47 protein-coding genes and 1 pseudogene (2 of these 48 cut by a window edge) are annotated in these 57671 nt (G+C 38.9%); 13 read left to right on the top strand and 35 right to left on the bottom strand.

Translation table 11 applies throughout. The features are described 5' to 3' along the window. Nucleotides 1-77 carry the 5' portion of a YdcP family protein gene (locus ACGHIY_RS01230; RefSeq protein WP_000420682.1) on the bottom strand. Its footprint begins 238 nt before the window's first position, so 77 of the gene's 315 nt are visible here — the first part of the coding sequence; it begins with the start codon at nt 75-77; its stop codon lies off the left edge, out of view. A gap of 556 nt (nt 78-633) precedes the next feature. Here ACGHIY_RS01230 and alr point away from each other — a divergent pair. Then, nucleotides 634-1746, top strand: a complete 1113-nt coding sequence (alr, locus tag ACGHIY_RS01225; protein WP_279009193.1) for an alanine racemase — start codon at nt 634-636, stop codon at nt 1744-1746. A gap of 405 nt (nt 1747-2151) precedes the next feature. On the opposite strand, the gene ACGHIY_RS01220 is transcribed toward alr, so the two are convergent. From ACGHIY_RS01220 to ACGHIY_RS01210, 3 genes are all read right to left on the bottom strand, one after another. Continuing rightward, nucleotides 2152-2430, bottom strand: coding sequence for a PepSY domain-containing protein (locus ACGHIY_RS01220; protein WP_004697959.1), 279 nt, complete (start codon nt 2428-2430; stop codon nt 2152-2154). Between the two features lie 158 nt (nt 2431-2588). Beyond that, nucleotides 2589-3209 (bottom strand): ribonuclease E, encoded by a 621-nt coding sequence (locus ACGHIY_RS01215; RefSeq protein ID WP_279009195.1) that lies wholly within the window; start codon nt 3207-3209, stop codon nt 2589-2591. A 515-nt stretch (nt 3210-3724) separates the two neighbouring features. Further along, entirely contained in the window at nt 3725-4288 is a 564-nt protein-coding gene (locus tag ACGHIY_RS01210; protein ID WP_004693970.1) for a PepSY domain-containing protein, read from the bottom strand. 160 nt (nt 4289-4448) lie between these two features. Between ACGHIY_RS01210 and fliB the strand changes: the two genes are divergently transcribed. Then, on the top strand, nt 4449-5360 hold the full coding sequence (fliB, locus tag ACGHIY_RS01205; protein WP_279009199.1) for a flagellin lysine-N-methylase: 912 nt from the start codon (nt 4449-4451) through the stop codon (nt 5358-5360). 52 nt (nt 5361-5412) lie between these two features. Here fliB and ACGHIY_RS01200 read toward each other — a convergent pair whose 3' ends face one another. The 4 genes from ACGHIY_RS01200 to ACGHIY_RS01185 form a co-directional block, all read right to left on the bottom strand. Beyond that, on the bottom strand, nt 5413-6042 hold the full coding sequence (locus ACGHIY_RS01200) for a hypothetical protein (protein WP_279009201.1): 630 nt from the start codon (nt 6040-6042) through the stop codon (nt 5413-5415). A 72-nt stretch (nt 6043-6114) separates the two neighbouring features. Further along, entirely contained in the window at nt 6115-6798 is a 684-nt protein-coding gene (locus tag ACGHIY_RS01195) for a hypothetical protein (RefSeq protein ID WP_021147683.1), read from the bottom strand. 291 nt (nt 6799-7089) lie between these two features. Continuing rightward, nucleotides 7090-7761 carry a hypothetical protein gene (locus ACGHIY_RS01190; protein ID WP_128114167.1) on the bottom strand — a complete coding sequence of 224 codons (672 nt, stop codon included), beginning with the start codon at nt 7759-7761 and terminating at the stop codon, nt 7090-7092. 351 nt (nt 7762-8112) lie between these two features. Then, nucleotides 8113-9027 (bottom strand): metal ABC transporter substrate-binding protein, encoded by a 915-nt coding sequence (locus tag ACGHIY_RS01185; RefSeq protein ID WP_004693983.1) that lies wholly within the window; start codon nt 9025-9027, stop codon nt 8113-8115. 147 nt (nt 9028-9174) lie between these two features. On the opposite strand from ACGHIY_RS01185, the gene ACGHIY_RS01180 reads away from it, so the two are divergent. The 3 genes from ACGHIY_RS01180 (at nt 9175) to ACGHIY_RS01170 (ending at nt 11454) form a co-directional block, all read left to right on the top strand. Beyond that, nucleotides 9175-10002, top strand: a complete 828-nt coding sequence (locus ACGHIY_RS01180; protein WP_077708031.1) for a metal ABC transporter ATP-binding protein — start codon at nt 9175-9177, stop codon at nt 10000-10002. Continuing rightward, complete coding sequence (locus tag ACGHIY_RS01175) at nt 9995-10813, top strand: metal ABC transporter permease (protein WP_004693987.1); 819 nt, start codon at nt 9995-9997, stop codon at nt 10811-10813. The genes ACGHIY_RS01180 and ACGHIY_RS01175 overlap by 8 nt, the downstream gene beginning before the upstream one ends. Before the next feature lie 230 nt (nt 10814-11043). After that, nucleotides 11044-11454 (top strand): Fur family transcriptional regulator, encoded by a 411-nt coding sequence (locus ACGHIY_RS01170; RefSeq protein ID WP_287540696.1) that lies wholly within the window; start codon nt 11044-11046, stop codon nt 11452-11454. An 81-nt stretch (nt 11455-11535) separates the two neighbouring features. On the opposite strand, the gene ACGHIY_RS01165 is transcribed toward ACGHIY_RS01170, so the two are convergent. From ACGHIY_RS01165 to ACGHIY_RS01150, 4 genes are all read right to left on the bottom strand, one after another. Then, complete coding sequence (locus tag ACGHIY_RS01165; RefSeq protein ID WP_008603031.1) at nt 11536-12876, bottom strand: anaerobic C4-dicarboxylate transporter; 1341 nt, start codon at nt 12874-12876, stop codon at nt 11536-11538. A gap of 187 nt (nt 12877-13063) precedes the next feature. Beyond that, entirely contained in the window at nt 13064-14452 is a 1389-nt protein-coding gene (gene bioA / locus ACGHIY_RS01160) for an adenosylmethionine--8-amino-7-oxononanoate transaminase (protein WP_128114164.1), read from the bottom strand. Between the two features lie 200 nt (nt 14453-14652). Further along, nucleotides 14653-15405: a dethiobiotin synthase gene (gene bioD, locus ACGHIY_RS01155; RefSeq protein ID WP_004693998.1), complete on the bottom strand. Its 753-nt coding sequence runs from the start codon at nt 15403-15405 to the stop codon at nt 14653-14655. A 552-nt stretch (nt 15406-15957) separates the two neighbouring features. Then, entirely contained in the window at nt 15958-16503 is a 546-nt protein-coding gene (locus tag ACGHIY_RS01150) for a carbonic anhydrase (RefSeq protein WP_004694000.1), read from the bottom strand. Nucleotides 16504-16850: 347 nt separating this feature from the next. Between ACGHIY_RS01150 and ACGHIY_RS01145 the strand changes: the two genes are divergently transcribed. Both ACGHIY_RS01145 and ACGHIY_RS01140 read left to right on the top strand, forming a co-directional pair. Beyond that, complete coding sequence (locus tag ACGHIY_RS01145) at nt 16851-17891, top strand: YeiH family protein (RefSeq protein WP_024061052.1); 1041 nt, start codon at nt 16851-16853, stop codon at nt 17889-17891. Between the two features lie 135 nt (nt 17892-18026). After that, nucleotides 18027-18641, top strand: coding sequence for a LysE/ArgO family amino acid transporter (locus ACGHIY_RS01140; protein WP_004694005.1), 615 nt, complete (start codon nt 18027-18029; stop codon nt 18639-18641). A gap of 140 nt (nt 18642-18781) precedes the next feature. Here the strand turns inward: ACGHIY_RS01140 and ACGHIY_RS01135 are convergent, their stop codons facing one another. The 10 genes and pseudogenes from ACGHIY_RS01135 to ACGHIY_RS01090 form a co-directional block, all read right to left on the bottom strand. After that, complete coding sequence (locus tag ACGHIY_RS01135; RefSeq protein ID WP_008715281.1) at nt 18782-19666, bottom strand: LysR family transcriptional regulator; 885 nt, start codon at nt 19664-19666, stop codon at nt 18782-18784. 204 nt (nt 19667-19870) lie between these two features. Then, the gene (locus ACGHIY_RS01130; RefSeq protein WP_287507037.1) at nt 19871-21067 is read right to left on the bottom strand and encodes an MFS transporter; all 1197 of its coding nucleotides are present in this window, start codon (nt 21065-21067) and stop codon (nt 19871-19873) included. 291 nt (nt 21068-21358) lie between these two features. Next, nucleotides 21359-21964: a hypothetical protein gene (locus ACGHIY_RS01125; RefSeq protein WP_316584281.1), complete on the bottom strand. Its 606-nt coding sequence runs from the start codon at nt 21962-21964 to the stop codon at nt 21359-21361. A 138-nt stretch (nt 21965-22102) separates the two neighbouring features. Continuing rightward, nucleotides 22103-23374: a putative porin gene (locus tag ACGHIY_RS01120; protein ID WP_024061055.1), complete on the bottom strand. Its 1272-nt coding sequence runs from the start codon at nt 23372-23374 to the stop codon at nt 22103-22105. A 277-nt stretch (nt 23375-23651) separates the two neighbouring features. Then, nucleotides 23652-24254, bottom strand: a complete 603-nt coding sequence (locus ACGHIY_RS01115; RefSeq protein ID WP_316584296.1) for a hypothetical protein — start codon at nt 24252-24254, stop codon at nt 23652-23654. 324 nt (nt 24255-24578) lie between these two features. Then, nucleotides 24579-25250 carry a respiratory nitrate reductase subunit gamma gene (gene narI, locus ACGHIY_RS01110; protein WP_287506902.1) on the bottom strand — a complete coding sequence of 224 codons (672 nt, stop codon included), beginning with the start codon at nt 25248-25250 and terminating at the stop codon, nt 24579-24581. Beyond that, the gene (narJ, locus tag ACGHIY_RS01105; protein WP_390335007.1) at nt 25247-25771 is read right to left on the bottom strand and encodes a nitrate reductase molybdenum cofactor assembly chaperone; all 525 of its coding nucleotides are present in this window, start codon (nt 25769-25771) and stop codon (nt 25247-25249) included. Before narJ ends, narI begins: the two co-directional genes overlap by 4 nt. Further along, complete coding sequence (narH, locus tag ACGHIY_RS01100) at nt 25764-27197, bottom strand: nitrate reductase subunit beta (protein WP_012863815.1); 1434 nt, start codon at nt 27195-27197, stop codon at nt 25764-25766. Before narH ends, narJ begins: the two co-directional genes overlap by 8 nt. Continuing rightward, nucleotides 27187-30862: pseudogene (locus tag ACGHIY_RS01095) on the bottom strand (nitrate reductase subunit alpha). Before ACGHIY_RS01095 ends, narH begins: the two are co-directional and overlap by 11 nt. 71 nt (nt 30863-30933) lie before the next feature. Beyond that, entirely contained in the window at nt 30934-31620 is a 687-nt protein-coding gene (locus ACGHIY_RS01090) for a Crp/Fnr family transcriptional regulator (protein WP_012863813.1), read from the bottom strand. A 359-nt stretch (nt 31621-31979) separates the two neighbouring features. Between ACGHIY_RS01090 and ACGHIY_RS01085 the strand changes: the two genes are divergently transcribed. Next, a complete protein-coding gene (locus ACGHIY_RS01085; protein ID WP_316584283.1) occupies nt 31980-33317 on the top strand; it encodes an MFS transporter in 1338 nt (445 codons plus the stop codon). Nucleotides 33318-33908: 591 nt separating this feature from the next. Here ACGHIY_RS01085 and hemQ read toward each other — a convergent pair. The 6 genes from hemQ to ACGHIY_RS01055 form a co-directional block, all read right to left on the bottom strand. Continuing rightward, nucleotides 33909-34640, bottom strand: a complete 732-nt coding sequence (hemQ, locus tag ACGHIY_RS01080; RefSeq protein ID WP_038125760.1) for a hydrogen peroxide-dependent heme synthase — start codon at nt 34638-34640, stop codon at nt 33909-33911. Nucleotides 34641-34869: 229 nt separating this feature from the next. Continuing rightward, on the bottom strand, nt 34870-36486 hold the full coding sequence (gene hemG / locus ACGHIY_RS01075) for a protoporphyrinogen oxidase (RefSeq protein WP_008715265.1): 1617 nt from the start codon (nt 36484-36486) through the stop codon (nt 34870-34872). Then, nucleotides 36483-37487 (bottom strand): ferrochelatase, encoded by a 1005-nt coding sequence (locus ACGHIY_RS01070; RefSeq protein ID WP_316584284.1) that lies wholly within the window; start codon nt 37485-37487, stop codon nt 36483-36485. Before ACGHIY_RS01070 ends, hemG begins: the two co-directional genes overlap by 4 nt. Before the next feature lie 4 nt (nt 37488-37491). Continuing rightward, nucleotides 37492-38535, bottom strand: a complete 1044-nt coding sequence (gene hemE, locus ACGHIY_RS01065; RefSeq protein WP_038125759.1) for a uroporphyrinogen decarboxylase — start codon at nt 38533-38535, stop codon at nt 37492-37494. Between the two features lie 162 nt (nt 38536-38697). Continuing rightward, nucleotides 38698-41580 (bottom strand): AAA family ATPase, encoded by a 2883-nt coding sequence (locus ACGHIY_RS01060; protein WP_316584297.1) that lies wholly within the window; start codon nt 41578-41580, stop codon nt 38698-38700. Beyond that, nucleotides 41570-42841 (bottom strand): DNA repair exonuclease, encoded by a 1272-nt coding sequence (locus ACGHIY_RS01055; protein WP_315308252.1) that lies wholly within the window; start codon nt 42839-42841, stop codon nt 41570-41572. The genes ACGHIY_RS01060 and ACGHIY_RS01055 overlap by 11 nt, the downstream gene beginning before the upstream one ends. A 322-nt stretch (nt 42842-43163) precedes the next feature. Between ACGHIY_RS01055 and bioB the strand changes: the two genes are divergently transcribed. Beyond that, the gene (bioB, locus tag ACGHIY_RS01050) at nt 43164-44192 is read left to right on the top strand and encodes a biotin synthase BioB (RefSeq protein ID WP_278604517.1); all 1029 of its coding nucleotides are present in this window, start codon (nt 43164-43166) and stop codon (nt 44190-44192) included. A gap of 120 nt (nt 44193-44312) precedes the next feature. Here bioB and ACGHIY_RS01045 read toward each other — a convergent pair whose 3' ends face one another. Beyond that, a complete protein-coding gene (locus ACGHIY_RS01045) occupies nt 44313-44675 on the bottom strand; it encodes a hypothetical protein (protein WP_008603073.1) in 363 nt (120 codons plus the stop codon). Nucleotides 44676-45307: 632 nt separating this feature from the next. On the opposite strand from ACGHIY_RS01045, the gene ACGHIY_RS01040 reads away from it, so the two are divergent. Continuing rightward, on the top strand, nt 45308-46429 hold the full coding sequence (locus ACGHIY_RS01040) for an IS1249 family transposase (protein WP_278452010.1): 1122 nt from the start codon (nt 45308-45310) through the stop codon (nt 46427-46429). 204 nt (nt 46430-46633) lie between these two features. Here ACGHIY_RS01040 and cooS read toward each other — a convergent pair whose 3' ends face one another. The 6 genes from cooS to ACGHIY_RS01010 all read right to left on the bottom strand — a co-directional run bounded on the left by cooS (nt 46634) and on the right by ACGHIY_RS01010 (nt 54907). Continuing rightward, nucleotides 46634-48769 carry an anaerobic carbon-monoxide dehydrogenase catalytic subunit gene (gene cooS, locus ACGHIY_RS01035; protein ID WP_278467046.1) on the bottom strand — a complete coding sequence of 712 codons (2136 nt, stop codon included), beginning with the start codon at nt 48767-48769 and terminating at the stop codon, nt 46634-46636. Between the two features lie 409 nt (nt 48770-49178). Then, complete coding sequence (locus tag ACGHIY_RS01030; protein WP_004697697.1) at nt 49179-50084, bottom strand: LysR family transcriptional regulator; 906 nt, start codon at nt 50082-50084, stop codon at nt 49179-49181. Between the two features lie 246 nt (nt 50085-50330). Continuing rightward, nucleotides 50331-51959 carry a phosphoenolpyruvate carboxykinase (ATP) gene (locus ACGHIY_RS01025; RefSeq protein WP_008715251.1) on the bottom strand — a complete coding sequence of 543 codons (1629 nt, stop codon included), beginning with the start codon at nt 51957-51959 and terminating at the stop codon, nt 50331-50333. Nucleotides 51960-52325: 366 nt separating this feature from the next. Then, nucleotides 52326-53942: a PAS domain-containing protein gene (locus tag ACGHIY_RS01020; RefSeq protein ID WP_390525600.1), complete on the bottom strand. Its 1617-nt coding sequence runs from the start codon at nt 53940-53942 to the stop codon at nt 52326-52328. A 229-nt stretch (nt 53943-54171) separates the two neighbouring features. Next, nucleotides 54172-54519, bottom strand: a complete 348-nt coding sequence (locus tag ACGHIY_RS01015) for a TonB family protein (RefSeq protein ID WP_316704086.1) — start codon at nt 54517-54519, stop codon at nt 54172-54174. A 10-nt stretch (nt 54520-54529) separates the two neighbouring features. Further along, entirely contained in the window at nt 54530-54907 is a 378-nt protein-coding gene (locus tag ACGHIY_RS01010; protein ID WP_120055772.1) for an energy transducer TonB, read from the bottom strand. 464 nt (nt 54908-55371) lie between these two features. Between ACGHIY_RS01010 and ACGHIY_RS01005 the strand changes: the two genes are divergently transcribed. From ACGHIY_RS01005 to ACGHIY_RS00995, 3 genes are all read left to right on the top strand, one after another. After that, entirely contained in the window at nt 55372-56313 is a 942-nt protein-coding gene (locus tag ACGHIY_RS01005; protein WP_390525599.1) for a metal ABC transporter solute-binding protein, Zn/Mn family, read from the top strand. A 145-nt stretch (nt 56314-56458) separates the two neighbouring features. Then, nucleotides 56459-57190 carry a metal ABC transporter ATP-binding protein gene (locus ACGHIY_RS01000; RefSeq protein ID WP_004697906.1) on the top strand — a complete coding sequence of 244 codons (732 nt, stop codon included), beginning with the start codon at nt 56459-56461 and terminating at the stop codon, nt 57188-57190. Next, nucleotides 57187-57671, top strand: the 5' portion of a protein-coding gene (locus tag ACGHIY_RS00995; RefSeq protein ID WP_278618593.1) for a metal ABC transporter permease. 481 nt of this gene lie beyond the right edge of the window; only the first 485 of its 966 coding nucleotides appear in the window; the start codon lies at nt 57187-57189; its stop codon lies off the right edge, out of view. The genes ACGHIY_RS01000 and ACGHIY_RS00995 overlap by 4 nt, the downstream gene beginning before the upstream one ends.

Here is a 57671-nt window from a genome sequence, read left to right as displayed (position 1 = left end):
ACGACTTTATCCTCGCCAGCAAATTCTAAATTGCCGAATGTTTTTTCCATGTTGGGAATCACAAATTTAAGTTCCATATTTTTACCTATCCTTTCTTTTTTATTGGCTGAATGAATGTTTGATGGTCTTAAAGAGTGGGGAACGACCTTTTGATTCTTGATTTTTTGTTTTCATAAGTTCACTTCCTTTCAAAATCGGGTAAAAAAATAGACACCTCATTTTTTGAAGTGTCTACCTATTAAATATTCAAATTTTATTGGAAGTATCTTTATATCTTCACTTTTCAAGGATAAATCGTCGTATCAAAGCTCATTCATAAGTAGTAAATTAGTAGTAAATTGAGTGGTTTTGACCTTGATAAAGTGTGATAAGTCCAGTTTTTATGCGGATAACTAGATTTTTATGCTATTTTTATACTAAAAAAACTTCTATTATATATCAAATACCTATACCAATTAATATACTTTCACAACCAATTAGTTTACTTTCACAATAATTGTATATAATATATGTATAAACCCTATAAAATTCAAAATAAAACTCATTTTTCTGTATATAACTTTCACAAAAGTATTGTGTAATTCCCCAAAAGTTATAAAATAAGAGTAATGTTATATAGAATTGAGGAATACCATGAGACCTACCTATTTGACCATAAATACAAGTCTCGTTCGCGAGAATTTGCGTAAAATTAAAGATAGTTTACCTGAATGGAGTACGTCTACAGCTGTCATCAAGGCCAATGGCTACGGCCACGGCAGTGTTATGATGGGTCGTATTGCCGTGGAGGAAGGTTACGAATCCTTAGCCGTTGCTATTCCAGAGGAGTCCGTACCACTTCGCAATGCAGGTATTATGGTACCTATTTATTTATTAGGACTCACAAGGCCACAATCCTTTGAACTTGTGGCAGACACTAATTCGATTCCTGCCGTTTGTGAATCTACCGACTTGGAATCACTCAATAAAGTAGCTGATAATCACGACATGATTATTCGCGTTGCTGTTGCCGTTGATACAGGCATGCATCGCATCGGTATCAAGCCTGAGGATGCCATTGAGTTTATCAAACGCATTGAGTCCTACGAAAATTTGGAAATAGACGGATTCTTCTCCCACATGAGTAATGCTGATGCGGCGGATCAAACACATGCCCATAGCCAAACGCAAAAATTTCATCGCATGGTAGATGAAATACGAGCATTCCGTCCAGAAGCGGATTACCGTTTCTCCCTCGCCAACAGTGCAGGTCTTTTATCTGTCAAAGATAGTCTATTCACAGATGCTCGTCCTGGTATTATTCAATACGGTATCATGCCATCTCTTGATGTACCAAATCGATTGGGCTTAAAACCTGTTTTATCTTTCCATAGTGAAGTTGTTCATGTACAACATATCCCTGCTGGCGAAGGCATTGGATATGGATCTACCTATATCACAACTGAGCCAATGACAATTGCTACTATCCCTGTAGGCTATGCGGATGGCTACCCTCGTAGTTTATCCAATCGGGGCACCGTACTGATTCATGGCACTCGTTGTCCCGTAGTAGGTCGTATTTGTATGGATCAATTCATGGTTTCTGTTCCAGATACAATCACGGTAAAACCTGGCGATAAGGTGGTACTTCTAGGGTCTCAAGGTCATGAAAGCATTTCTGCTTTAGAAATTGCAGCCCTTGCTTCTACAATTCCTTATGAAATCTTTTGTGGATTCTCAGAGCGCGTACCACGACAATATATTTAATCTATGTAAAATAAAGAAAGCCCGTATCACATGTAGAAGTCTACATGTGATACGGGCTTTCTTGCTCTCCTATACCCAGCGTGCTGTAAAGCAGTTACGTTCTTATTGTGAGAGAGAGTATATATACCAAGTATATAATCTTATGATTCGGAGGGAACCACAATTCATAAGGGGCCCTCTGAACGATAGATGGCATAGGAGAGAGTCAATGTTTATCTATCCAATCCAGAGGGCTGTGTGTAATTGTTTATTGTGTGTGTGTTGTTTATTGTGTGTGTTTTTGTGTGTTTTATGTGTTGTGTATGTGTGTGTAAGTGTATTTATGTTATGTGTGTATAGTTTTGAGTGCTTAGTGTTCGTTTTTGAAAGGGTTTGCTTTACAGCGCTATAGAATAGGAGATCAACTTATTTTGCTACCGTCCCTGTTTTAGCATCCAATACAACGGATATCGGTTTATTTTGTGCATCATGGAATTCTATGGTATATAGTGGTTTACCATTTTGATTAGCAAGAGACCACGCATTAATACCAGTTGCTACCTTGCCAGACTGTACGAAAGCTGCATTAATTGCCACATGTGGAGGTATTACTGTCCCAGCATCAATAGCACTAGCTTCCATAGATGCATCATATGCTTTAGGAGTACCATCCGTTACATTACCAGTAGCCACATCTAGAGTCATAGAATGAGCACCACTAGTATTAAAACCAGCTACTTCATAGATGGCAGTTTTACCTTGAGTTTTGAAGGATACATTAGTGATTTTGGAGTTTCCAAATTTACTTTCGAATTGGTCAATTAAATAATTAGCACCAACTACGAAAATACTATTTTGGTCTACTACGCCTTCTTGCTGATTGGTTGTGCTAGGTTGTGATTTTCTACTTTTAGAGTTTTTTTTTCCTCTTTAGTAGGCTCTTCTTTATCAGCCTTTTTTTCGTCTTTCACAACTTTTACTTTAGGCGCTTTGTCTACTGCAGCTTTTTTAGTATTTTTAACTTCTTTATCATGCTTTGCTACAGATTCTGATTTTTTATCGCCACCGCGTACTACTCTTGTTTCACTAGGAGCTTTAGCTACAGATGCAGTTTCAATAGTAGGAACTGCTGCTGCAGGATTTTCTGTACTAGGTACTATAGTTTCTTGAGCTACTGGTGTTTTAACATCTTGTGTAGCTGTTGGAACTGGTGTAGTATTACGAACTGCTGTACCTACTTGATTACCGTCTGCCACAGGAGCTACCGGAGTTTTAGGTGCAACTGCAGTAGTAGCCACATCTGGAGCCACCGCTGTAGTAGGAACTACTGGATCAGTAACTGGTTGTGCTGGAGTCGCTGCACTCGCTGTTTCTTGTGTAACAGGCATTGGAGTTACTGGTTCAGCTGCGGTTACAGCTACAGTGGCACCAAATACGCCAGCCACTGCTAAAGCAATACTACTTTTTAAAATAGATTTTTTCATATTGTCCTCCTTATTAATTCATTTACATGCAACTTTACGCATGTATATTTCCAGTCAACTCAATGTCATCATGTAAGTTCCAAAACATATATCTAGCATGGACTTGTAGATATATAGCTTGGAAATTTCAGATATACTTGAGTTTGTCTTTCGACTGGTACACATACTATCGACAGTCTATGAAGTCAAAATGTAGAAGCACTGTTAAAAGCTTATTTTATAGTGAGTTTAGAATGAATTTATATATAATTCCTATGAAATCCTATGGGATTTACTTTATACTTAAAAATTCCATGAAAAACATATCAAAAGCCGTTTATCCCATATATAAGGGATAAACGGCTTCAAAATATACGTATCGATATCTAAAATTTCACATTCATGAGCAAACTTTCACAAAAAATGTCTCAATACTAGTTATTTTTTTAAGAAAAATAGTATTAAGGCATTTAATTATTATATTCAGAATAAAATAACTAGGCACTATTAAGATATAATAACTAGTCAATCATATATTAATCGTCAAATTTAACAGATAGCAATTTACCATTCATTGCATCCATACGCACATGTACTTCTTTATTATCTGCTGTACCAAAGCTAACTTTGTAGACAATTTTACCTTTATCATAGCGCACAGCCCATTCATTAAGGCTCACAGCTTTACCTTTTGTTTGGGCGTAAGCAAAGTTCACCACAGCTGCAGGCGGTAAGATTTCCCGAGGATCAAACGATTTTTTCTTTAGTGATTTATGGAAGTCCCCTTCGCGCTTTTCAAAGATTTGATTAGTAGCATAGATATACGTTAACTCATACTTGCCAGATTCATCAAAACCTTCAACATCATACTTAATTTGACCTCCATCCGCATCAAAGGCGATTTCCGTAATTCCTGCATTTGGATGATTTTGGATAAAGGCATTTAATAAACCATTAGCGCCTACAATCGCCGCATGGTTGCCATCAACAACTGCCACAGTTGGCTCTACAGCTACTAAAGGGGCTGCACTTGCATTTGGCATGCCAAATGCCGCTGCCAAGGCCAATACAAGGCTACCTTTTACAAAAAATGATCTCATTGGTTCCTCCATATCTCAAACAGTTATCATAACAATATATATACAATTATACACTAAATCAACGCGGTTTATAATCTTTATTTATATAATTAGTGCATGTACCTACGCCCTATGATACAATGCACATAGATTCATTTTTGTAACTACATGTGAGCTAACTATGATTTCAATTTACCCCACTATATATCACGCATTTCAATGCAAGGCCGATCAATGCGAAAATACATGTTGTCAGCTGTGGACCATCGATATAGATGAGCCTACTGCTAAACGTTACCATGCTATGACTGGCTCTCTTGGTGAAAGCTTACGCCAAGCCATCACTGTTGATGATGAAGGCAGTCATTTTATCTTTTCTAAAGCACAACCTATGTGTCCCTTACTCAATGAAAAAGGTCTATGCAAGGTAGTTCTTGAATTGGGAGAAGAAGGACTTTGTGACACCTGTCATATGCATCCACGCTTTTATAAATACATTGAAGACTTAGAACTATGTGGCGTTGGATTATCTTGTGAAGCTTCGGTTGAACTATTGGCCCGACAAGAACCAATGGACTTACTCCTCTTTATAATTGAAGATGACCATAATGAATTCAATTCTGAGGAGCGATTAACACTCCACAATGTTTTTGAATTATTAGCCTTTGATTTAGATCCTAATCTATTCCAATATACGCCAAAGCTCTCAAAGCAATCTTTCAAAGAACTATTAGACCTATATAAACAAACGGAACCCATCGATGAGAATTGGACAGCACAAGTTAATACATTATCTAGTAAACTAGACCAACTCATCGCATCCGTACAGACCTATATACAGCATGAAGATATGAGCCTATTTAACAAAGTGTACCAATATATATTGTATCGCCAAATCGATATGCTATCAGACTATTCCTTGGAATCTATCTTAGCCTATGCAAAGGAGGGTACTGACTATATACTTATAGCCAGCGCATTAGAGGGACAACCCTTAAAGCAAGTTGCAAGATGGTCACAACAAATCGAATACGACGAAGATAATGTGGCGCTATTATTACAACACTACGAAGCCCAACTTATTATAGAGTGAACAAAAACCGCAAGATATTTATCTTGCGGTTTTTAATTCTTATCATAATACATCATTTGAAAATGGTATGAACAAAACGGATCCATTGAGGTAATACAGAGACAGATAATAATGCCACAACAAACATAACAATATAGGTTTTAATAATACCTAATTCAACATAACGTCTCATTAATTGGGCTACAATGAACACGGCATAATACTGGCTGAACATCGTAATAAGATAAGCCATATCCCCTACATATTTTTGAAGAGACAAAGAGAAAAAAATAATCCCTAGTATATGAATTAATACTAAGACAACCGTGCGAAGTGCATTTGTATAAGCTAATCCATATATATAATTGCGCAATACCCCATCATAAGTACCACGACCACCTAATAAAACAAGTAAGCGCCATATAACAAATGAACCGATGATAATTTGAAAAATTAAAAATACAGAACTTGCTAAAATACTAATTACATCAAAATGAGTTAACCCAGTAATCCGTTTAATCCCGAGCATTGGAGATATAACTTTCACCATAAACGGTAAGCTATAGGTCATTATATATAATACAATAGTAGATACGACTAGATTCAGAATGGCTCTTGTATGAGATCCATAATTGATAATATTCTGAAAAGATTGTTCGCTAAGCCTGGTAAATAAATGCAATATATCCTTATACCATGTCATAAATGCTCCTTTTAGTTTAAAACTAGTAAAAAAGGACGAGCCATGTCTCGTCCTAGATATATCATATGTATTTTATCGAGTCAACATATAAATCCATTCAAACACGTGTGCTACCAAAAGAGCAATCAACATTAGAATCAAACCTTCATAAGGGGTCCCATTAATACATGCTCCCACAATACGTCCCATAGTTTGTAACAATAATACGGTACTTAAAACACATAGCACAATCATACAGAAGCCAATGATTGCTTGCAGTATTAATGGTACCGAAGTTAAAATCAGCATAATCCCTGCTGTAAAAGTAATCAATGCCACAACAAGTTGAGCAAATGACATGATATGCAAAATACCGGTTGTAACAGTTCGAACATAAAATTTACGCTGTTGAGCAACCGCATAAACTATAATGATACATGCCATAAAAATAACTTTTCCGATTACCCATGCAAAGCGACCCATATTCCAAAATTCTCTAGGACTACCCATCTGTTCCAAAAAAAGTTGTATTTCATGTTGACCTACTGGAAGAGATAGCGATTCCCACCTTACTAATAACGAAGAATTGCGTATAAACGCACGTATAGCATCTAAATATACGCCTTCACCTACAATAGTAAATTGATAACATATGAGTGTTAATAGCAGCATTCCTATGAGTTGCCCATAGGCAATATCAAAGTGATACATACGAGGATTATTCTCTTCAATAGGGTTTAATAAACGATAGATAAACTGCATTAAACCCACCATCATAGGTATCACCACCTTTTACACAATATACATACACAACATTTAAGTTTGAATACTATAACATACAACACACAATAAGGAGCTATAAAAAATAGTTCCTTTTCATTTTCCGTTCATCATTATAGCACAAAACAGACATCTTTTCATACTTTAATTATCCTAATGGAATGGGTCCTTCGGGGCCCTTTTCCCTTATAAAATACAGAAAAAGCTATTAGCAGATTATATATAATCAGCTAATAGCTTTTTTCGTAGTAAGGGGTATTTTGTTACAGCCCCTTTCATGTTATGTAATTATCTGGAAGTAGCAAGTACTACCATGCCAATCAAGATACCTAAAAGGATTACAGGAATCAAACTCGTAATAATAGAAATACCAAAAGTTGCTAAACGGGATTTATTAATTTGGCGACTCAACAATGTTAAGCATACCCAGAATGTATAGACTGCAAAAGCTATCGTTGCGAATATAATAATAGTTATCCATACAATACTACCTACTATAGAGTCAGGATTAGAGCCTAGTAGCAACAAAAATGGCAATGATAGTAATAGGAAGCCAATGAAATATACTAAGCCCATAATCTGATTATAAGCTTGTTCGTACCACATGATTTTTAACACAGACTCATATGTAGTATGGGCATCAAATTTATTGGCGACCCAAGAGAAAATCGCAGAATAAATAGCAATACCAATAAAAGCAAATAGCAAGCCAACCGCTAGGCCTAATATACCGGCCCCAGAAAGAGCCGCCGCACCAGTAAGTGCAACACTAAGTTTATCCACAAATATCATACTCAAAAAAGTAGGTAGAATATTTGAAAATACGAATGCCACCAATGCCAAAGCTACTGTAGCATAGAACCCTTTGCGACAAGATCCATGCTCTACAATCTGTGGAATACCACGTTTAAATGGAGCTACCACAAGTTGCCAAATATCTGAATACCATTTTGTTTCCATAAAACCTCCAAAACACCTATATCTATCTAATTGTAACACAAACTATATTTAAACCGTCATGGACAACATTATACCTCCCACACCAAAGATGAAGGATATTATGTAAAAAGAAATTCCCGTTATCCAAAGATTTAGACCAAATTGCTTATAGGTAACTTGCCCCTTCAAAATAATAACTATGGTCAAGCCCTTTCATCAGCAACCCCTGATTTATTAATGATAACCATATTAGGTTTCCTTTTTATTTCATCTATTAATATATTATACTATATAATTCAAATTTTAAGACATTATTCTAACCTATTATAACGCAAAAAAGCAGCCCCACTAGGGGCCGCCTTTTCGTTTATCTTATTGCAAAGATGCTGCAATTTTTGTAAGGTTTTCATCCATACGTTCTAAGTATGTTTTATTATCTTCGTTGCTTTCGATAGTATAAATAGTTTCTACCTTAGCACCTACTTCTTGTGCCAAAGTTTTGGATACTTCTGGGCTAGCCATTTCTTCTGCAAAGATAGTAGTAATATGGTTTTCTTTAGCGTATTCGATGAGTTTAGCCAATTGTGCTGCATTAGGTTCACCTTCAGCAAATACATCTTCCACACTGTTTTGTTCTAAACCAAAATCACGGCATAGGTACGCAAATGCTGCATGGCCTGTAACAAAGTTTTTATGCGGAGCTTTAGCGAATTGCTCTTCATATTTTTTAATCATTGCATCTAATTTAGCAACGTATTCAGTATAATTCTTTTCATAATAATCCTTGTTTGCTGGGTCAACTTTTACAAGGGCATCCTTGATATTTTTCACTTCAATTTTAGCATTTTTCAAAGATAACCATGCATGAGGATCTTCTGCACCATGTTCTTTAATTTCTTCTGGGTCAGTATTTTTAATAGCTTCAACACCTTCAGTAGCTACAACAGATACGAGTTTATCATTTTTAGCTGCTTCGATAGCTTGTTTTGCCCAAGGCTCCATACCAAAACCGTTATACACAAATACTTGAGCTGTTGCCAATTGTTTCATATTTTCAGGCTTCAATTCGAAATCATGTGGTTCTACGCCATCTGGTATAATAGTAGATACCTCTACCTTGTCACCACCAATAGCCTTAGTAAACTCAGCCATTGCATTAAAGCTTGTTACCACTTGGATTTTTTTACTTGCTTGTTCCTTCTGTGCATTCGGTGCATCGTTGCCACAACCTGCAAATAAAGCAGCCATCATAATACCTACAACTAACAAAATCAGTTTCTTGATCATCGTAGTCCTCCTTTGTAAAAACCTGATCGCTATGCCTATACAGAATATAAACCATTCTTTAGTTGCAGTTGCGACTCAGTTGCATTTGTAATATAGTTATAGTATAAACTTACTTAGAATTTTGTCAATCAGAAATGTGGTTTTCATATGTTATCAATAGAACATCTTTATTTTTCCTATCAAGGTCAACCGCCTTATGTGTTAAATGACCTTAATTTACATATTCACAGTGGTGATTATATATCCATCGTTGGGGATAATGGGTGTGGTAAAAGTACCTTGCTCCGTCTCATTTTAGGTTTTCTTACCCCTGTAAAAGGCTCTATCAAGCGAAGCACCAATAATATTCGGTATGTGTCTCAAAAAAATGACTTCTCTCACGCAGGCTTTCCTATTACGGTAAAAGAAATCCTCGATTCCTACCGTAAACTTTTAAAGATTAAGGATAAACAGGAAGTCAATCGCGTATTAGAGCTTACCCATATGACGGAATTTAAAGACCGTCTCATCAGCAAACTTTCAGGTGGACAAGCTCAGCGTGTATCTATCGCCCGCGCCCTCATCGGTAAGCCTGACCTCATCATCCTCGATGAGCCTTCAACAGGTATCGATAGAAAAAGCCAAGAGGGCATCTATGCTCTACTTCGAAATTTGAACCAAGAGCACCATATTACGATTATCTCTGTTGAGCACAATATCGAAATGGCTCTCGCCAACTCTACCAATATCTACCATATTGCAAATGGTCAAGGTCACCTTTGCTCCCCTGAGCAATATGCTAGTGAAATCATGCACAGTACAGGTCGCAATCCAATAGATCACAAAAACTGCTCCTGTTTCACAGATGTAACAATAGAAGCTCAAGCTCAGGCTCAGGCTCAGGCTCAGGCTCAGGCTCAGGCTCAGGCTCAGGCTCAGGCTCAGGCTCAGGCTCAGGCCGATGATACCACAGTTGAGGAGGTGCGCCATGTTTAGTTATGATTTCATGCAAAATGCCTTCTTCGTAGCAATTTGTATTTCTCTTTTATGTCCATGTATTGGTATCTTCATGGTGCTACGCCGTTCCAGTATGATTGGCGATACCATGAGTCACGCATCGCTAGCAGGTATTACACTAGGTTTATTAACGAATACTAATCCAATTTTAGGAGCCTTTATCTTCACTGCCATCTGCGGTGCACTCATCGAGTTCTTGCGAAAATATTTTTCACACCATCTCGATCTTATTCTTACTATCATCTTATCCCTCAGCATCGGTACAGCTATTACACTTATTAGCTCAGGCAAACTAAAGGCTAACGCAAATGTATTCTTCTTTGGTAGCATCCTAACGGTAAACGCAACCGATATGATTAGCATTGCAGTGCTCACCATTTTATCAGTATTAACGCTATACTTTTTGTATAACTCCTTACTCTACATCGCTTACGATGAAGAAGCGGCTCGTGTAGCAGGTGTTAAGGTAGATTTTATCAACTATATCTTTGCTATCTTAATGGCTGCCGCCGTATCCATTTCTATTAAAATCGTTGGTGTTCTCGTATTGAGTGCCATGATTGCATTACCAGTAGCATCTGCATTACAATTAGAAAAAGGATTTAAAATAACTTTATTATGCTCCATTGGATTTAGCTTACTTGCCATGATTATCGGACTTTTTGGATCCTACTTCCTTAACGTAGCACCTGGTGGCTTCGTGTCCCTAACATCGGTAGGTATTTTACTGGTAGTGTTAGTCATTAAAAATATTCGCACCATCATACGACGCTTTCAGTTTAGTAGATAAGCTAAAACAATAATTTATATATTTAGGCATAAATATTATAGCTAGTTAGAGTAATATAACTAGTTAGAGTCAAATAATATAGCTAGTAGATTAAAAAATATAACTAGTTAAATATAAAAATATATCTAACCAAATGCGATAGCATATTTGATATTCTATTAGCCATATAAGTCATTTAACTATACAGGTGTATAGCATGTTTAGTATTAAAATAGAATCGAAAGAGAGCTATGAATACAACAACTTGGCCAGAAGGTATAAAAAAGACCAAACAGCGCGAAGCCATTTGGTCCGTATTAACAACTACAGATAAACCTATTACAGCCATTGAAATTGCTGAGCGATTAGGTGATAGCGGTACTACTTGGATGTCTACTATCTACCGTACACTTGAACTATTAGAAACTAAGGGTATCGTTACACGTACAACGCTCATGGGTAGTGATATGGCATATTATGAAATCACCCCTCATACGCACCGCCACTACGCAGTATGTACGAGCTGTGGTGCCATGATACCGCTCCATACCTGTCCCGTCGTAGAAATGCCTAAAGAACTAAGCGAAGCAGGATTTACTGTAACGGAACATCACTTAGAGATTGCTGGAATCTGTAGAAACTGTAAGGATAAAAATAAATAACAAAAAGGACGTAACACTGTAGTTACGTCCTTTAACGTTTTAGCGTATACTTTGGAATTAACCGTATTTAGCTTTCACCAATTACAGCATCAACGGAGCCACTAGGAAACCGAGTGCTACGGAGATGGCAATAGCAAGTACGCCTGGAATGAAGAATGGATGGTTAAATACGAGTTTACCAATTCGTGTAGAGCCCGTATCGTCCATTTGTACAGCCCCCAAAAGTGTTGGATATGTAGGCAATACAAAGAGTGCAGATACAGCTGCAAAGGATGCGATAATAATATAAACGGATCCTGTATTCTCTGGTGTAATACCGAGAGCTAAGATTACAGCTGGTACCAAAGCTTGTGTAGTCGCTGCTTGACTATACAACAATGTACTTGCAAAGAAGAACGCTACCGCCAATAGGAACGGATATGCTGTTACCATGCTAGAAGCGAGCGCTTTGATTTCAGGGATATGACCTTTTACAAAGGTATCACCCAACCATGCTACGCCTAGTACACAGACACAAGCGGATAAGCCGGATTTGAATGTACTTGTATTAACAAGTTCTGCTGTATCAAGCTTACAGAAGAATGTGATAGCAGCCGCAATAATCATCATAAAGCCGATGATAGCATCATTTCGACCAAAAATAACTGGTTTAATAATACCAATGTTTTTGGAAATTGCTGTTGCGTAGAATACGATACAAATGATACCAATCAAGAAAATCAATACTGAAGTTTTTGCACCAGGTTTTAAGTGGAAATCAGTGCTTTTTTCACGAGGTGGCGCCACGTGACCTGCCGCCAAACGTTCTTGATACACTGGATCAGAAGATAAATCATTATTCGCAAAGGTAGACATGATAAATGCCGTAATCATAACCCCTACAAATGTTGTGGAAATACAGATGGCGAGCAATGTAGGATAGTTAACACCATATGGCTCAAGGAACCCACTCATAGCAACTACTGCTGCCGATACAGGACTCGCTGTGATACCAATTTGACTCGCTACAACGGCGATAGATAATGGCACAGATGGCTTAATGTTTTCACTTTTCGCCACCTCTACGATTACTGGAATCATAGAGAATGCTGTATGACCAGTACCCGCTAGAATAGTTAAGAAATACGTAACAGTTGGTGCTAAATAGTTGATATGCTTAGGATTTTTACGCAAAATACTTTCAGCAATGCGCACCAAATAATCAAGACCGCCGGCTAACTGTAAGGCACAGATGGCTGCGATAGCAGACATGATAATCAGAATTACATCCCATGGAATCTGTCCCGGAAACATCCCCATACCAAGGCTTAACAACACAACCCCAAGGCCGCCAGCGTAACCGATGCCCATGCCACCTAGGCGAACACCGAGGAAGATGGCACCAAATAAAATAATAACTTGCATAATTACATAAATGTCCATACGATGACCTCCTTTATACATATATAGTATCATAGATATGCTAAATAATCATCGAATTTTGGCAATGTATAGTCTATAGTTTAAAATATGACGAAATTTCGATATGTTATGCAAAAAAACTACACCCCATTGCCTTAAACTACTAACAAAAGACAATAGGTGTAGCTTTTCAATAATTAATTTAGCATTATAAAATAATTGGGCGCATATCTTCAAGTATCCCCTCTTCCTCAGTGGCACGTTGGATACTTTCACCTACAATACGAACCATGTCCTCTAATTGTTCCACAGTCGATGCCAATGGAGGCATAAGGATAACCACGTCGCCAATAGGGCGGCAAATAAGACCTTGTTCACGGGCAAGGATTGCCACCTTAGCACCTACCGCATCATTTGGGCGATACGCTTCGTGGGTGGACACATCTTTTTCAAGTTCAATACCTACGATGAGGCCTCGCTGACGAACCTCTTTAACATGTTTCAAAGATTTAATAGGTTCTAGAGCCTTTGTGAAAGTTTCTACTTTAGCAGGCAATTGTTCAATTACCTTTTCATCACGGAATACTTTCAAAGAAGCCAACGCAACGGCACAGGCCAAGGCATTACCAGTATAGGAGTGACCATGATAGAATGTTTTCTTTTCTTCAAAGGTGCCGAGGAATGCATCGAATACGCGTTGTGTAGTCAATGTTGCCGCTAATGGAAGGTACCCACCAGTGATACCTTTGGATAAGGTCATAAAATCTGGAGATACCCCTTCATGTTCACAAGCAAAGAATTTGCCAGTTCGGCCAAAGCCAGTAGCTACTTCGTCAACGATGAGAAATACATCGTGTTGTTCTGTTAACTCACGAACCCGTTTCAAATAACCATGAGGCATTACGAGCATGCCCGCTGCTGCTTGCACCAATGGTTCCATAACAAGAGCTGTGATTTCATCGCCTTCTTCGTTAAGGATGCGTTCCAATTCAGTCAACGACTCTTCAAAAGCTTTATCTCGATCTGCCAAATCTCTATATACACCAGGACTTGGCAATGTTAATGGTTTAAATAATAGATTATGGAATACTTGATGGAATAATTGAATACCACCTACGGATACGGTACCTAATGTATCCCCATGATAGCCTGCATTGAGGGCAATAAACTTAGTTTTCTTAGTTTGACCCACTTGCTGACGATATTGGTACGCCATTTTAATAGCCACTTCGATAGCCGTACTGCCATCATCAGAGAGGAATACTTTATCTAAGCCTTCTGGAGCAAGCTCTACAAGTTCTTTACACAATTGTGCAGACGGAGGACTTACGAGGCCTAATAATGTGCTATGTGCGATTTTATCGATTTGATCCTTCAATGCTTGGTTCAATACAGGATGGTTGTGGCCATGAATATTAACCCACAAGGAGGATACGCCATCGTAATACTTTTTACCGTTTTCATCGATGAGGTATACCCCCTCACCGCGTTCAATTACTACTGGTTCTTGTGCTAGCCAATCTTGCATTTGTGTAAATGGATGCCATACAAACTCGTGGTCCCATTGTGCTGCTTGTGAAAGCTGTTTCTCTGCCATTTCGTCACCTCATACTTACTAAGCTTTACAAACTATAACTCTCTATTACATATACCTTATATAAACTAAATTAAATTGCCCTATCTAAGGTATGCTAAATTACAAATTTAATACGTCTCAAAATCACTGTTAATATGTACTCAATATCACTGTTAATATATACTAAATTGCTATAGCTAATATATTCAGCCAATTATTATTTATAGACCTAATACTGTGTTCCATAATTCCTTAGAATCAATAAAAGATCGAGCCCAACCAAGTTGAACCTTGTGAATATCCGGTCCTTGGTATGGCGGCACTACAGCTACTACAGGAACACCTGTGTAACGCTCCATGTCTGCCACATTTGTTTTCAACAAGAACAAATCTACAGCTGTTGTATCATTTACGATAATAGCTTTCACCTCGATACCATGCAACTTAGCATATTCGCAAGTCAAAACGGCGCGATTAATAGATCCAAGACGGCCATCTGCTACAACAATAGCTGGTAATTTAATATCTTTCATAAAATCCGTGAAAGTTTTATCTCCATAGAGAGGGGTCGTGATACCGCCTGCACCTTCTACAAAGGTTATGTCATAGCGACTCACTACATCTAATGTATGTTCTACAAGGCCATCATAGTCAATCTCGATACCAGCCAATTCCGCTGCAAGGCGAGGAGAGAAATCACCGGCTATAGCATAAGGATTCACTTCATGACGACGAGATTCAGGAATACCTGCGGAGCGCATCAAATGTGTTGCATCTTTACTCTCAAGGCCAATATTATAATTATCCTCATCCATCGTCACACATTCAGGGAAAGGAACTGCACTAGAAGACACAGGTTTCACCATACCAACAGCAAAGCCATCGTCTACAGCCATCGCCCCCAATAACCCTGTCACAAACGTCTTACCTACATCTGTATCTGTACCAATTATAGAAATACCTAACTGCTTCATACAAAGCTCCTCTCAAGCGAATACTTACTGCCGCATAGGTTAACTAATTTATATGATTAAGTTTACAATCTAATTACAATATACAGCGAAAAGGAATATATAGTCAACCTATTATTACTATTCAAGTTTACGATTCTATGACTCTATGGGGCCCGAATACATCGCTACATTTTAGCTAAAAAGCTGTGTCCCTAACCTCCGCGCTCCATAGTAAACTAAGTCGCACTTCGATTAGGAACACAGCTTTTTATAACATTATCGCAGTATTAATCCCATAGAGTCACAGACCGCTACTTTGAATACGATAATAATAGGTTGGCTATATAAGAAAAGAGAAAGGGAATGGCTAAGCCATTCCCTTTCTCTTTTGATACAGTGAATTTTGTTTTATTAATTTATGGATAGACTCGATGGGACGAGTTCACAAATACAGTTATAAAAAGAGTGATGACTAATCGATTAGCGACTTAGCTCGCTTTGGAGCGTAGAGGTTAGTCATCACTCTTTTTTACCTAAATGTAGTTATCTAATGGGGCCCCATCGAGACCACCGCTAAATCTCAATATAACGAAATTCGCCTGTATCAGGATCCATCATGCCTCCATAGAACCCCATTCCTTTTGGAAATAGTGGATGGTGGCGTAGGAAGTTAACTGTATAAATTACATTGTCTTCAGAGATATGGAATCGATCCATCCAGTCGATAAGGCCCGGTTCAATCATGCGAATAGCATCTTCACTAATACCTTTCGCTTTCATAGATTCCATGAATGTTGTAGCAGAAAAATCAATCATACCGCAGTTTTCATGACCGATGATTAGCACATCTTCAATTTCCATACCATAGGTAGCAACGAGCAAGCTTTGCACAATGTTATCGATAGGTTGTGTTACACTATTTCCTGCAGTTTTGATGACAATTATCTCACCTCGATTAAAGCCTAGTGCTTCTTCTAGCATACCTACTAAGCGGGTATCCATACAAGTTACGATGCCTAACTTTTTTGTAGGATGGCTTGTTAGCCCCGCCTTTGGTAGCTCAGGGTGTTGTTTCACATATTCTTTATTGGTTTCAATTATTTTTGTAATATCAATCATAAGGGTCCTCACTTTATATACTCTATTTCCACCTGAAATAGATTCTATTCATTATATACACCTTATTCATCACAAAACAAGTTTAAATTTCAACTTATAAATTATTATTATGAATTTTACGATTATACAAAATCTTTAACTCAATAATATTAACTCCTATCTTATAATTTGTTTTTATTTATATTAATCATATAAAAACTTCAAAAATGCGATGAATATTCTGTATAATTCTGACATATATAGTAGATTTAAAAACCCTTCCTATGGTACTATTAACACTATAGAAAGCAAACGCCACATGATACCGCATATGACGTGAACTGTATGTACAGTAAGGAGGTTTTATAATGGGTATCAATCAAAAAACGTTGCCAGGCATTTTGCTCTGTGCCATTCTCGCTATTCCTTGTTGGCTACTAGGACAGCAATTTCATCTAGTAGGTAGTCCAATCTTTGCCATCATTTTAGGTATAATTATCGGTTCTATCTTCACCTCTTGGAAACGGGAAAAAACAGGTGCTGGCATTGGATTTACATCCAAAAAGATTTTACAGTGGGCCGTTATTTTGTTGGGCTTTGGTCTTAACATTACACAGATTCTACATGTAGGTTGGATTTCTTTACCTGTCATCATTTCTACCATCGCTACATCGTTAATCGTATCCTATGTTATTTATCGATTAACCCATATTGACTCTAACTCAGCAGTCCTCATTGGTGTTGGTTCATCCATTTGTGGTGGTTCCGCTATTGCTGCTGCGGCTCCAGTTATTAAAGCAGAGGATCATGATATTGCACAAGCAATCTCTGTTGTATTCTTCTTCAATGTAGTAGCCGCCTTCGTATTCCCTCAATTAGGCGACGCCATTGGGCTCTCTAACATGGGCTTTGGATTGTTCGCTGGTACTGCAGTTAACGATACTTCTTCTGTAACAGCAACAGCTGCTGTATGGGATAGTATGAAAGGTACGGGCACTCAAGTTTTGGAATATGCTACTATCGTAAAGCTAACACGTACCCTAGCTATTATTCCTATATGTTTAGGCCTCGCTAGTTATCAAGTATACAAAGCCAAGAAAAATGCCTCTCAGACAGATGGTGCAAACGTTAGTATTGCTAAGATTTTCCCAAGATTCGTTTTATACTTTGTACTTTGCTCCCTTATCACAACAGCATTATCCTATGCTAATGTAGATATTCAATTCTTGAGTATCTTCAAAACAATTTCCAAATACTTTATTACAATGGCCATGGTAGCAATCGGCCTTAATACAAATATTGTAAAATTATTAAAATCCGGCGGCTCTGCTCTAGCCTTAGGTGCTTGTTGCTGGATTGCTATTTCTGTCGTAAGCCTTATGGCACAACATATGATAGGTTTATGGTAGAAAATATACATATATTGTATATTATGTTATAATTATATATGAATAGAATAGTAAGGACCCCTCCAGTAATGGAGGGGTTTCGTGCTACTATTCACCTTATTAGTACTTTATCATACCATAGTCAGGAGGGTTAATATGTACTTCTTACAAGGACTTCTTGTCGGCCTCGCTACGTTTGCCCCTGTTGGCATGCAAAACCTCTTCATTATTAATACGGCCTTGGTGCAACCTGTCCGTCGCATTATATTGACGCTAATCATACTAGCGTTTTTTGACATGAGTTTAAGTGCTGCCGCCTTCTATGGTATTGGTGCCGTTCTTGAAATGTGGCCACTCACAAAGCTCATAGTTCTACTCTTTGGGGGCCTCCTCATTGTTTATATGGGCTTTAATATATTTAAAACTGAACCAGACATGCGCAATGTGGACACACATATTCCGATTAGAAAAATTATTGTCTCAGCCATTGCGGTATCATGGGGCAATCCTCAAGCCATTCTAGATGCGACAATGATGCTCGGTGCTTTTCAAGCTAATATTCCAAAAGAAAGCATCTACCACTTTTTCGCTGGTTTCTTAGTTATGACACCAATTTGGTTTGGTTCTCTAGCTACTACAATGCATCTACTAGCTAAAAAAATTAAAATTACTCATATGGCATGGATTAACCGTTTCTGTGGTTCAGTTCTTGTCATTTATGGTATCAAATTATGTATTGATGGCTTCATGATGTTAAGAGACTTTTTGTAAGATTATACTCATAGATACAAAGAAAAGTCTAAATCACTAATACCATCATAACTATATAAGAAAAATACAAATAGATGATGTACAGAAAAAGAAAAAAGTCGTTAGCAAGTTGCTAACGACTTTTTCATTTATAATCTCATTTATAATTCTTCAAGTACCTGCCGGAACATATCTCTAAGAGCTACAATATACGAATTATTTTGATTTCGTTGCGATATAAAGTAGTAGTGGCGTTCCATAGGTTTACCATGATTCGTCAACACCTTACGTTCGATACCTGGCATAGGATCTGTTAAATATTTAAAACAATCTAATAGTAATAGCCCTTGCTGCCCTGCAACCAAGTATCGTGCTTCTTCTAACGTGCGAGCATAAGCGAAAGCACCATTATAACCTATAGCTTTGCGATAATGTTCCTCTTCAGACAAGGTATATTTCCCGCGACACAATAAAATAAGTGGTAAATCATCGATATGCTTTAGTTCTACACAATCTTCATTAGTATATCCTTGTGGTACCTCTATAAATGTAGTGGATTTATCAATTAAATGACTTTCAAAATCATCAGATAAAATTTGCCATTGATCATTAAATACTACATCTACACGACGATCACTAAGCATGCCATATAGCTCTTCATGGCTGCCGCTGTACATACGAATATCTAAATTTTTATAACGCTTTGCCATGTGAATCACAGTTTGCTGCATAGCAATCCCACTATAACGGTTCAAATAGCCAATGCGCAAACTCACCCGTGCATCTGTACCAATGCGCGTCGTTTCTACCTTAATATCATGGAACCGTTCTAATAACTTCTTACCAGATCGATATAAATATTGTCCTGCTGGTGTTAGATGAAAGCTTCGTTTCTCTCGAACCATTAATTCAACACCAAGGCTATTTTCAAGAGCTTTGATTTGCTGAGATATAGCAGATTGAGATACATATTGCTCTGTTGCAGCTTGTGTAAAACTGTTATTATCTACTACACATACAAAATACTCTAATTGTTTTAATAACATAACGATGCACTCTCATCTCTCTTACGGATTAGACAAATCAATACCTTTGAAACATTTCGCAACATATAGCCCCATATTGGAGTTTGCTATACGTTTTCTCTACATAGTATCTTACATAGAATCTATAGTATCTATCGATTCTCTACATAGTACTAAATATATTTAACTATGTCTAAAACGGTGAAAGCAGATCAGCTATGATGATTAACTTTCACTGGGAATAACTAAACTACGATAAATAAACAGGGCCGCTACAAAGAATATAGCTGCTGTAGACCAAAAGACCGCCCCATACCCAAAGGCACGAGCAATCATGCCACTAAGGACAGGCCCCAATACATTTCCCATCATGGCTACACTGGACACTGCACCAAACACGATACCTCGGCGCTCAATAGGAACAGCCTTGGATATGAGCGTATTCGCAATCGGTGTAATAAAGCCCATGAAGAATCCTGCAATGGCACGGAATATACCAAGTCCCCATATGCTAGGCATTATATATTGAAGTATAAACAAAGTCCCTACAGCCCATGTAGCAGTAAAAACAATACGAGGCATGGTTAAACGTTCTGTTATCTTACCAATGGAGATTGAAGCTAAAGCACTAAACAAACCGGCGCCAAAGATGATTATACCAACAATAGTGGCTACAAACTCATCATTCATATGCATATAGTGCTTAATGTATAGTGGTAAAATGGGGCCAATGCCGGTAATACCAAAATTACATAGAAACAATAGCCCTACCAAGAGGCGAACACGAGGTATGACCAAAAAGGATTTAATTAGAGACAGCTGCGACTCTCTAGCATCTACCTTATGCTCAAACTGTAGATTAGGCATGAATAGATAAATCCCCAACATACAAAGCCCTGTTAAGGCTGAGAACATAACAAATGGTGCACGATAACCTAATAAGTCCGCCACCAAACCACCCATGAGTGGTCCAAAAACGAGGCCCATAACCATGGAGGCTTGATATAAACCCATTGCCCAAGGTACCTTATTTTCAGGGGTTACGAGAATAATAATAGCCAATCCTATTGGAACATAGCCCCCTACCACACCTTGCAATATACGTAACATTAATAACTGCCATGGTGTTTGTGTAAAAGCACAGGCGCCAACAGTCACCATCAGGGTAAACAAGATGAACATCATCACCTTACGCGGACCAAGCTGATTAGCCTTACGCGACCAATAGGGTGCACTCAGTGCCACCATACAAGGCGTTACACCTGATACAAGGCCTGCCCACATGGCGGCTTCTCCTGGATCATGAAGACCTAGCTCAGCTAAAAATAACGGAAGAAAGGATAATACACCAATAATTGTTATACCCCCACCAACCTGTATAGTACAGATTAGGTATATAATTCGTTTCCAAGAAGAATCCATAATATCCTTCTTTCTTATTTAAAATTACCTATAAAGGTAGTAATATACATATCGATATGAGCTAAAGAATACTATAATACAAAAGAAATGTTTATAGAACAGATTTTTAATCTTACCTCAAAAGAATGCAACAGCATATATTTACATAAATCCATAGAATATATACTTATAATTCTATTGTATCGCAAACAACCTAAAAAGACCATCGCTTATACCCATAAGGGTCAGCGATGGTCTTTTTTATCGTGTGATTCTCCTACTTTTACCAAAGAAAGAGATGCCTACGATATATTATTTTTGTTTGAACATCCAATAAATATAGTAAATAACAAGCGCATAAGTCACTACGTCAAACACAGGTAAGAATGGCACCATTTTAGATAAACGTCCAAATCCATGAACATGGATATTTGCCGCAATAATAGCAACAAGATTCAAGCGATGAATCCAGATTGCTTTTTTACGAGATACAGATTTTGTCATATTCCCTACCCAAGGTGTTAAGTATAATATCGCAAAGATAAGAGCAATAAACATAGCCACAAGGGAGATATAACCACCCCAGAATCCTAAGAAGGATTTCAAAGCTTTCAAGAAGTATACATACCAGTGTGCACATACGAGAACCACACTAACAATACCTACGATGCGATGAATTTCAAACATTTCTTTTGGATTGTATCGTTTGATAAACCATTTTGGTTTTGTTGCAATGTATGTTAATACAAGCCATGCCACATAAGGAATAAGGCCTAAGTGAACCTTCCAATTGCCGAATGATCTACCACCTGTTACATAACCATATTCCACCATGCCCATAAATATTAAGGATAAAACTGCAATCCAAATTAAAATATGGTATTTACTCTTAAACTGTTTTTTTACAACTTCTGCCATAATAAACCTCTCTATGTCTTATACAATCTACAAGTATACATCTAGTTTGGCCTAATGTAGCATGCTAATAAAACACTCTCACCCTATAGCATTCTACTTAGAACTAATTACTGATTAACTTAAAATCCAATCATTAAATTAGAATTTGAAGTTAAGATCCGCACGATAGTAATCATTTACGCGATTGCCTTCTTGTGTTTTAGCATTGAAGCCGTAGTATGCATTAATGCCGATATTTTTCTCTGGTGCGTAGGATGCACCTAATTGCCATGCTTTATAGCCTTCATACCGTGTTTTCTTTAATAAATCATTAGATTCATATTTTTGTGTTTTAAATACAGGTGCATTCTTAGCTTGATCAAAGTAATCTAATCGGATAGCCCAAGAGTTCTTCTTATTAATTTTATAGTCGCCCCATTTAACGCCAACGTTCCAAATATCGGAATCACTCAAGCCAGATGCTTTTACCCACTCGCCATCAATACCGAATTTACCAATATTATACTTAGCATTAAATCCATATACATTATCGAATTCGTTATTTTTCTTGCCATTACCCATACGTACATTCGTTGTACCTACATGAGCAAACATACCACCAAAACCAAAGCGATCATTAACAGCTACATTAGCATTGATAAGACCTACATCACCATTATCAGCTTTACTAGTCTTAGCAAAACGACCTGCTGTCATGTAACCATAAGCGCCATTTAATGTAACTTTATCACCAAGCTTAGCTGTAGCGCCTACCCCATCAAAGTTAGAGCTATAAATCAAGCCACCACCAAATTTTTGAGTATAGCGACCCGCATCGACCACAACATTTTTACCGAATTTGTGCTCTACATATGCTAAATCCCAATTAGCTTGTGCCTCTTTAGAGCTATCACCTAGCTCAATAGAACCTGATGTAATACGGGCTTTAACAGAGGTATTTTTATTAACCTTTGCGTCGAGACCTAAACGTACACGAGCTGTGATCTTATCTTCGTAATCATAACCATCGCCACCCTCTTTACCGATATAATTGATACGAGCATCACCAGTAACTTTTACATTGCCTACGCGGTCTTCCAATTTAGCTACACGCACACCAAGTGTATTCAATTCATTGGAAAACTCATCAGCCAAGCGATTTAACATAGCTTGTTGTTCCGCATTTGCCCGATCTTGATTAGCCATACCTTTCGCAATCATTTGGGCCATTTCATAACGAGTAATGTTATTTTGGCCTTTGAAAGTACCATCAGGATATCCATTGATAATACCGGCTGTAGCCAATTGATCTACTGCTTGATAAGCCCAACTATCAGAAGGAACATCAGAAAATGGGTTAACAGCAAAAGCTGTAGCCACACCCATCATGGCAGCCACTGCAAAAGCACTGGTCATTTTACGTTTAATCATACTAAACCTCACACAATAAAAATAACAAGAATAAAAATGAATAGATAATGAATCTGTGAACCTAATTATCATTATCATGTTTAACATACAGATAATAACAATTTTCATTATATGAGTAAAGGGAAAATGTATATCAATCTCACAATCATTTATGACTCAAACTGATAATATCCTATGTTGAGATCCTATGTTAATATCCTATGTTAATTTACTAGAAACTATAAATGTAACGAAAAATCCCTTCTGCATGATACAGAAGGGATTCTAGTAATTCATATTATTTCTTTTTAAATATCAAGTAAATGCAGTAAAGAACGAGACCGTATGTAATGATATCAAACACTTGTAAAAATGGCACCATTTTAGAAATACGATTAAAACCATGAATATGGATATCTACAGCAACAAGTGCTACAAGATTTAATCGATGTAACCAAATACCTACATTACGACCAGATGGTGTAACCTTTCTAAGTTTTGGAGTTAAAAACGCAAGGCCAGAGATTGTAGCAATACCAAAGGAGGTAAGAGCCACATATCCGCCCCACCAACCAAGGATGGATTTAGCCGCTTTACCAAAATAGAGATATAAATGGAATGCAATAACAGCTACAGTGGCAATACCTAATGCACGGTGTACCTTATACATGTCACCTAAATTATAGCGGCTTGTAAACCATTTAGGGCGAGTCGTTAAATAGGTCATGACGATCCATACACACCATGGCACAAGACCCGTATACACTTTATAGTTACCAAAGGCACGACCGCCTGCGATGTAGCCCCACTCTAATAAACCGATCATAACTAAGGAGAAAATAGCAATCCATACAAAGATATGGTAAATACTTTTTTTCTGTTTTGTTTCAACTTGATTCATCATATACCTTTCGAAAATAATACCTAAAAAATTCAATCTATACGATATAGTTTATCATTTAAATCGAATTTTGTAGATTACTTATATTAGATACATAGTATATATTATAAGAATAATTCTAAATTAAAATACTTATTATAGTCATTCTAAGCTTATTACAATGAATAAATTTCTTCTCTACAGGGAATACATTGTAATCTACTAATACAGAATCGGTAAATAAAAAGCCCCTCATAGTTGTGAGCATATGCTTTCACCACTACAAGGGGCCATAGATTAATGAATCCTATTATATATAGGCATACAAATTAATCATCATCCTAATTATTTTTGATCTCGTTTACGATAAATGATAAACGGACGTGTTAAGTAGTTGAGTGGAACACTCAAGCAGTGTACCAAACGGCTGAATGGGAAGATAATAGCAACCACCATCCATGCCAACATGTGGAATTTAAACATGAATGGTACGCCTTCCATCAAGGATGGATCAGGCATAAAGGATAGTAAGCTACGGAACCATGGGCCGATGGATACACGGTAGTCAAAGAAGCCAGATGCATTAAGCAATGTACCAGCCATACCACTAAAGATAGCTAATGTTAAGAATAAATATAACCATTTATCAAGGCCAGATGTATTTACTTTCATAGCAGGTACAGTAAAGCGACGTTTCATCAAGAGCAAGAAACCAACGATGAAGATGATACCCGCTACAGCACCCATATATAATGCACCTTCATGGTACATATGGTCATTGATACCCAAAGCTGCAGTCCAAGCTTTAGGTACTAATACACCTACTACGTGACCGCCGATAACGCATAGCAAACCAAAGTGGAACAATGGATTGGCAATACGTAATTGTTTTTTCTCTAAAAATTCACTTGATTTTGTAGTCCAGTTTCTTTCAAAGTAGAAGAAACGAACAAGTGTGCCTACGATTAAGAAGGTAAACGCAATATATGGCAAAGCGCCCCATAAAAATAGATTCATCGTGCACCGTCCTCCAATCCATTTGCAACCGACAATATGATATCAAATAAGAATGCATAGGTCAGTTTTGCTTCGATCAATCGATCCCTAATATATTCTAGCTTTGGTTTACAATAATCATACACTTCACGAGCCTTTTCAGGTTCGATAACAGCGCATAACTCTAGAATAGCTGGAATATAGTCAGGCATCTCCTTTGGTAAATCATAGCCATTTTCTAGGAAGAAGGCTTTATATTTAACGAGTTCCTCTGCTTGTTCCCCTGTACCTTGCAATTCATAAGTTGATAAGTACATCGTTGTATTACGACTGAAGTCAAAGATACGTACGTATTGGTCTTCAAAGACCTTACGATCTGTTTCTTCAATGTAATCAAAGAACTCTAACAATCCTTGGCGAAGTTGAGGATGCTCAACAGAGCGAGTATCCTCTTTCCATTCACCAAGTTCATTGTACCAAGATTCATCTGGATACCGAAGCAAAAAAGAAGCAATGAGAGCTATTTTTTGTGCATCATCCATTATGGCAACCCCCTGTCGGGCATGCAAAACCACGATTGTGTTGCATTTCTAAGCGACCTTCGCGAGATACATTAACATCGGATGGGATAACAAAACGATCATTATATTTAGACAAGGCTAACAATTTGTACATAGCATACATTTGCTCTTCTGTAAGATCTACTTCATGAGCGATTGCTTCATCACCTGTTTCACGGCGACGCATGTATTCACGCATATCGAGAATGCGTTGTAATACACGAGCTAAAATATCTGTATTACCAGCAGTAAACATATTAGCTAAGTATTGTACAGGCACGCGCATTTCATGTGCATCTGGCAAGTATACATCAGATGTAACACGTTGTAAAATTGGGCTGAGCGGTGGCACATACCAAACCATTGGCAATGTGCGATACTCTGGATGCAATGGCAATGCAACGCCCCATTCTTTTACAAGCTTGTAAACAGGAGATTTTTTAGCTGCTTTCAAGAATGCTTCAGAGATACCTGCTTCGCGAGCGGCTTTAATAACCTCTGGATCATTAGGGTCCAAGATTAAATCTACTGTATTTTGGTAGATGTCTTGTTCATCCTTCGTAGCTGCCATTTCTTGAACTTTGTCCATATCGTATAAGACTACACCAACATAGCGCATACGACCTACACATGTTTCAGCGCATATTTGAGGCAGACCATTTTCCAAACGAGGGTAACAGAATACACATTTTTCAGCTTTATTCGTTTCCCAGTTATAGAAGATTTTTTTGTATGGGCAAGATGGAACGCAATGTCTCCAACCGCGGCATACATCTTGAGAAACAAGTACAACACCATCTTCATCACGCTTGTAGATAGCACCGGATGGGCATGCTGCTACACATGCAGGATTCAAACAGTGGTTACAAAGACGTGGTAAATAACGCATGAATACTTCTTCGTAGTCAAATACGATATCATCACCCATCTTAGCCAAGTTCACATCTTCCCGTGCATGATGACCACCAGCCAAATCATCATCCCAGTTAGGGCCCCATGTTACTTCCATTTTTTGCTTTGTTAACAAAGAACGAGGACGTGCTACAGGTTGATTATTTTTACGACCGGTATGAATCAATGTTTCATAATCATATGTCCAAGGTTCAAAGTAATCCGTAATTTCTGGTTGTTCTGGATGATAGAACAACTTCATCAATCGAGAGCCTTTAGAGCCTGTGGAAAGCGCCAAATTACCGCTTTTATCGAGAGTCCAGCCACCCTTCCATTTCTCTTGGTTTTCCCAATTACGTGGGTAACCCACGCCAGGGCGGGTTTCCACGTTATTAAAGTACATATATTCCGCGCCTTCGCGGTTCGTCCATGTATTTTTACAAGTAATAGAGCATGTATGACAGCCTAAACACTTGTCCAAATTTAGGACCATGGATACTTGAGCTTTAATCTTCAAGCCAATCCACCTCCTTCAATTTACGAGCCACAATTGTCATATCACGTTGGTTACCAGTTGGGCCATAGTAGTTAAAGCCATAGCTCAATTGACCATAACCGCCGATCATGTGTGTCGGCTTCATGTGAATATGTGTTGGCGCATTGTGTGTACCACCGCGACGATCTTTCTTAACTTGCGTACCAGGAACGTTGATGTGACGGTCTTGAGAGTGATGCATATAAGAAATGCCACGAGGAATACGTGGAGATACAACTGCACGAGCTGCAACTACACCATTTTTATTGAAAGCTTCTACCCAGTCATTATCTTTAACACCAATTTCTGCTGCATCATCTTCGTTGAGCCAAATTGTTTGGCCACCACGGAATAATGTTAACATTTGTTGGCTATCAAAATACATACTATGTGTAGACCACTTATTATGTGGTGTTAAGTATTTCAACGTAATTTCTGGAATACCTTCTTGTTTATAATCACCTTGTACTGGTTTATATGACAATACAGGTTTGTACAATGCCATAGCTTCGCCATAGTCGCGCATCATTTCATGATCACAATAGAACGATTGACGACCTGTTACAGTACGGAATGGTACCTTATCTTCTGTAGATGTTGTAAATGGGGAATAACGACGGTTTTTATCGTTCTTACCTGTACTTGTTACAGAGCTAATGATAAAGCGTGGTTGACGAACCATGTCATCGAAAGTAATCTTTTCTTGTTCGCGACCTTTTGCATTCTTTTCAAGCCCAGAAAGACCTGTTTTTTCTTCCATCGCTTTCCAAGAACGAACCGCTAATTTACCATTTGTACAAGAAGATAATGTTAATACAACATTACAAGCTTCCTTACATTCGTAAATGCTTGGACGGCCATGAGAAATGAAGTCTGGATTATCAATCGTACCATTTTGACCATACAATGTTTGATATTCGTCAGATACATCCCACGCCAAACCGTGAGCACCCATTTTATTTTCGATATTAGGTCCTAAAGCAATGTATTTTTCAAAGATCTGACTGTAATCGCGTTTTACATGAACGAGGTTCGGCATTGTTTTACCAGGGATTGGTTCACATTCGCCTTTACTCCAATCAAGAACTTTACCTTCTGGTTGCGCTACTTCGCCTGGGCTATCATGGCCAAGTGGAGTAGCTACAATATCTTCATATTCTGTAAAGCCAGATTCTTTTGCTACGCGAGATACTGTTTCTGCAAGAGTGCGGAATGTATCCCAGTCGGATTTAGTTTCCCATGCGCAATCAACAGCTGCTTGGAATACATGTACATATGGATGCATATCCGTAGAAGACAAGTCTTCTTTTTCATACCATGTAGCTGCGGGGAACACGATATCAGAATATAAACCTGTAGACGCCATACGGAAGTCGATATCAATTAAGAGATCAAGCTTACCCGCACCATCTGCTTCACGCCATTTAATTTCTTCTGGGCGCGTAGGAGCATCATCATCTTCCAATACGGCATTTTTTGTGCCTAATAAATGTTTCAAGAAGTATTCGTGGCCTTTAGAAGAAGAACCGATAAGGTTCGCACGCCATACAAACAAGTTACGTGGATGGTTTTCTTTAGCTGCTGGATCCTCTACACAGAATTGTAAATCTTTATTTTTCAAGGCTTGTGCCACATATTGGTTGATTTCCGCTTCTGTACTAGCACCGGCTGCACGAGCATCATTAATCAATTCTTGGCTACCTTTATTAAAAGTAGGATAGGATGGCAACCAACCTAAACGAGCTGCTAAGACGTTGTAATCCCCAGGATGACGATAGCGAGGTTTAGCCAATTTAGATACGCGGTCTGCCAAGTCGATGCAGTCAGAACGATATTGTTCTGTAGCAAAGTAGAACCAAGATGTACCATTTTGCAAACGAGGAGCCTTACTCCAGTCATTGGCAGTCATGATACCACCCCAACCTTCAACAGGACGAAGCTTTTCTTGACCTACGTAGTGGGCCCAACCACCGCCGTTAACGCCTTCTGTACCACAGAACATGATAAGGTTTAAAATAGTACGGTAAATAACATCGGCATGGTACCAGTGGTTGATACCACCGCCCATGATAATCATGGAACGACCTTTCGTTTTTTCAGCATTATCTGCAAATTCACGTGCTGTAGCAATAGCAATGTCCGCTTTTACGCCAGTGATTTTTTCTTGCCATGTAGGTGTATAAGGTGTGTCGTCAGTGTAAGCTGTCGCTACCTCACCACCGATACCGCGGTCAATACCGTAGTTAGCAAGAATGAGATCGTATACAGTAGTCACTTTCACAGGACCATCAACAGTTTGTACTGTAATAGTTGGAATAGCGCGTTCAATAATACCTTCGTGTTCTTCATCACCAAAGTACGGTAACTTAACAACAGTCACGTCTTCACGTTGATCAAATACGGACAAGCGAGGATCAATTTTAGCTCCTGTATCACGATTTTCAAGTCGTAAATTCCATTTTTGTGGGTTCGTGTGACGTTCACCCATTGTACCATTAGGTACAACGATTTCATTTGTTAATTCATCAATCAATACCATTTGGAAGTCAGCGCCTTCCTCTTGGCGACCTAAGTCCTTAGCATTCAAGAAACGGCCTGGTTGAACTGTGCCGTTGATATCTTCAACGCGTACAAGGAATGGCATATCTGTGAACTCTTTTGCATACTCTTTGAAGTATGGAGTTTCTTTGTCGATGTAATATTCTTTTAGGATAACGTGACCCATTGCCATTGCAAGAGCCGCATCGGTACCAGCTTTTACATTGAGCCATGCATCGGAAGAAGTTGTAGATTCCGCATAGTCAGGAGACACGGATACTACTTTAGTACCTTTATAACGAACCTCTGTCAAGAAGTGAGCATCTGGCGTACGGGTCAACGGTACGTTAGAACCCCACGTCATGATGTAACCAGCATTATACCAGTCACCAGATTCAGGTGTATCAGTTTGTTCACCCCAAACTTGAGGGCTGGAAGGTGGCAAATCGGCATACCAGTCATAGAAGGACAATGGTGTGCCACCCATCAAGTTAAGGAAACGAGCCCCTGCTGCATAGGACAACATGGACATCGCAGGAATTACAGAGAAGCCTGCGTTGCGGTCAGGGCCATATGTTTTTGCTGTATATAGTAAGGATGCTGCAGTAATTTCTGTTGCTTCATCCCATGTGGAGCGCACAAAGCCACCCATACCACGGGCTGACTTATATTTTTTCGCTTTTTCAGGATCTTCTACGATAGATTTCCAAGCTTCGATTGGATTCTTAGCATGCTTCTTCGCTTCTCTCCAAAGCTCGACCAATTCGCCACGTACATAAGGATATTTTACGCGCAAAGGGCTATAAAGATACCAAGAGAATTGCACCACGAGGGCACCCACGTGGTTCATAATCTGGCATATCATCTGGTGTTTCAGGGTAGTCAATTGCTTGATTTTCCCAGGCTACAACACCGTTTTTGACATAAATATTCCAGCTACAAGAACCAGTACAGTTTACGCCATGCGTTGTGCGGACAACTTTATCGTAAGACCAACGGTCACGATAATAATTTTCCCATTCACGACCTCCATCTTCTGTGATTTGATGGCCGTTTGGAGATACTTCCTTCTTGCGAAGAAACTTAAACTTTTGAGACAACAAGCTCATCTCGTGTCCTCCTTCAAAACTACAAAAAAATCCCTTGTGCTAGATGTGCTAACACAAGGGAGAAAATCCTGTTATTCGATATTACTAATATTAGGGTCAATACTATCAACCTCTAAATCAAGTAATCCGATTAAAGCGTCAAAATCACAGATTACTAGATGGTGTTTGTCATAGGCTACATAGCCTAACTTACGTAACTCACTTAACATGCGATTTAAACTTTCTCTTGATGTGGCAGCAAACTCAGCCAATTCTTGATTTGTTAGGGCAATATCAATAAAGATACCATCCTCGCGCTTTACACCATAACTATTGGCTAAGCGCAACAAGGTAGAATAGAATGCTCCCTTCTTGCCGTAAAGTAGCAAGTCCCGGTATTTTGCCTGTTGACGACGCATATGCAAAGTGTAGATTTTCATCATTGCAATAGCCAATGAATGGTCTTTTGCAATAGCCCCTTCCAACACATCATAGCGTATACAATAAACAGAGCAATCCTCCCGAGCAATGGCGTTGAACACATATGTTCTAGTGTTCTCCTCATACAACGGAACCTCACCAATTACATTATTCGGCCCTACTAAACGCAACGCAAAAATGTGTCCGCTAGCTTCGAACTTCTTAATGCTCATTCTACCTTTTACTACTACGTAAAAGTATTCTGCCTTGTCCCCCTCACGGAAGAGAAAATCACCTTTTTTAAGATGTAGTTCCTCACCCGGCAAAGCAAGCAATTGGTTAATTAATTTTTGATCCATACCATTATCACTCCACAGTACTTTTATAACAAAATCCATTAGTTATACTAATCTATTTATAGTAAAAGTACGTATACTATATACTTTTTCGTATATATATGATTATTATAACTTATTAATTTCAGAATATGTGTGTTTTACATCACATTCACAAAAAAAATTACACTATATAATATATCTGTGATGTAAGACATTGAAAAATATTAATGCTACAATAATTATAACGCAGTTTTGTAAGTAAATCGAATGCTTTCTATGGAAATTCTTTAGATTTTACTATTTATATATATATACTATATATAATCTTATATATTTTTCTTGTCTACGTGTATAGTTGTTACAGTAAGGAGAAGTTCAAAATGAACGAACTAAAAATGCCTCAAGTAGGTGCAAGCCGCAGCGAAATCGTGGCTAATTGGCAACCGGAGAATCCGGAATTTTGGGAAAAGTTTGGCAAAAAAATTGCTAAACAAAACCTCGTTATATCCACTATTGCCTTAACACTTTCATTCTGTGTTTGGTACTTATGGGCAACCATTGCGGCTCAGCTAAATAGCGCTGGATTTAACTTTACTACTGATCAATTATTTACATTGGCTGCCTTACCAGGCCTAGTAGGTGCCACATTGCGATTTGTATACACATACATGCCAGCACTGTTAGGCGGTAAAAACTGGACATTTATTTCCACAATTATCTTATTAGTTCCTGTTGTGTGGCTCGGCTTTGCTGTACAAGATACAACAACTTCTTATGCGACATTTATGATTTTAACAGCCCTTATCGGTTTAGCAGGTGCCAACTTCTCATCCTCTATGGCATACATTGGTAACTTCTTCCCTAAATCTGAAAAAGGCACAGCTCTTGGTATCAACGGTGGCGTTGGTAATCTTGGCATTTCTGTAATCTACTTCCTAGCTCCATTTGCTATGGGATCTGCGGCTTTAGGTAGTGTATTTGGTGTAACACCAGCTATCATCAAAGGTAATGCAGTATACCTTGCCAATGCGGCTTTCATGTGGATTGTACCACTTGTTGTTATCCTTGCACTTATGACACGTTTCATGGATAACTTACCACTAGAAAAACCAAATCCTAAAAAACTTGTACAAATCTTTGGTAACAAGCACACATGGGCGCTAACATTGCTCTATACATGTTCTTTCGGTGCATTCTCTGGTTACGCAGCAGCACTTGGTCTATTAGTAGGCAAAGAATTCCCTGAAATTCCATTTGCTTCTATCGCATTTGTAGGTCCACTCGTAGCAGGTGCCCTTCGTCCTGTGGGTGGTTGGTTAGCAGATAAAATCAATAGTGGTACAAAAGTTACCTTTATTAGTCTTATCGGCTTATGTGCATCAACCGCATTAATTGCAGTTGGTGTAGATATGCACAACTTCCCATTCTTCTTTGCAATGTCCGTATTAACTTTTGTATGCTGTGGTTTTGCTACCGGCGCAACATTCCGTATGATTCCACACGTATTTGGCAATCCATTGCTCTCCTCTTTAATTACAGGTTTCGTAGCCGCTGTAGCTGCATATGGTGCCTTCATTACTCCTAAAATCTTCGGCTTTGTATATTCCATGTTCGGCAATATTCACCCAGCCTTTGCTGTATTACTTGCGTTCAACCTTGTAACTGTATCTGTGTGCTACTGGTTCTATGTGCGTAAAGGTGCAAATATGAACGTATAATTTTCTGGAAACAGAAAATTTACGTTCACTCGACGGTACTACAAAATATAATTCACTTTCATAAACTAAGTGACAAAAGAAACCCCGCATCTTTCCTCCATACTTATCAGGTCTGCGGCCTAGGCCCTTGACCTCGTAAGTCGGATCGATGCGGGGTTCTCTTTTATAAAAATATAGCTATGAATAAGATAATCGAATATAGTGAATTATATTTTACACAGTACAGTGCGTACAGCAAATTTTCTATTCAAAATTATAGCCTTCATTTTGAGGGAAGAAAAATGGACTGCTAAGCAGTCCATTCATTCTAATTTGACGATATATATCTTTATCTCTATAATATAAATAGATAGTCAGACGAGTAGGAACGTCAGGCGCATCTCAAAAACTAATTATCTAGGAAATGGCCTTTCTGTTTATCTAATTACACTTGGTAACGGAGGGCTATTTGCTTTTTGAGAGACCCAACCTCGCCGACTACCTTAAGAACATTATAAATCGAACGAAATATACGATACAATAAGCAGTTATTTATCGATATATATGAATTAAATAATAACAAAAAGGGACTGCAACGCAGTCCCTTTTTTATTATCCAAAGATTTCTTCTAGTAGTGCATCATCGATGATGGTACCAACGTAGAAGTCGCTGAAGATACCATATTTTGCACTGGCAACTTCAAAGCGCATATCATATACAATTTTTTTGAATTGGATGTCGTCGTTGCTGAAAATGGTAATGCCCCATTCCCAGTCGTCTAGGCCACAGCCCCCAGTAGTGAATTCAGATAATACATCCAAGTATGTTTTACCAAGTTCACCATGAGCTTTCATCAAAGCACCGCGTTCTTGCGGTGGTAACATGAACCAATTGTCATCACCTTCGCGTTTTTTACTCATATTATAAAAACAGATATATTTATCGCGAGGTACATGAGGATATAATTTTTGATTAACCTCCTCTGTATCTAACTTGGCCTTAACATAGGTGCTTACTTCTGTTACAGAAGTATAAGAATAAGTTTGCACCAACACGCTTGCAATAGCTAAACGACGGAATTTACGTTCTACTTGAGCCAAGTATTCAAGGGATGGGCCGAGAATCCATAGAATTAAATCCCCTTTTGCTCCATTACAATCATAGAATGCATAGCTACCTTCTTTAGCTTGATGTTTAGCTTCAAGGTCAGCTAAGAATGCTTTTAATTCATTGCGCGCTGCTACTTTTTCATCCTCTGTAAAACAGTTCCATGCGCTGAAATCCATGGCGAATACCATGTGTTGGCTATGCCAACCTTCTACTGTAGGGATTGCTTTTCCCATTATGATCACTCCTATCTATGGTGATTATATCAAAATAATAATGTATATCTATAATTACGGAAATCAAAAGACTCCACTTACTATTATAGCATATAGAGTCTTTTCAATTTAGTTTCTATTGAGATTTTTTATTAGTATATTCTTTAGTTAAGACTAAACTACTGCTTTTAGGCTAAGATAATCCTATGCCTCTTAATACTATACTAACTCTTTTAAGCAAGTCACTATCTTACTTGTCATTCACAAGTTTTTCTACGAGTTCTTTTGCTTGTTTTACACCATCAGGAATACCAATGCCATCAAATGGCGTACCGATGAGGTGTAAATTTGGATAATGTTCCGCCACATGTTCACGGACTGCTTTAATCCCTGCACGATGACCTACATTATATTGCGGCATGCAGTGAATGAGACGATTGATACGTACCCATTCAGGTTTGACAGAAAAACCCATGATATGTTGAATTTCTTTGACTGCCAATTCTGAAAGTTCCTCTTCGCTGAGTCGTTCTACCACATCATTACCAGGCTTACCGATGAAGACGCGCAACACTACCTTATCATCAGGCGTAGTTTGTGGCCATTTTTGATTAAGAATGGTACACGCTGTAAGAGGTGTATTCGTGTTACGAGTAATGAGAAGACCTGATCCCTTTAAATCACCATCAAAGGTGCTTTTATCAAAAGACATGATAGCAATGGCGCAACTAGATTGCTCCATAGAACGCAAGAAATCAAAACCCGCATCATCCTTGAACCATTGAGTATATGTTGCCGGCGGCGTACTGATAATCACATGTTCTGCCGTAGATTGACAGCCACAAGAATCGTTACACGACTTCGCTACATCTATTGCATATACACCATCAACATACCGAATATCAGAAACTAGTGCACCTGTATGCAACTGTACATTACTAGGCATGGCCTCAACGATAGCGGTAATAACGCTTTCAAGGCCGCCTGTCAATTGACGGAACATACCAGATTGAGCAGCAGTACCCTTTCTACTTTCCATATCCGCTTGCGCCTTTGCAGACTGATGATTAGAACTAGTCTTTGTCACATGGCTAGAGCCGTTTACACTATTACCAGCAGAAGTATCTTGACTAGTCTTAGCTTCGTGACTTTCAAATTGACGGTCCGTCATGGTTCCTTTACCAGCTCGAGGCACATCACCTTCAGTAACAGCCCCTTTGGCGGCCTTAGAGACACCCGCTTTGGAGTGACTCATCTTAGCAGCCATCATACCTTTTACCATGTTTCCATATTTTTGTTCTACTTGAATAAAATGAGGGAATGTCGACAATAGGCTAATTTTATAAATATCGCCACCATAGATGCCAGCTAATAGAGGCTCGATGAGTTTATCCATCATTTCTTGTCCTAAGTGGTATTTGAAGAAATGACCAATGGATACATCCCCATTTTCATCGAGTTGGTATGGTTTCTTAAAATAATCTAAGCCAGCACGCAATTTACCAGGCCAGGAAATGAGCGTTGCTTTCACAAAGGGCATCATTTCCGTAGGAATGCCCATGATGGAGCCGCCCGGAATTGGGTGGATAGAGCCCTTATCATATACAAAGGCTTGACCTGTTTCATTAGACACAAGGGTATCACCTAGTCCAAGATCATGCACGAGATCTGTCATTTCTGTTTTACGCCCCAAATAGGAGTCAGGACCGAGTTCCACTACGAAGTCATCCACACGTTGCGTTTGTATTTTCCCACCAAATCGTGGTGCTTGTTCGTAAAGAGTAATGGTCCATTCCGGCTTTGCATGGCCTAAATAATAAGCCGCTGTTAGCCCTGTTAAGCCACCGCCCACAATTGTTACGTTCACGAATGAATCCTTTCTATTATTGCACTCGCCATTGCTTGTAAAAATGTTTCATTACAATTTGGCATGGGTGCACGCATATATGTTGCGCCCTTTGCTTCAACGAGTTCTTTACACTCCACATCATTATCGTACAGTACCTCAACGTGATTGCTTACAAATCCAAATGGTACAAAAGCAATGCGAGTAGCACCAGTTTGTAAAGCTTCATTGATTGCATCCTCTACAGTAGGGCCCAACCATTGGCCATGAGGAGCCGCACTTTGCCATGCCACAGTCCAATTCGGTAATTTACAATATTCAGCAATCTCTTTAGAACTTTCCTCTAACGCTAACGCGTACGAATCGCCACCATGATTATTAATGAGCGGTATACTGTGAGCACTAAAAATAGCGAATACATTTTTACCGTCCGCATCTAAGACTGTGCACTCTGATTTAGCACTATCTACATACGCTGATTTAACACTTTTCACACAATCAGCGTTAATACTATCTACACATTCTGATTTATCATTATTCACACACTTTGAAACTGCTTTTACCCAGTATTCCTTAAAAGTTGGTTGATCCCACCATGAACGGATAAAGTCGAATGTCACATTATCATAGTTTGAAATGGCTGCTTGCACTTGTTTTTCATAAGCTCCAGTACCGAGAGCGGTGAAGAATGGAGCTGTTACAATAGCGATAATATGCTCCACTCCTTGCTGGACTAAGCAGTCAACCGCATTTGCAATGGATGGTTTCATATGTAAAAAACCAATAGCGGAAGGCATAGTTGGCAACAGAGTAAGCAAGGTTTTATATTGGCACTCTGCCATAGTTTGGAGCTCAATATTTTCCCATTGACCGATTGTATCATAACGCTTAGTGAGATTTGTAATCTCTGCTTCCGTTGGTACACGGCCACGACGAATGCTCGTCATATAGGGTACTAAATCATCCTTACTTAAAGGGCTACCATAAGACAGGAATAATAATCCTTTTTTTTCTACTTTCACTAATTTACCTCTCTTGAGTCCAAATCTCACGACTACGTTCATGCACATAGTCCGTTAGCCAATGAAGTTTTTTAGGATCTGCCTCTGGGAATACGCCATGACCTAAATTAAAGATATGGCGCCCATAGCGAACGCCGTCGAGCAAGATGCGATCCACTTCGCGGGCCAATGTTTTTTCGTCTCCGAACAAATACGCCGGATCTAAGTTACCTTGTACCGTTTGTGTTACGCCGCGCTCGTTTGCCATAACGATGGAACTACGCCAATCAAGGGCAATGACATCTAAAGGCAAGTGAGACCAAATAGACACCAAATGATCCGTACCAACGCCATTCATGGCCATTGGCAAATGAGGATATTTAGCTTTCACAGTCTTTATGATCCGCTCCATATGAGGGTAAATTCCTTGTTTATACTGGTCTGCATTAACAGCACCTACCCAAGAGTCAAAGATTTGAAGTGCATTAGCACCCGCTTCGGCTTGCATGGACAAGTACGCAATGGACATGTCCGCTAGTTTTGTCATCAATGCATTCCACATATCTGGAGCACCGATGAGCATACCGCGAGTCTTATTGTAATTCTTTGTTGGACCCCCTTCGATAAGGTAGGACGCAATAGTAAACGGTGCCCCGCAGAAACCAATGAGCGGCACGTCGAGCATACCAGAAGTTAATAATGTAATCGTTTTCGCAATATAATCTACCTTTGTAGGATCAAAGGTTTCTAATTTATCCACATCAGCTATAGAGCGGATAGGCGTGCTAAATACAGGCCCCACACCAGCCTTGAGCTCTACATTTACATTCATAGCCACCATGGGGCTCATAATATCTTTGTAGAGAATCGCCGCATCGACGCCGTATTCCTTAACAGGTAATTCCGTAACGCGAGCACATAGCTCAGGTTCTTTTGTAATTTCAAATAAAGTATATTTTTCTTTGATTTTGCGGTATTCCGCTTGACTACGACCAGCTTGTCGCATATACCACACAGGCGTTACACCAGGGTTCTTTCCTTGGATCATGTCCAAATATGCTGTGTTCAAGTACCCAACCCCTTTCGTTCTAAATGTATACTAACACACTTGTGTAACTAAAACAGTTACTTTAGTTACAATCACTTACATTATTTATTCTTTAATAATCCCTAATAATCCCTGTGAAAGCATATGCCTCCACAGGGATTATTATTTCATTACCACTTTGATTTAACTACGACTCAATCTATGGCAATCGATGCCCATAATAGATTGAGCCATATCATATACGGAGCGTTGACAAGTAAAGAGCCAAATCTGTTGATTTTTCCCAAGCTCAGCCAATAATTCTAAAGCACTACGTTGACGATTTTCGTCAAAGCGCACAAGAATATCGTCCAAGATAATCGGTAAGGACTCCACTTGATAAGAGAATACCTTAGCTAGGGCGAGTCGTAATGACAAGTACACTTGATCAGCTAAGCCACTAGACCAAAATTTAAGTTCTAGTCGTTCCCCATTATTGTTGATAAGTGCTACCCCTTTATTAATGCCTAGAATATCAAGCGTATACCTCTCACCAGTTAGTTTTTCAACATAAGAGGAGGCAAGCTCTAACATATGAGGTTGTTTTTCTTGTTCATACGATTGTTGAGCCTTATCCATACAATGGCTTATCAATACTTGCGTAGCCCAATCTTCGAGAGCAGACTCTAATTCACTTTGTAAAGCCTCTCGTTCTTGCAACATTTGGTGTTGCTCCTGGTCAGATCCAAGTGTACGCATTGCTTCAACGATTTGACCACGGCGCTCGTACAAGGTAGCCAATTTATCTTCAATAGAGGCTATTTCACGCTCAGAGTGAGCCAATTCATCTAACCAGTTATCTTTGTTGCCTTCTCGCAAACGACGATAGAACAGGTCTTTATTCTCCGCATCAGGAGCAAGTAAATCCAGCTGTACCTGACTTTGCTTGTAGATAGTTTGCCACTGTTTATATTGGTCCTCATCGATAAGATGTTGACGATACTCGTTGGAACTTTCCATACCAGCTTTATGGAGTAATTCTTTTTGGCGAAGGAGTAGTTCTTTTTCCTTGCGGTGCCAATTATCGTATTCATTGCGGAAGCTTTTACGTTGTGCTTCCTTTTGTTCCCATACAATTTTATTTTGTTGAAAGCTCTTATATTGATTATAAATACGTTTTAATTCCGTAGGAGATACTGGTGACTCTATTCCAAGGTTATACCACAAAGCCATCGCTTGGTCTTCGATAATGCGCAAGCCCTCTTTATGCTCTGCTAAGCGTTTTTCATAACCTTCAATAGTACGTAACTGTTCATGATATTGATCATACTCTTGCTTAAGGCCGAAGAAATCATCTTCATCGAGACTCTTAGCCGCCCCTCGGGGTAACCAGTTTTGCCATGCTGCGAGGGCTTCATCATAAATACCTTGTAAGGTATGCCCTTCCTGAATCCAACGCTCAAGATGTGCCTCTCCTTCTAAGGATGGTACAGGGCTCACTGTAGGTGTAGCAGCCTTGATCAAAGCCTCTAGCTGATGTTCTACATCAGATTTACGGGAAGATAAAATTTGTAACTCATAGTTTAATTTAGACACATCAGAGTTACCATTATGAAGCCTCCAGGTAGCATACCAGAATAGCCCCATAGATAGAATCAAGAAAATAAAACCACCTATAGTATATAATGCAGATTCAAGAACCAACAGGCCTGCTAATACTACCAATACAGCTATAACAGCACCTATACCACTAACGCGTTGTAGCCATTTTGGCAGAATTGTGGGCTGTGCGTCTGAACCATAACTATTCCGTCTAGCCTCTACTTGATCTATATCCATTAAGATACGATCTAATTCACGTTCTAAATATTCTTTTTTAGCTAATTCTTCTTCACTAAAGTTAGGTAAAGTTGCACCTTCAAGGTTCGCCGTCGGCACCTCATCGGTAGCCTCTGCAGGTTTGCGGTCTTGCCAATGTAAAAGTTGTTCTTTTGCGGTGCGCAAACGACTTGCCAAACGTTCTCCATCAAACCAATTAATGTCTTCTGCCATTGGCTCATCGTGACGCCACGCAGAATGTAAGGTGCGTGAAAACTCTAATTGTTCTCTAACCTTACGGATGTACGCATCGCCTTCTTCGCACTCACGGCGTAATTGCTCCCATTTAGCACCTTGTTGAATAAGGTCTTCAATATCTTGGCCGTAAGTTCCAAATGGGCTATCAGGACTAAAGTTGGCGGGCATCAATGCCGCTTCCTTTTCCTGCCATAATTGCATATTGTCACGAGCCCGTTTTATTTCTTCATCAAGACGTAGGAACTCATCACGACTCAAGGCGAGCTCACTATTATACTGCTGCATGTGCATACGCGCCTCTTCACTGCGACGATATGTATCCCACGCACGCAATACTACATCGATACCATCCCGATATTCCTTCCATTCTTTCAACTGATTTTGCAATTCCATTTCGGTTTGCTCCGTACTGTGAAAGACGGTTTGTAATTCCACATATTGCGCTTCATGCTCCGCTAACTGACTCAGCTTTTGGCGGTTTTCTTTAAGCTCATCCATCAATACATTGATGCGACGTTTACCATTCGAGGATGCTACAAGTAGGTCTGTAGCCCCTTTTTCAACATCCTTAACAGCGCCACCTAAGTGTTCTCCCCCTTCGGCACCAAAGAATCGGGAACGAACCTCTACCTCTTGTAATACATCAAGGCCTTGTAGGTCGTCTAATGTTAACGCAAATATGCGGTTATATGTTTTTTTATCGATACCATGCCACCAATGTTGAGCCGGCTCTTCATGGATGGCAGGATTACCAGGACTGTAAAAGTCTAACTGCTTACCCTTACGACCGATATAGTAACTTTCACCATTACGGTCCACATCAAGGGCCCCCGTCATAGGGCCATAAGCCTTATGAGTACCGCCAAATAACAAGGTGCGCATCCCTTCGAGCAAGGATGTTTTACCACTTTCATTAGGGCCATACATGAGTTGAACCCCATTGTCACCCGTGGTGAAAGACCAGTCGCGATACGGGCCAAATTCATCAAATCGTATACGTTTAATGTTCATCATTAGCCCCCATCAACACAGTAACACCTTCAATTTCACAACGTTTCAAAGCTCGTGCCAATAATTCATCACTCAATAAATCGGCATATGCGCCTAAGCGCTTAAATTCAGGACGATTACCCATGATTTGACGCGCAGTCTGTATCGCATCCCCATCTACCATATCGTCATAAGCACGCAAGTAATCACCTACTACATCTGTTAATAAACGTCGTTCAACTAGATTAATACTAGGTCGTATATTAGAAATAATACGGTAAGGCATAACGAATATAGATTTGCCTTTCTCTTCATTTTGAGACTCTTGCAACCATAGTTTTCGAATCTCCTCTTGCGTACATAGGCGATGTAGAGGTCCCGTTCCGGACAAAACGAGGGATAGCAAGATGTTTTTCTTATGTTGCTTTCGCAAGTTTTCTTTTTTATGCCGCAAAATCTCTAAGAAATCTGTTTCATTTTGCATGCCAGCAATATCGATTTTGATTTCCTCAAATCGAACAGCACAGGTGTCGATAAATCTCAAATCACAATGACCATTATGAGATACGGATACAAGATAACATCCTTTAGGTCCATGTTCTTTACGATGCAATCCTTGCGAATTACCCGCATAAACTACGAGAGGTTCCTCGCTAAGAACTTGAGATTTATGAATATGGCCCAATGCCCAATAATCCATGGCAGCCTCTGTTAAATCAGTTAAGTTACAAGGTCCTGTTACATTATGATTTTCAGAGCCTACACTAGAACCTACAGTACCATGCATGACAGCAAGGGAAAACTCATCCCGTTCAAAAGCTCTGTATTGACGAGCATAGTTGTCGCTTTCATTACCATGACCACAACTAATGCCATATACGCCACCAATTTCTATATTATTAACGATGAGCGGGAAACGCTGTACCTGTTCGCTAGAAAATATATGGACATTATCTGGCATCTGCAGTTGCGCTCTCCAGCTTTCAGCAGGATCATGATTACCTTGTACCATATAAACATCAATACGATGCTCAGCCAAGCGATACATGGCGCGCACAAAACGGACTTGAGCCTCTAAATTATGGTCTTCGCTATTATAAATATCCCCAGCTATTACGACAGCATGCACATGTTCTGTAATAGCAGTATCAATAATTTTATCTAAGGCTACATAGGTTGCTTCACTTACAACGCGATCAACAGCGCTGCTAATACCTGTAGCATATTGAAAGGGTGCCCCTAAATGCAGATCACCACAGTGTATAAATCGAAACGGCTGCATCTATATCCACTCCTCCATTAATATTCTTATTATAGTTATATATAGTAATTACAATAGTTTATTATACTACAAAACCTTAAAGATAAGTTAAAAATAACTATCATTTAGCATCAAAAAGATATAGTTAAACTAAACTTCTCTTAACTATTAATAAATATAAATTATAAGATAAGCACATATTCTTTCATCATAAAATATAAATCATAATATATTTTTTGTTAACCAATTCATGCATTAAGTTGACAATTTATGTGCGAACGTTTACAATCAAATTGTCAATATATTATGTTTTTATTAAGTTAACAATTTCCTGGAGGCTATTATGGCTTTGCCTATAGATCAACAACCATCCCAAGTGGGTACATACGAAAAAATACTTACCATTGCAAACCGCATCATGAACGGCGGCGAAATTACAAAAGAAGAAGCAATCGAGCTAATTCATACTTCAGATGATGATACTATGATTTTACTCGCTATGGCTGATAAAATTCGCCAACATTTCAATGATAATTCTGTGGATGTATGCGCCATTGTTAATGCTCGATCAGGCAAATGTCCTGAAAACTGTAAATTCTGTGCTCAATCCGCACACCACAACACAGGCGTTCAGGAGTATCCTTTCATGGATGAAGAAAGCATTCTCCAAGCAGCACGTAAAGCTAAAGAGGCTGGTGCCATTCGTTTTTCCATCGTAACAAGTGGTCGTAATACTAATAACCCTGATGAATTTGATCAAATCATCCACGTATTAGGCCGTATCAAAAACGAAATTGGCCTTGAAATCTGCTGTTCTCTTGGGTTGTTAACTTACGAACAAGCACTCAAATTAAAAGAAGTTGGTGTTACTCGATACCATTCCAATATCGAAACGGCACCTAGTCACTTCCCAGATATTTGTACTACACATTCCTACGAAGATAAAATGTTTACCATAGATAATGCACAAAAAGCAGGCATCCGTGTTTGCTCTGGTGGCATTCTTGGCCTTAACGAAACATTAGAACAACGTGTAGAAATGGCGTTCGAACTTAAACGTTTACATATTGACTCCGTGCCATTAAACATTTTGAATCCTGTTAAAGGGACTCCATTTGAAAGCAACGAAGCTTTACGTCCATTGGATATCTTACGTACCTTCGCCGTATTCCGTTTCATCTTGCCAAATGCATTGATTCGTACTGCAGGCGGTCGCGAAGTAAATCTACGGGACTTACAATCTTATGCTCTAAAAGGTGGCCTAAACGGTATCATGGTTGGTGGCTACTTAACTACTGGCGGTCGTTCACCTCAAGACGATCTCCAAATGATTCAAGACTTGGAGTTGACTCGCAATACAGCTCAAGTCTAAAAGCCTCATATATACCATTCTCCATATCTAGAGGATGTAGTATATAAATTATTCCCTAATGCTTTATAAATATTTTACACATAAAAAGAACCATCTAGTTTGCTGTACTAGATGGTTCTTTTATTTCCATAATAAAATGTAAATGGCTTGACCATTTGTGTTACCCGCAATGGGCTCAGGATTCTCATTAAATTCTACATTCTCATACGGCGTCCCGTCTGACATGTACGCATCTACCTTCAATGTTTCCATGGTTCGATTATATCTACTGATATAAACTTTATATCGCAATTCGTCGCCACCCAGTTCATTAACTCGCAGCCACAAAAGTGCATCGTAATCACTCTTCTGTACACTGTCATTGTCAATAAATAATTGGTTTCCTGATGCATCTGGTCCAACATAGTACCAGTCCGTTGCGTTAGTAGTCCCCCCTATACTGAGTAGCCACAAAAGTGTTAATATGGTGAATATTTTACTCATATGACTGCCCCTCTCATGCTATTGAGCTGTATATTTTATAAAAGCTTAATGTGGATAAACCTTTATAAAATATACAACTTCTCCTTTATATAATACCAAAATTGTCCCATATTTATCAACAATAATTAAAATTAATTACCATGTTTTTTACAAATATAAGAAACTTAAAGAAATTTATTAAATTTCTTCATTTTTAACTCATTTACCCTTCCTATAATGATAATGTCAAATGATAGATAGAGGTAACAATTCCCTGGTTACCGTACGTGTATTTATCTCCCGACAAGTAATACTAACCCCAAACCTACTACTTGTTTAAATACATGTTTCATTTGATATTAATACTAACACTCCCCTTACATGAAAAAGGACTCTATACAGAGTCCTTTTTTCGTTACTTCATAAACTTATACATATTGTTAAGTCTACATACGGGTTATAGGACAAAACGTGTTGGTTTTATAGGCGATGGAGCCAGTAAATTACTGGCTCCATCGCTATTTTAAGTTCTTTTGATAAACTTAGAGGGTGGACAAAATGTGTTAGTAAAAAGTCCCAAAACCCTTGATTTTACTGGCTTCAATAAGGTTATATCTTCTTAGAAAATCGTGTTCTAAGTGGAGGGAATAATCATGCTGGTAAGATGTATAAATTGTGGATTTTCTTGTCAAAAATATGGGAAAACTAAAGCTGGATCACAACGATGGCATTGTAAGCAGTGTAACATCACCTTTACACAAACTATTGATAATACTACTAAATGTTTTCATCGATTTCTAAATTGGTTATTTAGTAAAGAAACACAACAGGACATGCCTGGGCAGGGCCGTACATTTCGTAGACAGATAGCTGATTTCTGGCAAATATGGCCTATGCCGCCCAAAATTGAAACCTCGAGAGATGTGGTATTCGTTGATGGTATTTACTTAGCTAAAAAAGCTTGTATTTTGATCTGTTATGATGGTGAATATGTATTAGGGTGGTATTTATGTAGGTCAGAACAGTCTCGCTCATGGCAAGCTCTTATGCAGCGAATAGCGACCCCCATTGTGGTCGTTTCTGATGGTGGACCTGGTCTTAGAAAAGCATTAAAAAAAGTTTGGCGTACCGCCAAGCTTCAACGTTGTATTGTTCATGCCGTATGGCAAGTACATCGTTACACTACTAGGCGGCCTAAGACATTAGCAGGCATTATGTTAAAAGATTTAGCAAGCGATTTATATAACGTAAAAACACAGGAAGATGCAAAAATATGGATTCAACGATTATTTAATTGGAGGGTGACTTTTAAAGAGTTTCTAAATGAAATGACACGTGATAGTAATGATAATTTAAGAGCTACGCATGAACGATTACTAAAAGCCTATAACTCTCTAGTGGTATTAATTAATACAGAGACAATGTTTCGATATTTAGATGAAACATTGGTGTTGGATAAAGAATGTCCGAGGACTAATAACCCTATTGAAGGCGGAGTAAACGCACAACTCAGACGTTTATTGCGTTACCATCGAGGAATGTCTGTAGAAAAACGTATAAAAGCGGTCTTTTGGTGGTGTTATTTACACTCACCAAGACCGCTTTCTGCAAAAGAAATACTTAAGGTAATGCCAACTGATGCAAGTATTTCTACAATATATAGTTCTATGAATGAAAGAGCCCAACTTCAAGGCATAATTCCAACTTGGGGGGATGCCATTTCTTGGGGTGATTTGCATAACTATGACAAATTATCTTTCAATGATTGGGATTAAAGTACCAACACGTTTTGTCCTATAACCCCTACATACATATTACCATAAGGGTTAATAGTAAAGGGTTTATAAGGACTCACGAATTAACAAGTAATACTATATTCTCTTAAAAAGAAAAACACTCAAAAGCTTAAGGAAATACAATAACCATTACGCTTTTGAGCGTTTTTTATTATAAACTACAATTTACTAATTTCTATCTTACTATTTTACTTCAGCCCAACCTAAAGCAGCGCGTTTTTCATCGATATCTGCCAAAATTTTCTCAGCTACTTTAGCAGGATCCGTATTTACATACATAACAGAGCCTAAGATATCTTTAGTGTCTTCTTTGAGCCATTTTGTAACGGCATCAGAGCCTTGTGTAGGTGGCTCAACACAGTGATAAGAGTTAATCCCCATCAAGCGGAAACCAAGGGATGCATCGATACCTTTTTCGTTAGACCATTCAGGGCTAGACATAGCAAATGGCAATTGAGGTAAGTTAAGGCCAAGTTCTGCAGCAATACCGCCGAAGATACCAGAGGAACGCGCATTATCTACACATTCACCCACATGCCATACTGGTGGTTGATCATCGCCCAAGAACTCTTGCAATGCAGGGCTACATTTCTTGTTAGCATCTGTATTACAATAGCCAAGTTTCATCAATGGGAAAGATGCACAACCGTTTGTAAGGATGATACAGCCATTTTTAATAAGTGTATCAACAATATCTACAGTAGCTTTTTCGTAGATAACGCGAGGGTTAGAACAACCTACTACATTAACGATACCGCGAACTTTACCAGATTTTAAAGCCTCTGCCAATGGTTTGAAGGAACCATAATGTTTAACAGTGGATTCTGGAGAGAAGCCAACTTCTGCTGTGATTTCGTATGGCGGAATGAATACAGGCATACCTTTACGCAATTCATGCGCTTCAAGAGCACGATCCAAAATTTTGCGAGCCAAATCTTTTGTTTCAGCCAAGTTAGTGTGATGATGATCGTAGCCGATGTGTTCAGCACCTGGTAAACGAGCTGCATCAGACGTAGTGATAACCTTTGTGTTGAAGCAACGTGCTACGTCCATGATAGCAGGATACACGTCTTGAACGTCAGCTACCCAGCAATCAAGAGCGCCTGTACCAAGTACAAGCTCAGCACCGATAGCATTACACAATGGAATAACATTTTCATAACGGTACATACTGGACAAACCAGAGCAGCAGATACCGTAGAATTGGATACCTTTAGCGCCGATAGCTTTTGCTTTTTCTAAATATTCTTCAGAGGCGCCAATTTTACAAATTTGGGATACCAATGTTGGTAAATGACCATGAACAGCGATGTTAACATACCCTTTTTTCAAGGCACCGATGTTAACTTTGGAAGTACGACGACCACCTTGTCCGAACAATGCATCTGTAGCAATGTCTGCCGCTACTACGCCTGTGAATGTGAAAGCAAGACCACAACGCAAGAATTGTTTCATATTGCTTTCCCAATCGCCATCTGTACCTACGGTTGTACGATGATATGCATCAAAGGCTTCATTGTATGCGGAAACAGGCAAGATATCCAAGTTTTTCCAAACTTCGCGACGCTCTGCAGGAGCCATAGCTGTAATTGTTTTATATTCACCTGGCAATGCACGGCTCAAATCTTCGAGCAATACATCTGCTAAATCATTAGCCACTTCTTTCAAGGAACGACCTTCTTCAGGGATGTTGAAAGCCTTACATACAGTACGGATTTTTTCTTCCCCTAAAATTGGAATGTCCAATTGGTCATTAGCAGCAGCTTTCAAAGAAATCAAGATTTCACGAGCATGTGCACCATGTTGAGTCAAACCACCTGCAGCAGCACGTGTCATATTACGAGCTACGATGAGGTCAGCATCCGCACCGCAGACACCACGAGGACTCTTAGGTGTAATTTTACAAGGGCCCATGAAACAGATACGACAACATATACCAGCAATACCAAATGTACATTGTGGTTGTTGTTTATCAAAGCGGTCAAATACCGTATCACAACCGATTTGCTCCATACGAAGAATCATTTCACGCACAGCAGGATCTGGTGTTTGTTCAATTACATCTTGTTTTGTAGGCCATGTTTTACGATACTCAGCAACAGCTTTCATGTAGTCATTTACACCATGTTCATGAGGTACCCCTGGTTCATGAGTGTGTGGCACCCATTTATCCGTCGGAAGAGCCTTTGCATGACTATGGTCGTGACCATGATCATCATGACCGCCACAGTGGCAATGATGTTCATGATTATGGTCGTGACCATGTTGTTCACCATGATTGTGTTCATGGGTATTTTTATTTTCCACATCTTTACTCATTTGAAACCTCCTAGGGGCCTACATAGGCCAACCAATAAAAACAAAAAACATATTCTACTTTTAATTCACTTTAAATCCACTACAATGATGGGTTTTAAGTCCTATCTCCTAAATATGTTTTAAATCACTTTAAGTATATTTTCTGAAAAGACATTTGTCAATTAAAATTTGAGAAATTTTTGACGCATCTATATCTAAGAATATGATAATTACTATATTTATTAAATTCGATTTTTTCAGTTTCTTTTCATAAATAAAAAGAGACTAATTCCTAAACTTTACAGGAATTAGTCTCTTTATTTTATTGATTAATTGATTGATTTACGTATTAATTTATGTATTAATTATTAATTTATTAATATGATCCTCCCCTCAGGATATGCCACCTAAATATCTTTATACCTATGCACTACAAAAATTGCTGCATGATATGTGCTACTTCAGATAAATGGAAACGTTTTGCCCGATCAGACCTTGCCACAAGAACTAATTGGCGGAAACAAAGTTTCGATGCAAGAGGATAGAATTTAACCTTATCGTCATCCCCCTTGCTATTGAGCGTGCTCGGCAAGAATGTAATACCATAATCATCTTCTACCAAGGACCGGCATGAATCTAGAGTTTCAGAGCCAATGACGGCTTTGGGCACAAAGCATTCCGCTTGGCATAAACGGTTTACCAACGTCCGTAATTTGAGTCCTTCTCTTAGCAAAATAAACGGAAATGCTCCAAAGGGTGCAATTTCTCGAATTCCATCACCAGTCATGAGAGAATCTGCAATGGCTATAGCCTTCTTATTTTCCACACTAATGGCCAATAAAATCTGCTCATCTAAAACGGGATAACTTTCAAGATCCTGAGAATAAATCGGCGTTGGGAATAACCCTACATCTACTAAACCATCACAAATTTGCTGTTCCAAGAAGTGAGATTCACCCTCTACAACATGGAACTCCCAAGACGGTTCAATCTGTTGAAAGCTTTTCAATGTTTTCCCGAGCATATGATGTCCATAAAATTGAGACAAGCCGATACGCACATGATAGGCTACATCTGTGCCTTGATTAATGATAGATTGCGTTAAAGCCTCCGCCTTTAAAACTAACGGCATGCCCTCTTTTGCAATTTGTAACGCCGCAGCGGTTGGCACGACTTTTGTACGATCACGAACAAACAACGTAACTCCTAGCTCTGCTTCAATACGACGAATCCCCTGACTCAACGCTGGCTGAGAAATATATAATTTTTTAGATGCCTTTGAGAATGATGCCATCTCAACGATGGTACTAATATATTTAATGTCTTTTATGTCCATATACGAGTCCTTATAACTATATACATATACAAGTCTTATAATAAAACATTATTTCTATTATAACTATATATTACTAAAATATACGTTACATATACATGGGAAAATAAAAAAATACCAAGAAATTTAGTATCTTACAAACCTAAATTTCTTGGTATGTCTTATAAGTTAAACGAACTACATATAGGATGCGGTAAAGCCGCATTCTATTACAGCCCCATTCTATTACAACCCTTTTTAATTTTTAGATTACATTAAAGATTTAAGTACATCCAATACTTCTTGAGGTAATTCGTTTTTATGACCTTTAAGTTTTTCTACATAATCATAACGGAACTCAAAAGCTTGGTGCAATTGATGATGATACTCGCGCACTTCGAATGGAGGTTCAAAGCCAGGAACCTCTACATAGGAAAGATTTTCGTATTCACAGAATGGTTTAAATTCTAATGTACCTTCTACCAAACGTTCTAATAAATCAAGAGTAACTTCTTTAGGAATTTTATTTTCCAAGAAGAAGCCGGTGTTCATGATGTAGCATTCAACGCCACATTTGGAGAATAATTTTTTGTAGCTTTCATAATCACGAACCAATGGATATGTACGGAATGGATTTGCATATGGTTCGATAACAAGCGCATTTGGATCGACGTGAGCATCAAGTTTTTCTGCTGTAGAACGACGAGTCGCAAGGGTTGCACCCATTGTAGAAGCCAATACAGGATCGGAAATCTTAAGGATTGGTGGCAATGTTTTATCTTTCATAAGCCATACTATGGCATTAACAGGTTCACCTACGTAGTTTACGCGGTTATCTGTCCAGAATTGAGATTTAATAGCACGTCCATTGCTGTTTCGCACATCTTCGGCCAGTACAACCTTACGGCCATCCTCATCCATCGTTACACCTACATTTTGTAGCGTCAACAAGAATTCGTTAGCAGGATGTTCCACAGGATAATCTTGCATTTTGTCAAAGTACGTAGGTTCAAGAGCAATAGAACTCAAATCCTCAGTATTGATGATATATGCATCGTCATGCAAGATAGAAATATCATAACGACCATCATGTTTTTCATGAGTCAATGTGGATTTACCGGAACCGGACAAACCGAATACACCGATAGTGTAGGATTTACCACCTTCAAGGTTGTAACGTTTCATGCCACCGTGGCAAGCAACATAGTCGAAGCGATTGGCTAAGGACCACGCAAGTGTAAGTGTACCTTTTTTATGTTCCCCAAAGTAGCGCATACCAAGAATCATAGCACAGTTATGAGCAGGGTCGAAAATAGCAAGACCGCCTGGATGACCTGGTACAACATAGTCAGGATCAGAGTAAATATAGATGTCGCCTTCTGGAATCTCTACACTGTCATTGTAGAATTCTTTTACAGCTGCATCAAAGAACTTGAAGTTCATGAGCCAAGAATACAAAATGGACGCGTGATCTTTTGGAATCATCAAATGAGCACGAGCTGTGAATTTTTTATCAAGACCAACGATAGATTCTGCAGAAATCCACTCTTTATTGCGGCTATCATACACAGCATCACGTGCAATATTCGCGAGTTCAACTTCATCGATGCCCTCGTCGCCAATAATACGACGAGCTTTAGCATAACGACCTGTAGTTTTACCATCATTTGTAACAAGGACCTTTGCATCAGCTGGCAAACCTTGTTCTAATGGTTTAAATACCGGCATATCGAGGACGATAACACCTGGCTCTTCAGAGGCTAATTGATACGCTTGTGCCACAGATGTTACAGGAGTTACATTGTTCCCATAGAATGCAGTTTCAATTGTACTGCGCATCATAGAAAATAATGGGTTTGTTTTAATTTCACTTTGCTTCCAAACGCGTCTTGTAGACATAGTATCTAGATCCTCACCTTTAAATATATTAGCAATTTCGCTTGTAAAAGTAATGTTGTATATGAAAACACTGCTTAGGCAAATACTTTCATTATTTTCTATTTTACCCTTTTCAGTCAAATTTGTATACATAAAACAGATGATTTATAGGAAATTAATGTATGTTTATTTTAAATTAGTGCAGCACATTTATAATGCGATAAATTAATACCTAGCTGCATAAAACTATTAGTATTCAATAGAGTATCTTAAAACTAGACATAGTTACAAAGTAACTAAACCTATTTACAAAACAACTAGTCAAATAACAAAGCAAAAAGAGGCGAGCTCTTAAGAACTCGCCTCTTTAGCGTTTAAAGAATACAATTATTTCTTATCTTTATTGATAAATGCGTCGATTTTACTAATTAGATCATCTACCTCAAAATCGCCGCGTTCTGCCATCATCTTAATTGTTGCTACCTTAGCCATTACTTTTACCATAGGTGTTTTTAATTTCTCGAATTTAGGATTTAAAGAAATCAAATGATCTACAATTTCTGGGCATTGTTTAATTAGATTAGATAATGTCGTTTTCGCATCGATATGGAATCGACCATCCGCATCAGTTGTTAACGGCTCTTCTTCTACCTCTTCTGCAGCCTCTTGAGCCAAGGATTTTTCCTTACCACCATCGCCTACAAAATCAGTTTTATCCCAAGTCAATAATGTACGGGAACCTTCGAGCTCACGGATATGAGTGCAGTCTTGCATCATTTCCAATACGCCACGGAATTTACCATTTTCATCGCGTACGGCTGTGTAAATAACATAGATGAACAAGCCTGGTTTATTGATCCAAAACTCCGCTTGGCTTTGCTCGCCAGAACGGAACTTCTCTACGATTTCCTCTACTATATGAACAGATTTCGCTGGGTGGCAATTCTTCACTTCACGACCGATAACGTTCGCGCTGCGAGGGAAAATACGATGTGGTGTATCGCTGTAGAACTTAACTAGTTCATTTTCATCTACATAGGATAAATCTACAGGGAGATGACGGAATAACAAATTAATTTGCTCTAATGTCAATTTACCCGTTGCTACATCGAGGACTGCATCCTTACCAGCGGGCGCCCCACCAACAGGGCCTACATATTTAGATAGCAAGCCAGCTAAATCATTTAAAAATTCGTTAGATACAGCACCACCTTGAGCTGAATTATTGCCATTCAATTGCGCCGCAGAATCATTAATACCTGGCACTACATATAAACCTGGCGCATTGATGATAGCATAACCAATTTCATGGTCATTTTTACTCATCCGCACAAACTCTTCGTCACTCAACAATTTATAAGATGTTGGCAATAAGACTTCTAGTTCTTTAGAATTCAAATCCCGTAATTTCGCCAAAGTTTCTGGCACAGACGCTAGGAATTCTTCATACTTATCTTCCCGAAGCAATGCATAGGATGCAGAGATAGCATCGCGCACAGCATCATCAAAGGTCCACATAATGCGCGTTGGACGATCAAAGCCGTGGTCCTCAAGCATCGGATAGAGTTGATTTTGCTTACGAGATAGATGAGTTCTCCACTCTGCTAAGGAATCAAAAACGCCGAGCCACGGATTTTTGATAAAATTCTCTTGTTTCAACAATTCGTCTGCTTCAAGGGCTACCTTTTCAACAGCATTGATTTCTTCCAAGTACGCCCACAACGGATGGTTCTCAGGATACTCATTTTCAGCACGCACCAAAACGCCGTCAAATAGATCTAAGAGATCATCCATTTTCTCTAGGATTTCTTCGTCCTTGTAAACACCTTTCAAGCTTTGCTCTGCATAGGCAAACTCATCAGGTGTACAAGTACCTAGTTTCTCTTTTAAAATGCGATTGCCCTCTTCTAAGGACAATTTACCATCTAAATAATCTTCTTTAATGGACACAATAATTCTGTAACGTTCATTGTTAATATCTAGCTTTTGTTTTAATGGATTCATATGCTTATACCTCCACAGGCTAATCTATAATTATATTTTTATTATATCATTTTGAAAGTAATTTTCAGTTGCTATAGATACAATTTTGATTTATTTTTAAAATTTACACATCCAATATTATGAAAAAGAATAACCTTACTTTATTTTTTAGAATATTTTGGCATACAAAAACTGCACCTCAAAAGTTGTGTCCAAGTTTTAGGGTGCAGTTCTCTATAAGTGTCTTTAATTAGTTTTTAAAATCAATATATTCAGTTTTAGAAGATGCTACAGGTCTACCATTGGAATCTGTAGCAGGGCTAAATCTCCATTTAGAAATAGTATCAACAATGGCGGCATCAAGCGCACTAGAGCCACTAGATGAGACAACTTCAACGTCCCCTACAGAACCATCTTCCTTGATGGTAAAACGTATATCCGCACCATGAGCTGCTTCACCATAAGCGGCGAGCAGTGCTCGGTCAATAGGTGGTGTAGCTATAGCTACTGGTGGATCGTATGGAGCTGCCAACACAGAAGCTATCATACTCATTACAAAAAATGAGCTTAAGATAATACAACGCAACACTTTATTCATCGTTTTCTCCTTATTTAGCTTTCACAGCTTGCTTAGGCAGAGTAATTGTCATCCCAATAATGGATTCGTGTGCCTTTTGATCTGTGCCAATAGCAGGGGTAAACTTCCACTGCAAAATTGCTTTTTTTACTGCTTCATCAACGGGAGCATATCCAGAAGAGCGCTCTACGAAAACATTTTTAACATTACCTTTTTTATCAATCAAGAAGCGTACGCGCATATCAGGCGCTACCGTAGCGGTTTGAGGAATCTCAGGCAACTCTGGTTTTACAATAGTAACCTCTCTTGGAGATTCTAAAAACTTTGCCGCATCAGCTGTATAATCACCTAACATGCCAAAAGATGCAACAAGTACTGCTGCAGCAGCGTATCGGAATAATTTATTCATAAGAAGCCTCCTTATTAACCTTTTATCTATGCATAATATCATACTAAATAAAGATGAATATTAAAAGAATAAATTCTTATTGATAAAATTTCTCATTTATGATATATTGAATTTAAGATAACTGTTCGAACTCACATATCTAGTTGATATGACAAAAAACTACACAAAGGAGGTTCATCATGAGACGTAGAAAGCGTATTCAAATGAAGGTCATGATGGTACTTGGTATCGTTGCCCTCATTGGGCCTAGCCATCTACAAGCACTTATTCCCTAGATTATTTTGACCTTAGCAGAAGACCGTATAACTGCCACTAGCCGCTACGTTAGTAGCGGCTATTTTTCCGTTTAGATTCAGAGAGATATTTTCCTTCTTCAAATTATTTCATTATTAGAACAAAATATTTCCCTCAAACAAAGTCATTAATGTTTTTAAATTTAGTATCTATTAAAAAGGAGGCTTATTATGAAATTTAATCGAATTTTATTAGTCGTCGTATCATTAGCACTTATAGTATTTGCCCTTGCAGGCTGCGGAAAAGACACAGCCCAAGATAGTCAGAAAAAACTTAATGTCGTAGCTACAACGACGATGTTAACGGATTTAGTAAAAGAAATCGGCGGTGACCATGTAACCGTTCAAGGTCTCATGGGACCTGGTGTAGACCCTCACCTATATCAAGCGAGTGCAGGCGATGTAACAGCTATGTCTAAAGCGGATGTAGTAGTATACAACGGCATTCACTTGGAAGGTAAAATGGGCTCCATTTTCGATAACCTAACAAAGCAAAATAAAGCGACCATCCGCGTATCTGACGCCATTGATCCAGCTACATTGCTCGACTTTGACGAAGAAGATGGTGTAAAAACAAAAGACCCTCATATTTGGTTTGACGTTGCTAACTGGAAACTGGCAGCAAAAGCAGTATACGAAGGTCTTGCTAAAGCCGATCCGGCTCATAAAGAAGATTACAAAAAACGCTATGACGCATATCTTACTAAGTTAGATGAAACTGATGCGTACGTTAAAGCTCAAGCAGAATCTATTCCGAAAGAATCTCGCGTACTTGTAACAGCTCATGATGCATTCCAATACTTCGCTCACGCGTACGGCTTTGAAGTAAAAGGTTTGCAAGGTGTAAGCACTGCTACAGAAGCAGGCACACAAGATGTGAATGAACTGGTTCAATATATCGTAGACCACAAAATTAAAGCGATTTTCGTAGAGTCTTCTGTACCACATAAAACAATTGAAGCCGTTCAAGAAGCAGCTAAGGCTAAAGGCTGGAATGTTGCCATCGGTGGCGAATTATATTCCGACTCTCTCGGCTCCGAAGGCACTGAAGGCGGTACATATATCGGCATGGTAAAAGCCAATATTGATACAATTACCAAAGCACTTAAATAATCAATTGCTAGATTTTCTTAATTATATAAAACAAATTAAATTTACATATACTAACTTAAATAGACTCAAATTTACTTTGTTATTGTAAGTACATGTGCTACTAGCAATATTAGTTAGTGGCACTCATTAATACAAGGAGGTTTCCATGGAATGGGCCGTTGAAGTTGAAGATATGACCGTAGCATATACGACAAAACCCGTATTATGGGACGTAGATATGAAGGTACCCATCGGTTCCTTAGCGGCCATTGTCGGCCCTAATGGGGCCGGTAAGTCCACATTATTAAAGGCCATGCTCGGTCTACTAACAGTTATCTCAGGAAGTGTAAAATTTTATATCGATCACCACTTAGCGATGGACAAAAACGATTACAAAAAAATCGCCTACGTCCCTCAAAGTGGCAGCGTAGACTGGGACTTCCCTACCACAGTACTAGATGTAGTACTCATGGGCCGTTATGGTCATCTAGGTTGGTTTAAGCGTCCTAGCAAAAAGGATAAGGAACTCGCCCTCTCCATGATTGAAAAAATGGGCATGAGCGACTATGTGGACAGACAAATTCGCCAGCTTTCAGGGGGACAACAACAACGCGTCTTCCTCGCAAGAGCTCTCGTCCAAGAGGCAGATATTTACCTCATGGACGAACCCTTCAAGGGCGTCGATAAAACCACAGAGCATGCTATTATTTCGCTTTTACAAGAAATGAAAGCTCGAGGCAAAACGGTTATCGTCGTCCACCACGATTTAAATACGGTGCCCCAATATTTCGATTGGGTAACGATGGTAAACAAACAAACTGTCGCCTATGGCCCCGTAGCAGATACATTTACGGACGAAGCTATTGAGCGCACCTACGGCAAGGGGAGGATTGTATGACCATACTCCAATCCTATACGACGCAAATGGTACTGCTCGGCACGGCGTTATTAGGCCTCGCTAGCGGTATCGCTGGTACTTTTGCGGTACTTCGCAAGGAAAGCCTCATCGGTGACGGCCTATCTCATGCAGCACTACCCGGTGTGGTCATTGCCTTCTTGCTGACGGGCATCAAGGACATCGAAGTTCTCATCGCAGGTGCTGCCCTATCCTCTATCACTGCGGCTTGGCTCATTACCATCACCGTAGAAAACAGCAAAATCAAATTTGATGGCGCTTTAGCCACCATACTCTCTGCCTTCTTTGGGCTCGGTATGGTATTGCTCACCTATGTACAAAGCTTAAACAATGCTGGTCAAGCAGGGCTTTCAAAATTTATATTTGGACAGGCAGCCACCATATTAGCGCGCGACGTGTACATCACATCTGCAGCAGCGCTCATCATCATCGTGTTAACCGCATTATTCTGGAAGGAGTTAAA

The sequence above is a fragment of the Veillonella parvula genome (genome assembly GCF_042850485.1).
Classification (GTDB): domain Bacteria; phylum Bacillota; class Negativicutes; order Veillonellales; family Veillonellaceae; genus Veillonella; species Veillonella parvula_Q.
The sequence above is the reverse complement of the archived record's forward strand: the minus strand, read 5'-3'. Positions and strand labels throughout refer to the sequence as shown.

Excerpts from the sequence above, each read along its gene's own strand:
- ACGHIY_RS01180 (WP_077708031.1), top strand. The coding sequence starts at position 9,175 with ATGTTATCAATAGAACATCTTTATTTTTCCTATCAAGGTCAACCGCCT.
- ACGHIY_RS01090 (WP_012863813.1), bottom strand. The coding sequence starts at position 31,620 with ATGGATCAAAAATTAATTAACCAATTGCTTGCTTTGCCGGGTGAGGAA.
- ACGHIY_RS01030 (WP_004697697.1), bottom strand. The coding sequence starts at position 50,084 with ATGGACATAAAAGACATTAAATATATTAGTACCATCGTTGAGATGGCA.
- bioD (WP_004693998.1), bottom strand. The coding sequence starts at position 15,405 with ATGAAGCAGTTAGGTATTTCTATAATTGGTACAGATACAGATGTAGGT.
- ACGHIY_RS01055 (WP_315308252.1), bottom strand. The coding sequence starts at position 42,841 with ATGCAGCCGTTTCGATTTATACACTGTGGTGATCTGCATTTAGGGGCA.
- ACGHIY_RS01025 (WP_008715251.1), bottom strand. The coding sequence starts at position 51,959 with ATGTCTACAAGACGCGTTTGGAAGCAAAGTGAAATTAAAACAAACCCA.
- narI (WP_287506902.1), bottom strand. The coding sequence starts at position 25,250 with ATGAATCTATTTTTATGGGGCGCTTTGCCATATATTGCGTTTACCTTC.
- ACGHIY_RS01185 (WP_004693983.1), bottom strand. The coding sequence starts at position 9,027 with ATGATCAAGAAACTGATTTTGTTAGTTGTAGGTATTATGATGGCTGCT.
- narJ (WP_390335007.1), bottom strand. The coding sequence starts at position 25,771 with ATGGATGATGCACAAAAAATAGCTCTCATTGCTTCTTTTTTGCTTCGG.
- ACGHIY_RS01010 (WP_120055772.1), bottom strand. The coding sequence starts at position 54,907 with ATGAATAAATTATTCCGATACGCTGCTGCAGCAGTACTTGTTGCATCT.
- ACGHIY_RS01020 (WP_390525600.1), bottom strand. The coding sequence starts at position 53,942 with ATGAATCCATTAAAACAAAAGCTAGATATTAACAATGAACGTTACAGA.
- ACGHIY_RS01060 (WP_316584297.1), bottom strand. The coding sequence starts at position 41,580 with ATGAACATTAAACGTATACGATTTGATGAATTTGGCCCGTATCGCGAC.
- alr (WP_279009193.1), top strand. The coding sequence starts at position 634 with ATGAGACCTACCTATTTGACCATAAATACAAGTCTCGTTCGCGAGAAT.
- ACGHIY_RS01200 (WP_279009201.1), bottom strand. The coding sequence starts at position 6,042 with ATGACATGGTATAAGGATATATTGCATTTATTTACCAGGCTTAGCGAA.
- ACGHIY_RS01165 (WP_008603031.1), bottom strand. The coding sequence starts at position 12,876 with ATGGACATTTATGTAATTATGCAAGTTATTATTTTATTTGGTGCCATC.
- ACGHIY_RS01125 (WP_316584281.1), bottom strand. The coding sequence starts at position 21,964 with ATGGCAGAAGTTGTAAAAAAACAGTTTAAGAGTAAATACCATATTTTA.
- ACGHIY_RS01130 (WP_287507037.1), bottom strand. The coding sequence starts at position 21,067 with ATGGATTCTTCTTGGAAACGAATTATATACCTAATCTGTACTATACAG.
- ACGHIY_RS01190 (WP_128114167.1), bottom strand. The coding sequence starts at position 7,761 with ATGGAAACAAAATGGTATTCAGATATTTGGCAACTTGTGGTAGCTCCA.
- ACGHIY_RS01040 (WP_278452010.1), top strand. The coding sequence starts at position 45,308 with ATGCTGGTAAGATGTATAAATTGTGGATTTTCTTGTCAAAAATATGGG.
- ACGHIY_RS01120 (WP_024061055.1), bottom strand. The coding sequence starts at position 23,374 with ATGATTAAACGTAAAATGACCAGTGCTTTTGCAGTGGCTGCCATGATG.
- ACGHIY_RS01210 (WP_004693970.1), bottom strand. The coding sequence starts at position 4,288 with ATGAGATCATTTTTTGTAAAAGGTAGCCTTGTATTGGCCTTGGCAGCG.
- ACGHIY_RS01135 (WP_008715281.1), bottom strand. The coding sequence starts at position 19,666 with ATGTTATTAAAACAATTAGAGTATTTTGTATGTGTAGTAGATAATAAC.
- bioB (WP_278604517.1), top strand. The coding sequence starts at position 43,164 with ATGGCTTTGCCTATAGATCAACAACCATCCCAAGTGGGTACATACGAA.
- ACGHIY_RS01195 (WP_021147683.1), bottom strand. The coding sequence starts at position 6,798 with ATGATGGTGGGTTTAATGCAGTTTATCTATCGTTTATTAAACCCTATT.
- ACGHIY_RS01145 (WP_024061052.1), top strand. The coding sequence starts at position 16,851 with ATGGGTATCAATCAAAAAACGTTGCCAGGCATTTTGCTCTGTGCCATT.
- ACGHIY_RS01175 (WP_004693987.1), top strand. The coding sequence starts at position 9,995 with ATGTTTAGTTATGATTTCATGCAAAATGCCTTCTTCGTAGCAATTTGT.
- fliB (WP_279009199.1), top strand. The coding sequence starts at position 4,449 with ATGATTTCAATTTACCCCACTATATATCACGCATTTCAATGCAAGGCC.
- cooS (WP_278467046.1), bottom strand. The coding sequence starts at position 48,769 with ATGAGTAAAGATGTGGAAAATAAAAATACCCATGAACACAATCATGGT.
- ACGHIY_RS01215 (WP_279009195.1), bottom strand. The coding sequence starts at position 3,209 with ATGAAAAAATCTATTTTAAAAAGTAGTATTGCTTTAGCAGTGGCTGGC.
- bioA (WP_128114164.1), bottom strand. The coding sequence starts at position 14,452 with ATGGCAGAGAAACAGCTTTCACAAGCAGCACAATGGGACCACGAGTTT.
- ACGHIY_RS01220 (WP_004697959.1), bottom strand. The coding sequence starts at position 2,430 with ATGACTCTAGATGTGGCTACTGGTAATGTAACGGATGGTACTCCTAAA.
- ACGHIY_RS01115 (WP_316584296.1), bottom strand. The coding sequence starts at position 24,254 with ATGAATCAAGTTGAAACAAAACAGAAAAAAAGTATTTACCATATCTTT.
- ACGHIY_RS01005 (WP_390525599.1), top strand. The coding sequence starts at position 55,372 with ATGAAATTTAATCGAATTTTATTAGTCGTCGTATCATTAGCACTTATA.
- ACGHIY_RS01045 (WP_008603073.1), bottom strand. The coding sequence starts at position 44,675 with ATGAGTAAAATATTCACCATATTAACACTTTTGTGGCTACTCAGTATA.
- ACGHIY_RS01085 (WP_316584283.1), top strand. The coding sequence starts at position 31,980 with ATGAACGAACTAAAAATGCCTCAAGTAGGTGCAAGCCGCAGCGAAATC.
- ACGHIY_RS01140 (WP_004694005.1), top strand. The coding sequence starts at position 18,027 with ATGTACTTCTTACAAGGACTTCTTGTCGGCCTCGCTACGTTTGCCCCT.
- ACGHIY_RS01015 (WP_316704086.1), bottom strand. The coding sequence starts at position 54,519 with ATGAATAAAGTGTTGCGTTGTATTATCTTAAGCTCATTTTTTGTAATG.
- ACGHIY_RS01170 (WP_287540696.1), top strand. The coding sequence starts at position 11,044 with ATGAATACAACAACTTGGCCAGAAGGTATAAAAAAGACCAAACAGCGC.
- ACGHIY_RS01000 (WP_004697906.1), top strand. The coding sequence starts at position 56,459 with ATGGAATGGGCCGTTGAAGTTGAAGATATGACCGTAGCATATACGACA.
- ACGHIY_RS01150 (WP_004694000.1), bottom strand. The coding sequence starts at position 16,503 with ATGATTGATATTACAAAAATAATTGAAACCAATAAAGAATATGTGAAA.
- hemQ (WP_038125760.1), bottom strand. The coding sequence starts at position 34,640 with ATGGGAAAAGCAATCCCTACAGTAGAAGGTTGGCATAGCCAACACATG.